The 57671-nt window shown below is 59.5% G+C and carries 58 protein-coding genes and 2 pseudogenes (1 of these 60 only partly in view); 37 read left to right on the top strand and 23 right to left on the bottom strand.

What is annotated here, in order from left to right:
* From H522_RS0105785 to H522_RS0105775, 3 genes are all read left to right on the top strand, one after another.
* Positions 1–631, top strand: the 3' portion of a protein-coding gene (locus tag H522_RS0105785) for a M20 family metallopeptidase (protein ID WP_026961585.1). It extends 569 nt beyond the left edge of the window; the window shows 631 of its 1200 coding nt (coding positions 570–1200); its start codon lies off the left edge, out of view; the stop codon is at positions 629–631.
* Between the two features lie 316 nt (positions 632–947).
* On the top strand, positions 948–1199 hold the full coding sequence (locus tag H522_RS0105780; RefSeq protein ID WP_026961584.1) for a thioredoxin domain-containing protein: 252 nt from the start codon (positions 948–950) through the stop codon (positions 1197–1199).
* 31 nt (positions 1200–1230) lie between these two features.
* Complete coding sequence (locus H522_RS0105775; RefSeq protein ID WP_051343950.1) at positions 1231–2175, top strand: D-2-hydroxyacid dehydrogenase; 945 nt, start codon at positions 1231–1233, stop codon at positions 2173–2175.
* Positions 2176–2225: 50 nt separating this feature from the next.
* Here the strand turns inward: H522_RS0105775 and panC are convergent, their stop codons facing one another.
* From panC to H522_RS17870, 3 genes are read right to left on the bottom strand one after another with little or no spacing between them, the layout of a single operon-like run.
* A complete protein-coding gene (gene panC, locus H522_RS0105770) occupies positions 2226–3095 on the bottom strand; it encodes a pantoate--beta-alanine ligase (protein WP_026961582.1) in 870 nt (289 codons plus the stop codon).
* A gap of 16 nt (positions 3096–3111) precedes the next feature.
* A complete protein-coding gene (gene panB / locus H522_RS0105765; RefSeq protein ID WP_026961581.1) occupies positions 3112–3963 on the bottom strand; it encodes a 3-methyl-2-oxobutanoate hydroxymethyltransferase in 852 nt (283 codons plus the stop codon).
* Complete coding sequence (locus H522_RS17870) at positions 3960–4841, bottom strand: DUF2520 domain-containing protein (RefSeq protein ID WP_051343949.1); 882 nt, start codon at positions 4839–4841, stop codon at positions 3960–3962. Before H522_RS17870 ends, panB begins: the two co-directional genes overlap by 4 nt.
* A gap of 159 nt (positions 4842–5000) precedes the next feature.
* On the opposite strand from H522_RS17870, the gene H522_RS22300 reads away from it, so the two are divergent.
* Positions 5001–5123, top strand: coding sequence for a hypothetical protein (locus H522_RS22300; protein WP_281173076.1), 123 nt, complete (start codon positions 5001–5003; stop codon positions 5121–5123).
* Positions 5124–5214: 91 nt separating this feature from the next.
* Here the strand turns inward: H522_RS22300 and H522_RS22295 are convergent, their stop codons facing one another.
* Complete coding sequence (locus tag H522_RS22295) at positions 5215–5682, bottom strand: hypothetical protein (protein WP_081411913.1); 468 nt, start codon at positions 5680–5682, stop codon at positions 5215–5217.
* A gap of 238 nt (positions 5683–5920) precedes the next feature.
* Between H522_RS22295 and H522_RS0105745 the strand changes: the two genes are divergently transcribed.
* The gene (locus H522_RS0105745) at positions 5921–6292 is read left to right on the top strand and encodes a toprim domain-containing protein (protein ID WP_245578028.1); all 372 of its coding nucleotides are present in this window, start codon (positions 5921–5923) and stop codon (positions 6290–6292) included.
* A gap of 220 nt (positions 6293–6512) precedes the next feature.
* On the opposite strand, the gene H522_RS0105740 is transcribed toward H522_RS0105745, so the two are convergent.
* Positions 6513–6896, bottom strand: coding sequence for a DUF488 domain-containing protein (locus H522_RS0105740; RefSeq protein ID WP_035452848.1), 384 nt, complete (start codon positions 6894–6896; stop codon positions 6513–6515).
* Positions 6897–7081: 185 nt separating this feature from the next.
* Between H522_RS0105740 and H522_RS0105735 the strand changes: the two genes are divergently transcribed.
* Complete coding sequence (locus H522_RS0105735; RefSeq protein ID WP_155836215.1) at positions 7082–8239, top strand: VIT1/CCC1 transporter family protein; 1158 nt, start codon at positions 7082–7084, stop codon at positions 8237–8239.
* Between the two features lie 80 nt (positions 8240–8319).
* On the opposite strand, the gene map is transcribed toward H522_RS0105735, so the two are convergent.
* The 3 genes from map to H522_RS0105720 all read right to left on the bottom strand — a co-directional run bounded on the left by map (position 8320) and on the right by H522_RS0105720 (position 10803).
* Entirely contained in the window at positions 8320–9066 is a 747-nt protein-coding gene (gene map, locus H522_RS0105730) for a type I methionyl aminopeptidase (RefSeq protein ID WP_026961577.1), read from the bottom strand.
* A 79-nt stretch (positions 9067–9145) separates the two neighbouring features.
* The gene (locus H522_RS0105725; protein ID WP_026961576.1) at positions 9146–10312 is read right to left on the bottom strand and encodes an aminotransferase class I/II-fold pyridoxal phosphate-dependent enzyme; all 1167 of its coding nucleotides are present in this window, start codon (positions 10310–10312) and stop codon (positions 9146–9148) included.
* Positions 10309–10803 carry an Lrp/AsnC family transcriptional regulator gene (locus H522_RS0105720; RefSeq protein ID WP_026961575.1) on the bottom strand — a complete coding sequence of 165 codons (495 nt, stop codon included), beginning with the start codon at positions 10801–10803 and terminating at the stop codon, positions 10309–10311. Before H522_RS0105720 ends, H522_RS0105725 begins: the two co-directional genes overlap by 4 nt.
* Positions 10804–11119: 316 nt before the next feature.
* Between H522_RS0105720 and H522_RS0105715 the strand changes: the two genes are divergently transcribed.
* The 5 genes from H522_RS0105715 (at position 11120) to H522_RS0105695 (ending at position 17110) form a co-directional block, all read left to right on the top strand.
* On the top strand, positions 11120–11830 hold the full coding sequence (locus H522_RS0105715; RefSeq protein WP_026961574.1) for a GntR family transcriptional regulator: 711 nt from the start codon (positions 11120–11122) through the stop codon (positions 11828–11830).
* A 64-nt stretch (positions 11831–11894) separates the two neighbouring features.
* Entirely contained in the window at positions 11895–13481 is a 1587-nt protein-coding gene (locus H522_RS17860) for an ABC transporter substrate-binding protein (protein WP_081411911.1), read from the top strand.
* 118 nt (positions 13482–13599) lie between these two features.
* Positions 13600–14553 (top strand): ABC transporter permease, encoded by a 954-nt coding sequence (locus tag H522_RS0105705; RefSeq protein ID WP_026961573.1) that lies wholly within the window; start codon positions 13600–13602, stop codon positions 14551–14553.
* Entirely contained in the window at positions 14553–15440 is an 888-nt protein-coding gene (locus H522_RS0105700; RefSeq protein ID WP_245578027.1) for an ABC transporter permease, read from the top strand. The genes H522_RS0105705 and H522_RS0105700 overlap by 1 nt, the downstream gene beginning before the upstream one ends.
* A gap of 116 nt (positions 15441–15556) precedes the next feature.
* Positions 15557–17110, top strand: coding sequence for a gamma-glutamyltransferase family protein (locus tag H522_RS0105695; protein ID WP_051343957.1), 1554 nt, complete (start codon positions 15557–15559; stop codon positions 17108–17110).
* A 61-nt stretch (positions 17111–17171) separates the two neighbouring features.
* Here H522_RS0105695 and H522_RS0105690 read toward each other — a convergent pair whose 3' ends face one another.
* Positions 17172–17390 (bottom strand): hypothetical protein, encoded by a 219-nt coding sequence (locus H522_RS0105690; RefSeq protein ID WP_026961570.1) that lies wholly within the window; start codon positions 17388–17390, stop codon positions 17172–17174.
* Between the two features lie 97 nt (positions 17391–17487).
* On the opposite strand from H522_RS0105690, the gene H522_RS20395 reads away from it, so the two are divergent.
* A complete protein-coding gene (locus H522_RS20395; RefSeq protein WP_051343946.1) occupies positions 17488–18183 on the top strand; it encodes a DUF190 domain-containing protein in 696 nt (231 codons plus the stop codon).
* On the opposite strand, the gene H522_RS0105680 is transcribed toward H522_RS20395, so the two are convergent.
* Positions 18180–18962 (bottom strand): hypothetical protein, encoded by a 783-nt coding sequence (locus H522_RS0105680; RefSeq protein ID WP_026961569.1) that lies wholly within the window; start codon positions 18960–18962, stop codon positions 18180–18182. The two genes, H522_RS20395 and H522_RS0105680, sit on opposite strands and share 4 nt — an antisense overlap.
* Positions 18963–19106: 144 nt before the next feature.
* On the opposite strand from H522_RS0105680, the gene acpS reads away from it, so the two are divergent.
* The 6 genes from acpS (at position 19107) to H522_RS0105650 (ending at position 24640) form a co-directional block, all read left to right on the top strand.
* A complete protein-coding gene (gene acpS, locus H522_RS0105675) occupies positions 19107–19487 on the top strand; it encodes a holo-ACP synthase (RefSeq protein WP_026961568.1) in 381 nt (126 codons plus the stop codon).
* Positions 19488–19616: 129 nt separating this feature from the next.
* Entirely contained in the window at positions 19617–21218 is a 1602-nt protein-coding gene (locus H522_RS0105670) for a bifunctional ADP-dependent NAD(P)H-hydrate dehydratase/NAD(P)H-hydrate epimerase (RefSeq protein ID WP_035452797.1), read from the top strand.
* 52 nt (positions 21219–21270) lie between these two features.
* Positions 21271–22275, top strand: a complete 1005-nt coding sequence (locus H522_RS0105665) for a LolA family protein (RefSeq protein WP_026961566.1) — start codon at positions 21271–21273, stop codon at positions 22273–22275.
* A 448-nt stretch (positions 22276–22723) separates the two neighbouring features.
* Positions 22724–23938, top strand: coding sequence for an alanine racemase (alr, locus tag H522_RS0105660; RefSeq protein WP_026961565.1), 1215 nt, complete (start codon positions 22724–22726; stop codon positions 23936–23938).
* Positions 23939–23994: 56 nt separating this feature from the next.
* Positions 23995–24267, top strand: a complete 273-nt coding sequence (locus tag H522_RS0105655; protein ID WP_026961564.1) for a CopG family ribbon-helix-helix protein — start codon at positions 23995–23997, stop codon at positions 24265–24267.
* A 4-nt stretch (positions 24268–24271) separates the two neighbouring features.
* Entirely contained in the window at positions 24272–24640 is a 369-nt protein-coding gene (locus H522_RS0105650) for a type II toxin-antitoxin system PemK/MazF family toxin (protein WP_026961563.1), read from the top strand.
* A 114-nt stretch (positions 24641–24754) separates the two neighbouring features.
* Here H522_RS0105650 and H522_RS0105645 read toward each other — a convergent pair whose 3' ends face one another.
* Positions 24755–25249: a nitroreductase family protein gene (locus H522_RS0105645; RefSeq protein ID WP_026961562.1), complete on the bottom strand. Its 495-nt coding sequence runs from the start codon at positions 25247–25249 to the stop codon at positions 24755–24757.
* 253 nt (positions 25250–25502) lie between these two features.
* The gene (locus H522_RS0105640) at positions 25503–26915 is read right to left on the bottom strand and encodes an FMN-binding glutamate synthase family protein (protein WP_026961561.1); all 1413 of its coding nucleotides are present in this window, start codon (positions 26913–26915) and stop codon (positions 25503–25505) included.
* Positions 26916–27414: 499 nt separating this feature from the next.
* Between H522_RS0105640 and H522_RS0105630 the strand changes: the two genes are divergently transcribed.
* Positions 27415–28671: an adenosylhomocysteinase gene (locus tag H522_RS0105630; protein WP_026961559.1), complete on the top strand. Its 1257-nt coding sequence runs from the start codon at positions 27415–27417 to the stop codon at positions 28669–28671.
* A 44-nt stretch (positions 28672–28715) separates the two neighbouring features.
* Positions 28716–29528 carry a gamma-glutamyl-gamma-aminobutyrate hydrolase family protein gene (locus tag H522_RS0105625; protein WP_245578026.1) on the top strand — a complete coding sequence of 271 codons (813 nt, stop codon included), beginning with the start codon at positions 28716–28718 and terminating at the stop codon, positions 29526–29528.
* A 26-nt stretch (positions 29529–29554) separates the two neighbouring features.
* On the opposite strand, the gene H522_RS22290 is transcribed toward H522_RS0105625, so the two are convergent.
* A complete protein-coding gene (locus H522_RS22290) occupies positions 29555–29689 on the bottom strand; it encodes a hypothetical protein (RefSeq protein ID WP_273368942.1) in 135 nt (44 codons plus the stop codon).
* 194 nt (positions 29690–29883) lie between these two features.
* On the opposite strand from H522_RS22290, the gene H522_RS0105615 reads away from it, so the two are divergent.
* Entirely contained in the window at positions 29884–31338 is a 1455-nt protein-coding gene (locus H522_RS0105615; RefSeq protein WP_245578025.1) for an amino acid permease, read from the top strand.
* Positions 31339–31605: 267 nt separating this feature from the next.
* On the opposite strand, the gene rocF is transcribed toward H522_RS0105615, so the two are convergent.
* From rocF to pruA, 4 genes are all read right to left on the bottom strand, one after another.
* Positions 31606–32502, bottom strand: coding sequence for an arginase (rocF, locus tag H522_RS0105610; protein ID WP_026961556.1), 897 nt, complete (start codon positions 32500–32502; stop codon positions 31606–31608).
* 162 nt (positions 32503–32664) lie between these two features.
* A complete protein-coding gene (locus H522_RS0105605; RefSeq protein WP_026961555.1) occupies positions 32665–33936 on the bottom strand; it encodes a Glu/Leu/Phe/Val family dehydrogenase in 1272 nt (423 codons plus the stop codon).
* The gene (locus tag H522_RS0105600; protein WP_035452794.1) at positions 33933–35144 is read right to left on the bottom strand and encodes an ornithine--oxo-acid transaminase; all 1212 of its coding nucleotides are present in this window, start codon (positions 35142–35144) and stop codon (positions 33933–33935) included. The genes H522_RS0105605 and H522_RS0105600 overlap by 4 nt, the downstream gene beginning before the upstream one ends.
* A gap of 103 nt (positions 35145–35247) precedes the next feature.
* The gene (gene pruA, locus H522_RS0105595) at positions 35248–36798 is read right to left on the bottom strand and encodes an L-glutamate gamma-semialdehyde dehydrogenase (protein ID WP_026961553.1); all 1551 of its coding nucleotides are present in this window, start codon (positions 36796–36798) and stop codon (positions 35248–35250) included.
* Positions 36799–37134: 336 nt separating this feature from the next.
* On the opposite strand from pruA, the gene H522_RS17850 reads away from it, so the two are divergent.
* Together H522_RS17850 and H522_RS0105585 are read left to right on the top strand one after the other, a co-directional pair.
* Positions 37135–38757 (top strand): sigma-54 interaction domain-containing protein, encoded by a 1623-nt coding sequence (locus tag H522_RS17850; RefSeq protein WP_245578024.1) that lies wholly within the window; start codon positions 37135–37137, stop codon positions 38755–38757.
* Positions 38758–39041: 284 nt separating this feature from the next.
* Positions 39042–40460 carry an amino acid permease gene (locus H522_RS0105585; RefSeq protein ID WP_026961552.1) on the top strand — a complete coding sequence of 473 codons (1419 nt, stop codon included), beginning with the start codon at positions 39042–39044 and terminating at the stop codon, positions 40458–40460.
* A 192-nt stretch (positions 40461–40652) separates the two neighbouring features.
* Here H522_RS0105585 and H522_RS0105580 read toward each other — a convergent pair whose 3' ends face one another.
* From H522_RS0105580 to H522_RS0105565, 4 genes are all read right to left on the bottom strand, one after another.
* Complete coding sequence (locus H522_RS0105580) at positions 40653–40874, bottom strand: DUF2922 domain-containing protein (protein ID WP_026961551.1); 222 nt, start codon at positions 40872–40874, stop codon at positions 40653–40655.
* Between the two features lie 37 nt (positions 40875–40911).
* Positions 40912–41136 carry a DUF1659 domain-containing protein gene (locus H522_RS17845; protein WP_026961550.1) on the bottom strand — a complete coding sequence of 75 codons (225 nt, stop codon included), beginning with the start codon at positions 41134–41136 and terminating at the stop codon, positions 40912–40914.
* Between the two features lie 83 nt (positions 41137–41219).
* A complete protein-coding gene (locus tag H522_RS17840; protein ID WP_051343945.1) occupies positions 41220–41471 on the bottom strand; it encodes a DUF1450 domain-containing protein in 252 nt (83 codons plus the stop codon).
* Between the two features lie 92 nt (positions 41472–41563).
* Positions 41564–42253: a DedA family protein gene (locus H522_RS0105565; protein WP_081411909.1), complete on the bottom strand. Its 690-nt coding sequence runs from the start codon at positions 42251–42253 to the stop codon at positions 41564–41566.
* A 130-nt stretch (positions 42254–42383) separates the two neighbouring features.
* Here H522_RS0105565 and thiL point away from each other — a divergent pair, with 130 nt between their 5' ends.
* The 8 genes from thiL (at position 42384) to H522_RS0105525 (ending at position 49850) form a co-directional block, all read left to right on the top strand.
* Positions 42384–43388, top strand: coding sequence for a thiamine-phosphate kinase (gene thiL, locus H522_RS0105560; protein ID WP_051343944.1), 1005 nt, complete (start codon positions 42384–42386; stop codon positions 43386–43388).
* A 35-nt stretch (positions 43389–43423) separates the two neighbouring features.
* Positions 43424–43924 (top strand): tRNA (adenosine(37)-N6)-threonylcarbamoyltransferase complex ATPase subunit type 1 TsaE, encoded by a 501-nt coding sequence (gene tsaE, locus H522_RS0105555; RefSeq protein ID WP_051343943.1) that lies wholly within the window; start codon positions 43424–43426, stop codon positions 43922–43924.
* Positions 43912–44694 carry a tRNA (adenosine(37)-N6)-threonylcarbamoyltransferase complex dimerization subunit type 1 TsaB gene (tsaB, locus tag H522_RS20390; RefSeq protein ID WP_081411908.1) on the top strand — a complete coding sequence of 261 codons (783 nt, stop codon included), beginning with the start codon at positions 43912–43914 and terminating at the stop codon, positions 44692–44694. The genes tsaE and tsaB overlap by 13 nt, the downstream gene beginning before the upstream one ends.
* Positions 44681–45187, top strand: a complete 507-nt coding sequence (gene rimI, locus H522_RS0105545; RefSeq protein ID WP_051343956.1) for a ribosomal protein S18-alanine N-acetyltransferase — start codon at positions 44681–44683, stop codon at positions 45185–45187. Before tsaB ends, rimI begins: the two co-directional genes overlap by 14 nt.
* 5 nt (positions 45188–45192) lie before the next feature.
* Positions 45193–46407 (top strand): tRNA (adenosine(37)-N6)-threonylcarbamoyltransferase complex transferase subunit TsaD, encoded by a 1215-nt coding sequence (locus tag H522_RS0105540; protein ID WP_026961545.1) that lies wholly within the window; start codon positions 45193–45195, stop codon positions 46405–46407.
* A gap of 378 nt (positions 46408–46785) precedes the next feature.
* Entirely contained in the window at positions 46786–48018 is a 1233-nt protein-coding gene (locus H522_RS0105535) for a quaternary amine ABC transporter ATP-binding protein (protein WP_026961544.1), read from the top strand.
* Positions 47984–48823: an ABC transporter permease gene (locus tag H522_RS0105530; RefSeq protein WP_035452791.1), complete on the top strand. Its 840-nt coding sequence runs from the start codon at positions 47984–47986 to the stop codon at positions 48821–48823. Before H522_RS0105535 ends, H522_RS0105530 begins: the two co-directional genes overlap by 35 nt.
* Before the next feature lie 115 nt (positions 48824–48938).
* Complete coding sequence (locus H522_RS0105525) at positions 48939–49850, top strand: glycine betaine ABC transporter substrate-binding protein (protein ID WP_051343941.1); 912 nt, start codon at positions 48939–48941, stop codon at positions 49848–49850.
* 221 nt (positions 49851–50071) lie between these two features.
* On the opposite strand, the gene H522_RS0105520 is transcribed toward H522_RS0105525, so the two are convergent.
* Complete coding sequence (locus tag H522_RS0105520) at positions 50072–51025, bottom strand: DMT family transporter (RefSeq protein WP_245578023.1); 954 nt, start codon at positions 51023–51025, stop codon at positions 50072–50074.
* A gap of 853 nt (positions 51026–51878) precedes the next feature.
* Here H522_RS0105520 and H522_RS22065 point away from each other — a divergent pair.
* Positions 51879–52166, top strand: a pseudogene (locus H522_RS22065) (class I SAM-dependent methyltransferase); the annotation flags it as partial.
* A gap of 68 nt (positions 52167–52234) precedes the next feature.
* Here H522_RS22065 and abc-f read toward each other — a convergent pair.
* Positions 52235–54226, bottom strand: coding sequence for a ribosomal protection-like ABC-F family protein (abc-f, locus tag H522_RS0105515; protein ID WP_026961540.1), 1992 nt, complete (start codon positions 54224–54226; stop codon positions 52235–52237).
* 154 nt (positions 54227–54380) lie between these two features.
* Here abc-f and H522_RS17830 point away from each other — a divergent pair, with 154 nt between their 5' ends.
* The 5 genes and pseudogenes from H522_RS17830 to H522_RS22485 form a co-directional block, all read left to right on the top strand.
* A complete protein-coding gene (locus H522_RS17830) occupies positions 54381–54998 on the top strand; it encodes a 5-formyltetrahydrofolate cyclo-ligase (protein ID WP_051343940.1) in 618 nt (205 codons plus the stop codon).
* The gene (gene mobA / locus H522_RS20385) at positions 54980–55777 is read left to right on the top strand and encodes a molybdenum cofactor guanylyltransferase (RefSeq protein WP_051343939.1); all 798 of its coding nucleotides are present in this window, start codon (positions 54980–54982) and stop codon (positions 55775–55777) included. The genes H522_RS17830 and mobA overlap by 19 nt, the downstream gene beginning before the upstream one ends.
* A complete protein-coding gene (locus H522_RS0105500) occupies positions 55774–56760 on the top strand; it encodes a molybdopterin-binding protein (protein WP_026961539.1) in 987 nt (328 codons plus the stop codon). The genes mobA and H522_RS0105500 overlap by 4 nt, the downstream gene beginning before the upstream one ends.
* Before the next feature lie 58 nt (positions 56761–56818).
* Complete coding sequence (locus H522_RS22490) at positions 56819–57010, top strand: transposase (protein ID WP_425387002.1); 192 nt, start codon at positions 56819–56821, stop codon at positions 57008–57010.
* Positions 57011–57130: 120 nt separating this feature from the next.
* Positions 57131–57493 (top strand): annotated as a pseudogene (locus H522_RS22485) (transposase); the annotation flags it as partial.
* Between the last annotated feature and the right edge of the window lie 178 nt (positions 57494–57671).

Below are 57671 nucleotides of genomic sequence, written 5' to 3'. Positions count from 1 at the left end.
GTTCTACCTCACCATCCGCGGCCAGGGCGGGCACGCCGCACAGCCGCACCTGACGGTGGATCCGATTACGATTGCCGCTCAGGTCATCACCAACCTGCAGCACGTGGCCTCCCGCTATAACGATCCGCTCGAACCCCTGGTTCTCTCGGTCACACAGATTTCGGGTGGCACGGCGACGAACGTGATTCCGAATCAGGTCGAGATGAGTGGAACCGTGCGCAGTTTCAAACAGGACCTGCGAGAGACCGTGCCGGTCTGGATGGAGCGGATTGTCCGCGGGGTCACGGAGGCGCACGGAGCGGCCTACGAGTTTCGCTACGAATACGGGTATCGGCCGGTGGTCAACGATGAACGGCTCACCCAGACGCTCCGTCAGACCCTGTTGCGCGTGTTCGGGCCGAGCGTAGTGGTGGAAGCGATTCCGACCATGGGCGGCGAGGACTTTTCAGCTTATCAGCAAGCCGCGCCGGGCACGTTCTTCTTTGTTGGCGCGGGCAATCCCGACAAAGGGATTACGTATCCGCACCACCACGCCCGTTTCACCGTCGATGAGGCGGCGCTTCCCATCGCGGTCAAGGCGATGCTGGCCGGCGCGCTGCGAGCCGCCGGGGCGTTTGCGGCGGATCGTTAAGGGCTTTGCTAGAGAACGGATCAATATACGGGATCTGACATCATTCGCCAAAATTAAATTACAAGATTCTACAAACTTCCCTATGGCATAGAGAGGCATCCCACTGGTAAAATGATCGCGATTCGCGCTTGCGTACGAAAACGGGGTAAGGGACAGTCTGGGCGCTGTCCGTCATAAACGGGGGCCTGGTCGCCAAAGGCGACCGTATAGGCGGGCGATAGCCTGGCAACCGCCTAGGTCTTAGGCCGGCGACAGCCCGTAACCCGAATCGAGAGAAGACGAGCACGTCCTAGGGGATCGAGGGGAAACGGCCACCATGACAGAAAAGGCGTATTACTACTTTTGCAAGTCCTGCGGTGCGGACACGGCGTCTTATGAAATGTACGCGGCTTGTCCGTATTGCCACGCCACCCGGCGCGAACTGCAGCTGGTCGGGGAGTGTACGAGCGACGAGGAACGGGAGGAGATGATCCGCCGTATCCAGTCGCTGCGGATGAACTGGTTGGAAGAGCACGGTGGCGCGCAGCCTGGGGAAAGGCGCCGGCGCGGCTGGTTTTTCCGCAAGTGAGGCCGCAGGGTAAACCGAGGAGGGCGCGCTGTTGATCTTGTTGATGCATAAAACAGGCATTGAGGATACCCAGGTGCTCCGCCTGCGCCAGCAGACGGGGCAAGAGGTGGTTGTCTGCCACCGAAAGGACGTGACACCGGAGGACCTGGAGCGGGCGGACGTCATCATCACCCACCAGTTGACCGTGGAACACCTGGCCCAGGCAGCGCGTTTGAGCTGGGTGCACGTGCTCAGCGCGGGGATTGATCACCTACCCCTTTCGGCGCTGGCGGAACGAGGGCTGGTCCTGACCAACTCCAGCGGCATACACGCCATTCCGATGGCCGAGCAGATTCTCGGCATGATGCTGATGTTTACCCGCCGTCTGCACACCGACCTGCGGAGCCAGTTGCGGCACGAATGGCTGCGCGGCCGGGAAGGGCTGGGCGAATTATACGGCCAGACCCTGACCATCGTCGGCGCCGGCCGCATCGGTCAAGAGGTAGCGCGCAAGGCCAAGGCTTTTGATATGCGCGTCATTGGCGTTAAGCGGCGGGTCGAACCGCTGTCCTGGTTTGATGAGGTGGTGGCATCGGCCAGGCTGGATGACGTCCTTCCGGAAAGTGATTTCGTGTTGTTACTCTTGCCTCTCACAGAAGACACCCATCACCTTATCGGCGCCAGGCAGCTGGAAAAGATGAAGTCTTCGGCCATCTTGCTCAACTTTGGGCGCGGGGACGTCGTGGATGAGTCGGCATTGATTCGGGCCTTGGCAAAGGGGCACATCGCCGGGGCAGCACTCGATGTGTTTCACACCGAGCCTTTGCCGCCTGACAGCCCACTGTGGGACTTGGACAACGTGCTCATCTCTCCGCACAAGTCTGGCATTTCCAATCGGTATTACCAGCGCGCGCTCGACTGTTTCCTCCGTAACTTTCGCGCCCGACAGGCCGGACGGCCGATGCCCAACCGGGTGGATATCGCCCGCGGGTATTAGGGTGCCTGGATAACCTGAATCCGTCGCCGGGCGCAAAGCCGGCGAGGCGGTCAGTCGAACGTCACACCGTCTTCCGTCACATCCATCTGCAGATTGTCAATCAAGCGCGTCTTGCCCACATACGCGGCCACAGCCAACAGAACCCGGCCTGACAAGCGTTCAATCGGCTTTAGGTCGGTTAGGGAGACAATCTCCGCGTAGTCGAGGGTCACCCCCGGCTCGGCGCTGATGCGCGCTTGCACCATCTGGCGGATCTTGTCGGCGCATCGTTCGCCCGCTTCAATCTTGGCTTTTGCCTCCATCAGGGCACGGTACAGCACGGTCGCGTGCGGCCGCTCCTCGGCCGTCAGATACACGTTGCGCGAACTCTTGGCCAAGCCGTCCGCCTCACGGACGATGGGGACCGTGACAATTTCGACGGGTATATTCAGGTCGTCGACCATGCGGGCGATGATGGCCGCCTGCTGCGCGTCCTTCTTGCCAAAGTACGCTTTGTCCGGCTGCACGATGTGAAACAGCTTCGAGACGACGGTGGCCACGCCGCGAAAGTGGCCTGGCCGCGAGCGGCCGCATAAGGTTTCGCTCATCCCCGGCAGTTCAATCACGGTCTTAAGCGGCCGCGGGTACATCTCCTCGACGCTGGGGAGAAACACAACGTCGCACTGGTGTTCCGCCAGCAGGGTCTTGTCCCGCTCTGTATCGCGCGGGTAGCGGGCGAAATCTTCGTTGGGCCCGAACTGCAGCGGGTTGACAAAGATGCTGACGACCACGAGGTCGTTTTCACGCCGCGCTGTGTCGACGAGGCGCAGGTGTCCTTCGTGTAAGTACCCCATCGTCGGGACAAGCCCCACGCTTTTGCCTTGCCGCTTGGCGTTCGCCACAATCGTTCGCATGTCTGCAATGGTTTCAATCGTCTGCATGGTATGTAGGCACCTCTTATTTGTTCTGCCACTTGTCCGCCCACTCGGCGCGTTCTTCTGGCTTTAGGTGTATCGTTTGTTCTGGACCGGGGAACTGTCCGTTGGCCACCTCTCGCACGTACGCCGCGGCGGCGTTTTTGATGGTGCTGGCCAAGTCGGCAAACCGCTTGTTGTGTTTGGGAATGTACCCGGTCGTGTAGCCCATCATGTCGTGGAAGACCAACACCTGGCCGTCACAGTGTGGACCCGCCCCGATGCCGATGGTAGGAATGGTCAAGCGCGCTGACACCACCTCGGCCACCTCGTCCGGGACCATCTCGAGCACGACAGCAAACGCCCCGGCCTCCTCAAGCGCGATGGCGTCGTCCACGAGTCGCTTGGCGGCAGCGGCTGTCCGCCCCTGCACCGCAAACCCACCCAATGCGTGCACCGACTGCGGGGTAAGTCCAATGTGCCCCATGACGGGTACACCGGCGTTGACCAGCCGCTCAACCGTCTCGGCTAAGAACGCGCCGCCTTCCAGTTTGACCGCCTGCGCGCCGCCTTCGCGCATCAGACGGCCGGCGCTCATCAAGGCCTGCTCCGTCGACGCCTGGTAGGTCATGAAGGGCAGGTCAGCGATAATCAGCGGCCGCGTGACCCCGCGCGCCACCAGTTTCGTGTGATAGATAATGTCGTCCAGGGTGACGGGCAGGGTGGTCGTGTTTCCCTGCACGACCATCCCCAGCGAGTCCCCAACCAACAGCGCGTGCACGCCCGCCTCTTCCAAAAGCCGCGCGGATGGGTAGTCATACGCCGTGACGACGGCAATCTTTTCCCCATTTTGTTTCATCTTCAGGAACGTACGAATGGTGACCGGCTTCGTCATTCCAGCTTCCCCCCAAACAGATTCCAAAGCTCCACCGACACATCCGGCGAAAACGAATGTTTCTCTTCGGCCAGGCGAATTGTGGCTCGCCCCAGGGCCGTATAGGCAGCCAGGGCATCCGGCAGATCCGCGAGCGCCTTAAGGTGTCTCTTTATGGTCTCGACATCCCCGCGTTCCACGGGCCCGGTTAGGGCCCCCGGGAGTCCTTGTCGCCGGAGGTTTTGCAGCGTCCCCTGCATCAGCGGCAGGAATGGCAGCAGACCTTCCGGCAGCGGGGAGACCTCGGTGGTCAGCGCCGCCAGGGCGACCAGCGCGTTCGACGCCAGGGCGGCTGCGGCGTGATAGCGTGCCCTATCCATGCCTCTGGCCAGGATAGGCTGTCCGCCGAGGTGCTGCACCCACCCGGCCACCTCCGCCAAGGCACTCTCCTCGCCATCCAGGGTAAACCACACACCGTGAAACAGGTTCCCTTCCGCCGCATCCGCCACGGTCTGCAGCGGGTGCACGGCGACGGTGCGCACGCCGGTCTCAGCCAACGGCTGGAGAATGCTTGCATCGAGCGATCCGGCCGTGTGCGCGACAATTGTCTGTTTCCCGAAGTCGGCGCAGGCGGCCAGCTGTCTGGCTGCCGCGGCCAACAGTCCATCCGGCAGGGTTAACAGCACCAGGTCCGCCTGGGTCAGGTCCATCCGGGTGTCCGGTCGCTCATCCCCGATAGGCGACGGCGCGACCGTCACACCCGTCCATTCTTCAAACCGCCTGGCGCTTTCGCTGTCGGTGTGGCCGAACGCAGCCAGCACCTGATGGCCCACCGCCTGCATGCTCCGCGTCAGCGCGGCGCCCATCTTGCCGGGACCGAAAATGACCAGATTCGACACGTCACAGGCCTCCGCTTTGCAGTTTTCCTACGCATGTCCATTGTATCAAAGAACGCCCAATTCCCACTGCCCGGGTCGAATGTCCTTATCGGCCGAATGGTGAGTCGCATTGGATGGAAGTGCGTCGGGCAACAAAAGCCGAGAGAGGAGGAATGGTCGATGTACGGTGTATTTGGTGGTTACACGCGTTGGGCAGTGGTGTTCCTGATTATCTTCGTCCTGTTCTTCCTGCTTGTGCCGGTGTACACAACGACCACTTGCACAACGACGCCAGTGGCTTGATGAACGTGCGAGATTGGATACTTTCCAGAAATGTAGATGCAAAGAGCGGGGTGGGACCCATCGCCCCGCCCTTTGTCTGTCTGTAGCGGGTCTAAAAGAAAAACGGCCAGCCGCCGATACCCCCCAAACCCGCGCGTTGTCCGAACATGCCTGAACCGCCGAACCCGGGTCCGGCAAAACCGCCCCAGCCTGGACCGTCCCCAATGCCCGGGCTTTGCCCATAGCCTGTACCGCCTCCGAAACCGGGACCACCGACGCCCGCACCCGGGCCACCCCATCCAGGCCCTGCACGAAAGCCGCCAAATCCGCCAGGCACCCCCGTGCTACCGTCCGAATCAGCCATGCCCGGTCCGGCAAAGCCGCCGGTCTTGCCTCGGCTCGCCCGACTGGCTCCCCAGAGGCCGCCGAGCATCAGCAAGAGGGGCAGGAAGGTCGGTTCTACACCTATGTCTTCGCCCTTCATGTATCGAATCGGTGTGCTGACTGCGCCCTTCTGCGTCCGCCGTGATGGCTTGGTCGGGCGCAGGGGCTTCGTCCGTTTCCGTGTCTTCGCAGCCATGCTCATCTCTCCTTGTCAGGTGTTTCCTCCAGGGTATGCACGTTCGGGACAGCTTGGCTAGACCGCTGTTCCCCCTCTGTCGCCTGTTCGTTGGCCAGGGTGAAAATCTCGGTGCACTCGTCGTTCAGCGGGGCACGAAGACCTATCGGCGCCCGTCCGTAAAGATGGTCGTCGGTTGCTCGCAGGTCGAGCCTCGCGTACAGTGAAAGCAAACTGTCACAGCAAGGGGATGGGGCTGTTGGGAGCACCGGCCACACCACGTAAGGTCATCATTGTCGAGGGGCAGAGCGACAAGCGGAGACTGGAACAGGTTTTGGACGAGCCGGTCCGCATAGTCTGCACGAACGGGACCTTGGGGTATGAGAAAATGGAAGCGCTGCTGCAGAGCATCGCGGAAGATGAGGTTTACGTGCTGGTGGATGCTGACGAGTCTGGGAACCGCCTGCGCAGCCAGTTGCGCCAGGAGTTTCCCAATGCCCGACATCTCTACACGCGCAAGGTGTACCGCGAAGTGGCGGCGACACCGTTGGAGCATTTGGCCGAGGTACTGGCCCGCGCGCACTTTGAGGTGGATGAACGCTGGCTGACCCCGGATGGGGGAGCTTTTTGACCCAGCGGTTGAACGATAACTTAGGAGGACAAGTTTATAAATTGTCGGCGATAAGCCAGTAAACGGGCGACAACAATTCAGTGACACTCGTCTACGTGTCACCCCACCTATTTGAGACAACCAAACCGGAACCTGCGCGAATCGAGGCAGGCTCCGGTTTTTGCGACCGGACCGGTCAGTCGTCACGGTATCGATTCGCCTTCACAATATCGGTCAGCTTTTATGATTCGCTTGTTTCTCCTCCCCAGCGCATCAACACGTCCTGCAACACGACCACGTGGTTGTGCACCGGGTCCTTGGCCGCGTAGACCAAGGTCACACGCCCCGTTTGGGCCCACGCGCAAAGCTGGTCCAACTGCTCACGGTGGAGCGGATCGTGCACAAGTTCGGCCTCATACCGCGCTCGAAATTCCGGAAACAACTCCGGCTTATGACAAAACCATTTGCGCAGGGCAGGGCTTGGCGCCACGTCCCGCAGCCAGGCGTCAATGGCGGCCGCCTCCTTTTTGATGCCCCGCGGCCACAGTCGATCCACCAGAACCCGTTTACCATCGTCGGCGGTGGGTGGGTCATACACCCGTTTCCGTTGCACGTCTAGTCCCATGACGACGCCTCCAAACTTGTCCATTCGCTTTCCGTTTGCCTCCATTGTAGCCCTTGCAACCACTTCCAACCAGGGTAGAACGGAGTGCAAAGTTAGCCCATACTCATTCGTTTCCAGTGAGGCTTCAGTGTGTATAATCAGGGGCGTAGGCGGGGCATGGGGTCCCGAAGACAGGAGGTGGCGCTTTGTCTCGCGACAAGGAGACACGGCTGTTGGAACGTACGATTCAGGAAAGTTGGCGCCGCGAGACGGAAGCGGCGAAGTTATACCGGTTGTGCGCCAGCCGCGAATCGGACGAGCATCGGCGCAGTGTGTTTCTGCGGCTGGCTGAGCTCGAGTCCACACACGCCAAGTGGTGGCAGGAGAAACTGCGGGAGTTGGGGATGGCGGTAGAGGCACCCACGGTGGACGAGACAAGCCTGAACCAGCTGAGCCAGAAGGAGGCGCTCGACCGGATTGAGGCGGTGGAACGGAGTAATGCGGATTGGTATCGGTCACTGCGGCAGGTCCTTGAGGATGAGTCCTTGACTTCCATCATCGACCGCATTGACGCGGACGAAGCGACGCATGCGGATTTCGACTTTTCTGCGGAAGTTCGTCCGGAACCCGTGCCGAAAGGACGCAAGCACCGCCTGCAGTCGCTGTGGGGCGAGGAGCGTTGGCATCGTCAGCACACAGGCGGCTGGGTCGGCGACGCCATCTACGGGGTCAACGACGGTCTGGGTGCCATCTTCGGCATCATCGCGGGCGTGGCCGGGTACACGGACAGCAGTCAGACTGTGTTGGTCTCCGGGTTTTTCGGCGCGCTGGCCAGTACCTTGTCGATGGCGGCCGGCGCTTGGCTAGCGACCAAGTCGGAAAACGAGCTGATGGAAACGGAGATTGCGCACGAACGACAGGAAATTGAGGCGGATAAGGAGCACGAGCTGGAAGAGTTGGCCCTGTTGTACGAACTGAAGGGTTTTTCCGGCCAGGAAGCGAAGGCGGTGGCGAGGCGCATCGCGTCCAATCCGGATCAATTCCTGCAGACGATGGCGCAGGAGGAGTTGGGCATTCACGAGACGAGCACCGGGGACCCGTGGAAGTCCGCGGTGTTTGGCGGCATCTCCACGTTTGTCGGCGCCATCATCCCGCTCATCCCGTTCTTCTTCCTCACGGGATTCGTGGCGATGGTGGTGGCGGCCATCGTCAGTCTGGCGGCCCATTTCGCCGTCGGCGCGGCCAAGAGTTTGATTACGGTGCGGTCGTGGTGGGCGAGTGGCCTGGAGATGACGGTGGTTGGTCTTTTGGTCGGCATCGTTTCGTATGGACTGGGCATGCTCGGGTCGTTGGTGCTCGGGTGAGTTGTACCGAGGTTGTTCGGAAAGAGATGCCCCCCTGCCCAGCTGTTGAGGCAGGGGGGCTTTTGTTTCCGGACACGCACTTATAGTTTCGTCAGGATGTCTGGGCCGTTCTCCGTGATCGCGATGGTGTGTTCATACTGGATGCTCAGACTCCCGTCGGCGGTGCGTGCGGTCCAGCCGTCGTCATCCACGGTCACCTCGTAGCCACCTACATTGACCATCGGCTCGATGGTGAACGTCATGCCCTTTTTCAACTTCGGCCCTCGGCCGGGCGGGCCAAAGTGGGGCACCTCCGGACTCTCGTGCATCTCGCGGCCGATGCCGTGGCCGATAAAGTCGCGGACGACTGAGAAGCCTTGTCCCTCGACATAGGTCTGAATCGTATGCGAGATGTCGCTCAGGCGATTGCCAATGACCGCTTGCTCAATCCCCTTGTACAACGCCGTCTCGGTGACTTCCATCAATCGGCGCGCCTCGTCGCTGATGTCGCCGACCGCGTAGCTCCAGGCTGAATCGGCGTGCAGCCCCTTGTGCAGGGTCACCATGTCGACCGTGATGATATCGCCCGATTTCAATCGGTACGATCCGGGGAACCCATGGCAGACCACATCGTTGACCGAGGTACAGGCGGCAAACGGGTAGCCTTTGTATCCCTTTTGGGCCGGAATCATGTTGTGTTTGCGGATGAACTTCTCCACAAACTCGTCAATCTGCTTCGTCGTGATGCCGGGCCGGATAAAGTCCTTCAGTGCGGCGTGACACTCGGCAATCACCTTGCCGGCTTCCCGCATAATTTCAATTTCGTACTGGCTCTTGGTGATAATCACATCCCATCCCCCAATTCGAGAGGCGGCGCCATGGGCGCACATTCACGCCTTTCACTGTATCACAGCCGGCGCGAATCGCCTAACCGAGCGTACGAACAAAGCGCCCGATGCGCTCCAGGGCTCGTTCGATTTGGGTGACGGACGTAGCGTAGGAGCAGCGGACAAACCCTTCCCCGGCTGCGCCGAATACACTCCCCGGCACCACGGCCACCTTTTCCGCCGTCAACAGCTGTTCCGCAAACGCCTCAGAACTCAGCCCGGTTGGGCGGATGTCCGGGAAGGCATAGAAGGCGCCCTTCGGTTCATGGCAGGGCAATCCGATGTCGCGCAGTCCTTGCACGATGAGCCGGCGGCGCTGGTCGTAGCTGGCGACCATCCGGTCTTTCTCCGCTTCTCCGTTGCGCAGGGCTTCCAAGGCGGCCAGCTGCGCCGTCACCGGCGCGCAGAGGATGGTGTATTGGTGGATCTTCAACATAGCGCCGAGGATGTCCGCCGGCCCGGCCGCGTAACCGATGCGCCAGCCGGTCATGGCGTACGCCTTCGACATGCCCCCGATGACAATCGTCCGTTCCTTCATCCCAGGCAGCGAGGCGATGCTGACGTGCCGGTGGCCGTACGTCAGTTCGGCATAGATCTCATCCGAGATGACCATCAGGTCGTGTCTCATCGCAACCTCGGCAATCGCCCGCAGGTCCGCATCGGTCATGACCGATCCGGTCGGGTTATTGGGAAAACACAAGACCAACACCTTGGCCCGCGGCGTGATGTGCGCCTCCAGGAGTTCCGGGGTTAGCCGGAACTCGTCCTCTGCCCGCGTCGGTACCCCAACCACCTGCGCCCCGGCCAGCAGGGCACACGGCCGGTAGGCCACGTAGGTGGGCTCGGGGATGAGCACCTCGTCTCCCGGGCAGATGAGCGCCCGCAGCGCCAAGTCGATGGCCTCGCTGCCGCCGATGGTGACGAACACTTCGCGCGCGGGGTCGTACTCCAAACCATAGCGAGTCAGGTAGGCACAAATCTCGGCACACAATTCGGGCAACCCCCGGTTAGAGGTGTACGAGGTGTAGCCCTGTTCGAGGGAGTAGATCCCAGCCTCACGGATGTGCCACGGGGTGACAAAATCGGGCTCGCCGACACCCAGGGAGATGACCCCTTCCATCTGGTTGGCCAGGTCGAAGAAGCGGCGGATGCCAGACGGGGGCAGGTTTTGGACAATCGGGGACAGGCGGCTGGTGAGCGTCTTCACGGGCTGACCACCAGCCGCTTGTCGCCGTCCGGATCGTCAAAAATGACGCCGTCCGTCTTATAGGTCTTGAGCAAAAAGTGGGTGGTCGTCGAGTTGACGTTCTCAATCGTCGACAGCTTTTCCGAGACAAAGCGGGCCGCTTCCTTGATGTCGTGGCCCTCGACGATGACCTGCAGGTCAAAGGTGCCGGACATCAAGTGGACCGATTTGACTTCCGGAAAGCGGTAGATGCGCTCCGCGATGGCGTCAAACCCGACTTCGCGCTGGGGCGTCACCTTGACGTCGATGACCGCCGTGACCCGGCGTGATTCGACCTTGTCCCAGTTGATGACGGCCGAGTAGCGGAGGATAATGTTATCCCGCTCCATCTCCGCAATCGCTTCAGCGACATCGTCTGGCGATTCACCGAGCATGCGGGCGATGGTTTCGATGGACAGACGCGAATTTTCATGTAGGATATGCAAGATTTCCGGTTTGCGGTGCTCTAGCATGGGTCCACCTCGTTTTTCTTGTTCTTAGCGCCCGAATGCGGACGCTTTTGCGCATCCCCTCGTGAAGGCTGAGATGGTTTGCGGGGGATGGGGCAGCGGTCTCTACGACACGTTTTGATAATACCATTGATTAAAACTTGTACAGTACAATAGAACAAGCAGTTTCGACGTAAAGTTGTGGAAACGCCCACGTGAGGATGGAATAGGTCATACATAACAAATGATCGCGGAGTATTGACGCGTCAGAAAAATAGATTTACACTGGGTCATCATTGGATTCCGTCGACGGTCGACGGAAGTCAGCGGAGGAGATGCAGTGGGACCCATCCAGCGCGGTGAACCATTGGTAAATCAAGTGTACCGATATCTGCGTGACGGGATTCTGACCGGAGAATTCCCAGCCGGTGAGAAAATCGTCGAGACGCGGTTAGCCATGAATTTGAAGGTGAGCCGCAGTCCGGTGCGTGAGGCCATCCGTCTTTTGATCATGGAGCAGCTGCTCGTTGAAAAGGACGGAGACATCCGAGTCTTTGAGCCAACGTTAAAAGACTACTTCGAACTGTATGATCTCCGTTTGGCGCTGGAGCCAGTCGTGGCTCGTCAGGCCGCAGAACGGCGAATGGTCGAACACCTAGCGCCGCTCTTACGGAATCTTGCGGAGACGGAGTCCTGCCTGAAGGAGATGAATGTAAAGCGGCTCATATTTCTCAATTCAGAGTTCCATCAACTGGTTCGAGGTCTGTCAGGAAATGCGAGACTTACGCGAATTCTTGACAGTGTGAGTCCGGTCATTGAGTATTACGGCCGATTGGTCCTGAACATTAATAACAATAAAACCAATATTTTGGAAGAACATACGGCCATCTATCTTGCCGTAGAACGGGGAGATGGCAATACCGCGGAACGAGTCATGTATGACCATATCATCAAAGATTTGGAAGTCGTACAGTTGAGAACAAAGGATACTCAACGTATGGACACTTGTTTCGAGGTGGAGTCAGTCGCCTCCGAAACTCAAGATAGCTAGTTGCTCAATCAGGTCGCTCATCCAAAAGCCCTACTCACACGGAAAACGGAAGGGGAGGTTGACAGTGAGGAAAGTAAAGGCGGTTTTCATGGCGACGACGGTCTTCATGGCGATGGGCACTCTTACAGCTTGCGGGAACAATTCGGCCAGTTCAAATAGTAGTGGCTCTACTCCAAACAATGCTACCTCTGGCTCAAACTCAGCCCAAACTTCGTCGTCCACGTCTGGAAATACTTTAAGCATCGGGTTGCAGGCAGACCCGGCGACTTTAGATCCGGCTTTATCAAGTGCTTTGGTTGACCGGCAGATCATGTTCAATATTTATGATACGTTGTTTGCTCTTACGCCGAGCGGGAAAATTGTTGGCGACCTAGTGACCAAATGGAACGTGAGTTCTGACGGCCTGACATACACATTTCACCTACGGCACGGTGTGAAATTCCAGGATGGGACGCCGTTTAATTCGCAGGCGGTTAAATTCAATCTGAACCGAGACATGAAACCCACATCTGCCAGAAAGTCCTCGTTGAATGCCATCAAGTCCATCGACACGCCCGATGATTACACGGTTGTGCTCCATCTCTCAAAACCTTACAGCCCGCTGATCAATGTTTTGGCGGGCAGAGCCGGAATGATGGTTTCCCCAACAGCCGTGAAGAACGAAGGGGCCAACTTTGCCAATCACCCTGTGGGGACCGGACCGTATCAGTTGGTCAACCGTGTAAAGGGATCTACGCTGACTTTGGAGGCGAATGAACATTACTGGAAGGGTGCACCCAAGATTCAAAGGGTCGTATGGCATGTATTCAACGATCCGAATGTTGAACTGAGTAACCTACAAAGCGGCGCTGTCCAGCTGATTGACCAGGTTCCTGCCTCACAGCTCTCATCGATAAAATCGAATCCGAATTACATTGTCTCAAACACGCCAGGCTTCGGTTATCAAGGTTTCTACCTCAATACGTCAGAGCCGCCTTTCAACAATCGATACCTGCGCGAAGCGGTTGACGACGCAATTGATCGAAAGGCAATTGCCGACGTAGTGTTTAAAGGCGAAGCATCGCCAGCCTGGAGCCCATTTAGCCCCGTATCTCCCGTGTATGACCGAGCCGTATCCACACCGCCAGCGCCCAATGGTGCGAAGGTGAAGAAGCTGCTCAAAGAGAGCGGACACAGCAGTGGGTTTAGTTTTACGCTTCAAACTGCGAATAGTCCTATTTCCGTGCAAACAGCTCAGATGGTTCAAAGCATGCTGAGTCAATATGGAATCCAGATGAAGATTCAGCAACTCGACTTCGATACGCTTCTGTCCAATAACATTAATCACTCCTTCCAGGCGTCTGCACTCGGCTGGTCAGGACGACTTGATCCGGATCAGGACACCTACTCTTTTTGGCATACAGGTGGCGCGAATAATGGCTCAAAGTTCAGCGATTCTACCGTCGACCAATTACTGGACAAGGCGCGTAAGCTATCGAGCATGAACCAGCGGAAGCAGGTATACGACCAGTTTATGAAGGTCATGCACCAGCAGGATCCTTATATCTTCTTGTACTATCCGAACAACGTTTATGCCTATTCGACAAGCCTTCACGGATTCAAAGCGTATCCGGATGGAGCGTTTCGCTTGGACCAGCTGTCCATGTCTTGAAACTGAGTAATGTCACGAGACGAACGGGCTTTCGGCTTGATGGGTACTTGACGTTCAGCCAGCCCGTTCGACACTAAGCTCGCGGTAGACTAGGCGCAGGCGATGCGGAGGGTGAGATATGGCATACGTGGCAAAGCGGCTGTTGACAATGATACCCGTCCTGATCTTCCTCAGCATTATGGTCTTCAGCCTGATTCATTTGATACCCGGTGATCCCGCAGAGATGGTTTTAGGTCAGGACGCTACGCCACAGGCATTGGCCGCCCTTAGAGCCCAAATGGGGCTCAACCACTCAGTCCCGGTGCAGTACCTTGACTGGATGGCGCGCTTATTTCATGGGAACCTTGGGACCTCGCTGCTCGACCATGAACCCGTGTCTCACCTTATAGGCCAAAGACTACCGGTCACGATTGAACTCGCTGTAGGCACCGTGATTGTTGCCGTGCTGATTGCGTTTCCTCTTGGCATCCTAGCGGCGGTCAAGCGAGGTCGTTGGGCTGACGCTGTCTCGGTATTTGTGTCGACCTTCGGGCTGGCAGTCCCGCCGTTTTGGATTGGATTACTGTTTCTGATCTTTTTCACGGTAAAGATGCACCTTTTCCCGTCATCCGGCTATGCACCAATGTTTCAGGACTTTCGGCAGAACATATCGGTCATGGTGCTTCCCATGGTGGCGACGGGGATCAGGGAGGCAGCGGTTCTGTTACGAATGCTACGCCCAAGTCTGAATGATGTGCTCAATGAGGATTATGTTCGTACAGCGCGGGCGAAAGGACTACCCTCGTGGAGGGTCGTTTTAAAACACGCGCTTCGCAACGCGCTCGTTCCTGTGATTACGACTGGAGGACTGCAGATCGCTGGTCTACTTGGGGGCTTAGTCATCACCGAGGAGATTTTCAGCCTTCCGGGGTTTGGTTCCTTGTTGGTACAGTCCGTCTTTAACAGAGATTATCCGACGGTGCAGGCGTGCGCGCTGATTGCAGCCCTATTGGTGATTGCCGTGAATTTGGCCGTCGATATTGTTTACGGGATCGTCGATCCTCGGATCCGGTTAGAGAGGAGGGGGACCTGATGGCACTCGTACAGACTGAATTCTCCTCAGAACCATCTCAGACTGCAGAGCGGAGTGTGCGGAGAGCCCAAAGGTTCTGGCGCAACCGGTCGTTTCTCATTGGGGGTGCAATTGCTTGCCTGGTTATCATCGTGGCTGTGTTTGCGCCTTGGCTGACACCATATCCCCCCAATGTGCAATCCTACTCCACAGTTCTCCAGGGCCCCTCTTCACAACACTGGCTGGGAACCGATCAATTGGGCCGGGACGAGTTATCGAGATTATTCGTCGGAGCGAGAACCTCCATGACCGTTTCAGGTGGTTCCCTGATAATCGGCCTGGTAGTAGGCGTTCCTATCGGGCTGATATCCGGGTTCTATCGGGGGTTCTGGGACGATTGGATCATCATGCGCATGGTTGACGCGATGCAGGCGTTTCCCTTTCTGATCTTGGCGCTTGTCCTCGCGGCAATGTTGGGACCAGGGGAATGGAACGCGACAATGGCGATTGGAGTCGGTTATATACCCATCTTTGTTCGCATCGTACGGGGACAGGTGATGGCCGAGTTAGAAAAGGAATTCGTCCTTGCAGCCCGTATGATGGGTGCAAGTGACCGCAGAATTATGTGGCGACACATCTTTCCCAACATCACAACTCCCCTGATTGTGCAAATGACTCTCGCAATGGCGAACGGCATCATTGCGGAAGCGAGCTTGAGTTATCTCGGGCTGGGCGTGTCGCCACCTACTGCGAGTTGGGGGACAATGTTGCACGATGCACAGGGGTACCTGGGTCAGGCCAGCTACCTAGCCATCGTACCCGGTATTGCCATTGGAATTGCGGTTCTTGGATTCAACCTGTTGGGTGATGGGTTACAGCAGTGGCTGAATCCACGACAACGTGCGTGAGCGCGGCACCGCATGATTACGGCACTTGATTGGCTAGCAAACCAGTTCTGGGAGGGTGTGCAGTGTTCGATTTTGACTATTTATATCACCCCTATCCGTCGCGGCGCACGTGCGTCATGGCCACTCACGGCATGGTCGCGACCTCGCAGCCGTTGGCCGCCCAGGCCGGCCTGTCTGTCCTGCAGCAGGGCGGCAACGCCATCGACGCGGCCATTGCGACGGCGGCTGCCCTCACGGTGGTTGAGCCGACGTCAAACGGGATTGGCAGCGACGCGTTTGCCCTCGTCTGGACCGGGGGACGGCTGTACGGCTTGAATGCCAGTGGCTGGTCCCCGGCCGGGTTGAACCTGGAGACTGTCCACCGGGCTGGTCTGAATGAGATGCCTCGATGGGGCTGGTTTCCGGTCACCGTGCCGGGCGCGCCGGCCGCGTGGGCCGAGCTGTCGGGGCGGTTTGGCCGCCTGCCGCTGACCAAGACGCTGGCCCCGGCCATCGAGTACGCAGAAGCCGGATACCCGGTATCTCCCGTCCTGGGGCACTTCTGGCAACGGGCCTATGCAACCTACCAGAAAAATTTCCAGGGAGAGGCGTTCGCGGAGTGGTTTCGCGTCTTTGCCCCAGAAGGGCGAGCGCCGGCTATTGGTGAAGTGTGGCGATCGGCCGATCACGCCCGGACTCTGCGCCAGATTGCGGAGTCGGGGGCGCGTGCGTTTTACGAGGGGGAGTTGGCGGAGCGCATCGTACACTTTGCCCAGCAAACGGATGGGTTTTTCACGCTCGACGACTTTGCGGAGTATCGTCCCGAGTGGGTCGATCCGATTCACGTCAGCTACCGCGGTTACGACGTGTGGGAGCTGCCGCCCAACGGCCAGGGGCTGGTCGCCCTTATGGCTTTGAATATCCTCTCTGGGTTTGAGTTGTCGATCCGGGAATCGGTTGAGGCGCAACACCTGGCGATGGAGGCGGTGAAACTGGCGTTCGCAGACGGCCGCAAGTTCATCACCGATGCCCGGGAACTCCCGGTGCGTGTGGAAGACTTGCTGTCGCCGGCTTATGCGGCGCAGCGGCGGGCACAAATCGGCCACACGGCGCTGGAGCCTTCGCCCGGGCGGCCGCTCGCAGGTGGCACGGTGTATCTCGCGACGGCGGACGGAGAGGGCAACATGGTCTCGTTTATCCAGAGCAACTACATGGGCTTTGGCTCTGGGCTGGTGGTGCCAGAGACCGGCATTGCCCTGCAGAATCGGGGGCACAGCTTTTCCTTAAAGACTGAGGACGCCAACTGCCTGCGGCCGCGCAAACGGCCTTATCACACCATCATACCCGGGTTCCTGACGAAAAACGGCCAGCCGCTTGGCCCATTTGGTGTGATGGGTGGGTTTATGCAACCGCAGGGGCACGTACAGGTGCTCATGAATCTGCTTGACTTTCACCTGAATCCACAGGCGGCGCTGGACGCGCCTCGCTGGCAATGGGTGGAGGGGCGCCGCATCGACGTGGAGCCCACCTGGCCGATGCACCTGGTGCAGGCGCTGGCCCGGCGCGGACATGACCTACGTGTTGCCCGGGATGGCGGGGCATTTGGCCGCGGTCAAATCATCCTCCGCCAAGGCAATGTGTTGATTGGCGCGACGGAACCGAGGACCGACGGCAGTATCGCCGCATTTTAACCGTTGTTTCGGGCCGGTCCTCTCGGAAGCATCTGCACAGCCCTATCTGCCCGTAGGCGGTTTAGGAAGTTGTGGTTTGGGTATACAGGGAATATGTGGATAAAAACAACAGACCGATTGCGATTCCGACGACCGCACAAGCCAAGACGGTCGTCTTTTTGATAGGGCCGCGGGCGTCCGGGCGAATTGCCATGATGAAGCAGAAGGTGGCGGCAATCACGAGGACAAAGCCTACCATGCCGGCGTGGCTGAGGAGGTTCGGGAGTGTGGTCTGCAGCAATGGGTCATCCGTCCTTTGACACACGCTTTAATCAAGGGTATCTGCGCACTATTGTGCCACAAACGGGCATAGGTTGAAATCAAAGCGGGGTGACAATATGGCCCAAGTTGTAGAGACGGCCACCCAGTCCGGGGGAGACGACAGCGTCTGCAACCTGATTATTGGGCTTTGGAACGGCGCGACAATGGCTGGGGGTGTCCCGCTATACCGGCGTCTGCTGCTCGACGCGCGCGAGCACGGATTGGCGGGAGCCACGGTCTGGCGCGGGTTGGAGGGCGGTCACGCGCGGGGGGCGTTCCGTACCGTCGAGAATGAGGTCGCCTCCAACGAATTGCCGATCTTGCTCGACTTTGTGGCCCCGTCCGCGCGCCTCACGGGCTGGCTGCCGCGGGCGGGGAAACTGATTGGCGAGCATGGGGTGATGGTGATGGAACCAAGTCGCAGGACCCAGCCGAACAGCAATCTGGAACACGGCGAGCGACTGGGGCGGCGTGTCGACATCTACACGCTGGAGCGGCACAAGCAGGGCGGCCGACCGCTGTACCAGGCGGTTGCGGAGTTCGCCCGGAGGCGCGGTCTGCTTTGGCTGTCCACTACCCGCGGCATGTGTGGCATCGGCGACGGCGGCCGTTGGCATGAGCCCGGCTGGTGGCTGCGCAAGGACGATGTGCCCATCATCATCACCATCCTCGACGCGGCGGATCGTGTGGATGCACACCTTCCGGAACTGATAGAATTGGTGGCGAGGCAAGGAGTGGTGGTCTCGACCGTGGTCGATTGGCACCACCCTTAGGTTACGGAGGATGGTTGGCCATCGCCGCAGTCGCGGGGAACGGCCGGATCGAATCTCCAGAGGGAAAAGTGAAGATACCGGGCTGTGACCATGTGCAGCAACCATGTGACCGCCAGGCTGTATACCAGCCCGGCCGCCAACAGGCCGGTGCGGGACAAGCTTGGGGCGACGGCAGTGCCCACGTCGGCCAATAGGGTCAGGCTGACGGCATACGGGAGCATCGGTACAAACCCAGCAAGCAGCGCACGGGCGGCCTGATTCAATGCGGCAAAGGCGCCAAGCTGCCGCTCGGCCACCAAAGCCACATCCCCGAACAAAAACAAAAACCGCAGGATAAGCAGCGGGATGCCAAAGATAAGGTCCGCCCTCGGGAGGCCGCGCCCGAGGCTGCTCAGCGTGCCGAGCACCAGGTAGAGAGCCGCCCACAACAGGTTCCACCAGAGCAGCCGCCAGAAGGATCGCAGGGCGTCGCTGAGGAAACTGGCGGGACGGACAGGAGTGGCGAGATTGGCGCGCACGAGCGATCCGTATAACCCTCCGCTAAGCAGCACCTGGGCCAACAGCACAGCGGCGGGGCCCATCCACCCCTTCACATCGGGGGAGGGGCTGATGAGGTCCCAGATGGACGGGAAACCGGTCGGCAGGTGGGCAATCGCCATGGCGGAGTTGGGCGGCCTCAGCGGCACGTGGAGCAGAAACAGCGCGAGTCCGGAGAGAAGGGTGAACAGGGCGACAGTCAGGAACAGTCCGGTCATGGTGCGCCAAAAGGATTGGAGCACGGGCGGCGCCTCCTTCGTCCAGGCTCTTGTTAAGGTTCATTGTACGCGGTTGAAATTCGATTTTTCAATGGATTTCCGGATTATCGGTGAATGGGCGACTGGGCTAGCTTGTAGGGAGAACTGGTGTACCGGGAGGTTCGGTTCTTGATTCTCGGCATCGGCGTGGACGCGGTGGAATTAGAGCGGATGGATGCGGCCTTGCGGCGGCATGGTCAGAGGTTGATACAGCGCGTTCTGCACCCGCTGGAGCGGGACCTGATTGGCGGGATGTCTGACGGCCGCCTGGTCGAGTTTGTCGCCGGCCGATTTGCGGCCAAAGAAGCCATCGCCAAGGCGACCGGGGCAGGGTTGGGCCGGCTGGGCATCAACCGGGTGGCCGTACTGCCCGGAGACGCCGGTCTCACGGTGGAATGGGCGGCGGAGTTGGTGGGAAATCCGTTTGTCGCAGGGCGCTGGTGGGTCACCCTTTCGCACACGCGGACACTGGCCTTGGCGATGGCCGTACGCGAGGCGGAGCACGGATAAGGTAGACCGGAAAGAGTACCCTGGCAGACAATCTTTCAGCAGACACCCTTCATATGTATGTCCGGACAACCTTTCATAAACGTCGGACAGGCGGAATATCCATATATCAATCCTCGGGGAGGGTACTTTGTGTATCTGGTAACGAGCGAGCAAATGCAGTTGTTCGACCGACGAACCATTTCAACCTTGTGTGTACCCGGGATTGTCTTAATGGAGCATGCGGGAAAGGCGGTGGCCGAGCACGCCGCGTCCCGCGGGCCACAGCACGTCGTGGTCGTCTGCGGCAAGGGCAACAATGGCGGCGACGGCTGGGTGGCTGCGCGTTGGCTTCGCCACGTCGGCGTATCCGTGGAGGTGGTCTCCCTGGTCCCCGTCTCGGAGCTCACCGGCGACGCTCGCTTGGCCGCAAAGATGGCGGAACGGGCTGGCGTGCCGTGGCGCCTCCTAGGGGAGGAGTCGAATCTGGCGGTGGATGAGCGCCCTTTGACGAAGCTGGGGACGGATACTCAACCTGGGACGAACTCGGGCGAGGAGTGGCTGCCGCGCGCGGACGTCTACATCGATGCGTTGCTTGGTACGGGCAGCAACCGACCTGTGGCCCCGGATTCCCGCTATGGCCGCGTCATCCAGACGCTCAACCAGAGCGGCGCCTGGGTGATTGCCGTCGATGTCCCGAGCGGGATCGACGCCTCGACCGGCTGCGTCGGCGGTGTGGCCGTGACCGCCCATGAGACCGTCAGCTTTGCCGCCGAGAAGCTGGGCACCGCGATTAGTCCGGGCTGTCAGTACGCGGGTCGCGTGCACGTCGTGGACATTGGCATCCGCCTTGATGCGGACGCGGAGGCGGGCCCGCTGGCAGAGTGGGTGACCGAGCAGAACGTGGCAAGGTGGCTGCCGGATCGGCCGCCGAGCTCCCATAAGGGCACCTACGGCCGGGTGGCTATAGCGCTCGGGGCGATGCAGGGGGCGGCGGTGCTGGCTGGACTCGGCGCTGCCCGCGGGGGCTGCGGTTTGGTCGCGCTGGTTGGGCCACACCCGCCAACCCTGTCAGTGCCGCCGGAGTTTGTGGTCCGGTCAGGGGTTGGCGACCTGTTGGCCGCAGTGTCCGACTGCAAGGCGCTGGTCCTCGGACCTGGACTTGGGCAGGCCGTCGACGTGTGGCGGCCCCTGCTCTCCGAATTTCCGGGGCCGGTGGTCTTGGACGCGGACGGACTGCGGCTCATCCAGCAGGCGCAGGCGGGATTGCCATCGCGGACCGAACGCTCGGCCGAGGAAGAGATAGCGGAAATCGCGCTGGCGAATGACGCTGGCCCCGCGCCGCGGGCGGTGTTGACCCCGCACCCGAAAGAGTGCGCGCGTCTGCTCGGTTGGAGTACCGCTGATGTCCAGGCCCGCCGTTTGGAGGCCGCTACGACCCTGGCCCGGCGAACCGGAGCGGTGGTGGTGTTGAAGGGGTATCACTCCCTGATTGCCGATCCGTCCGGCCGTCTGGCGGTCAATCCGACCGGCGATGCCTCCCTGGCCACGGCTGGAACGGGGGACGTGCTGGCCGGTCTTATCGGGGGCCTGCTGGCTCAGGGATTGGCGCCGTTTGCAGCCGCCGCAGCGGGCACATGGATTCACGGGCGCGCCGGGGAAATGGCGGGAGAGGCCATGGGCAGGGCCAGCGTCATGGCGTCGGACGTGATCGACAACATTTCCCGCGCAATACACCTCCATTTCGACAAATAACCGAGGGTGGGCACTGGGTTGTACAGTTTGTCGAAGAGAGGCGAGGTGGAGTATGGGCAAAGCCATGGGCTGGGCAGTCGCCACGGGCCTGGTGTTGGCGCTCGCGACAGGCTGCGGATCGCCCACTCAAAAGAGTGTGAACGCGAAGCTGCAGTCACAGATTCAGACACTGAGCGAGAAGAACTACAAGAGCACCGCCACCATGACGGTGCAGATGGATAATGGGGTTCAGACGTATTACATCGAGACCTGGTATGACGGACCGGATGTGTACCTGATTAAGTTGGGGGACGACGAGAAGAACATCAACCAGGTGATTGTCAAAAACAAGACCGGGATGTTCATTGTCAGTCCGTCGCTGCAAAAGGTGTTCCGGTTCAACGGCAACTGGGCGCAGAATCAGGGACATATCTATCTTTACGACCAAATCTTGCAGCAGATTGTATCGGGCGGCAAGGTCAGCATGAAACACACAGGCGACGCTTGGACGTTTGACATGCCTGTGACACCGAAAAACGACGTCGTCAGCAGGGAACGGGTGACCATTGACCCGAAGACGCTGAATCCGCGCCAGGTTATCCTGTATGACGAAGAGAATAAGGCGATGGTCACCATCAAATTCACTGAATTTAAGACGGGTGTGCGCTTCAACGAGTCGGACTTCAACCCGCAAAAAATTGCGGCGAGCGGGACGAAGCAGGCGATGGCCGAGATTTCCGACTCCGATTTTGGCTACGTGCGGCCGGACATCACCGGCCTGGGCGACCGGTTGGATGGGCTCATCGACACGAAAAACCAGGACACCGTCATCCTCCGCTACGGCGGCCCGCACGCGTTCACGCTCACGGAGCAGCGGCCGACCACCGGCGATTCTGGGCTTGCCGATGCGCAGCTGGTCGACCTGTTTGGCGTCCCCGCGTTGTATGACGGGTCCGGGGCTAGCAAGCGCCTCATCTGGCTGCACGATGGCGTGCAGTTTGGCCTCGCCAGCCAGGACCTGTCGTTGGCGCAGATGGAGCAGTTGGCCATCTCCACGTTCGACCAGGTGGGCAAGTGACGGAGCAGCACCCCGCATCCTGTGGACGGCCGGTCGATGATAATGCCGGTCGTCCCGTGTTTTGAACGCCTTCAATCCAACCCCAACCTTCGCCTGTATACCAAGTTCTGACGATCCCGTTCAGCCATTCACCCCCAGGTGGCTGTTTCGCGCCTTTTTTTGCGTCCGGTGATATGCAACGGGCGAAAACGACTTAAAAATATGTGTATTTCTTCTAAACGTAATTATAGACGCAGGCGTTGACGTTGGTGTGATTGTGAAGGCGACCGGCTTGAATCGGGAAAAGCTTGAGAAACTGCGGGAACAGCGGAATTAGGCACGCAAAGGCGGCGTAGGCTTCACTGGCCGTAGCCGCCAAAGGAGAGTGTGTTCCGCCGAGATGTGCCCGGGCGCCCGTGCCTCAGGTAAGACAAGCTGTTAGAATAGGGGACATGAGGAGGGGCGTAACGTGTACCGAGGCACTTTTGCAATTGTGGATGCAGCTGCCATTCGCGACAATGTCGCACGTCTGAAGACGTGTCTTGGGTCGCAGACGCGCCTGTTGGTGGCCGTGAAGGCGAACGGATACGGCCATGGAGCGGCTGTGGCGGCGCGAGCGGCAGTCGCGGGCGGCGCGACCGACCTGGGTGTCGCGTCGCTGGAGGAAGCCATAGAGCTGCGTGAGGCCGGAATTACGACACCAATTCTCATTCTCGGGCCGATTCCAACCACTGCGTTTCCTGTGGCAGCCGAGCAGCGGGTGGCAGTAACCATCACCGATTTTCCATCTCTCGATAAAATCCCACTCTATAGTCCAGTTCTTCAACTTCATATCAAGGTGGATACCGGCATGACGCGCCTGGGTCTGCGTCGCCCTGAGGATGTGGTGCAGCTAGCGCGCTGGATTGAGCAGCAGCCGGGGCTGACTTGGGCCGGCGTGTTCACCCACTTGGCCTGCGCGGACGAGGCATCGCTCGCGCACAGCGAGGCACAGATTCAGCGTTTTCAAGCAGTCCTGGATGCGCTCCGTGAGGCTGGCCTCCATCCACCGGTCGTACACGCCGCCAACAGCGCAGCCGCCGTGCGGCGACCGGATTGGCATTTTGACATGGTGCGGGTCGGTATCAGCGCCTATGGCTATCCGGCCAGCGATGAATACATCCTGCCCTTTGCGCTCGATCCCGCAATGCACGTATACAGCTTTATCACCCGTGTGGCGGAGATTGGGCCTGGGGAGACGGTCGGCTACGGCGCTACCTTCACGGCTCAACGCCCGACTCGTGTCGCCACCGTGCCTATCGGCTACGCGGACGGGTATCACCGGGTGTTGTCGAACCGCGGGTATGCCTTGGTGCACGGGCAAAAGGCGCCGGTAATCGGCAACGTTTGTATGGATCAGTTGATGCTCGACGTGACGGATGTGCCCGGTGTATCGGTTGGGGATTGTGTGACATTGTTCGGCCGCTCGGCGCCGCCGTCATGGAGTGCCGATTTGTTGAATGCCTCGCCAAAGGAGTGCGAAGCCCGGATTCAGCAAGGGTTTGCCGAGGCGAAAGAGGCTCGGCTGCCGGTGTTGTCTGCCGCCGACTTGGCCCGCTATGCAGGGACGATTTCGTATGAATTGCTGTGTGCTGTTTCCCCGCGGGTGCCCCGTTTGCACATTGGACTCGACGAAATCGAATAGCGTATAATAGCGGTTGGATATGGTAGTTGCAACGCAGTGTAGTGGAGGTGCCGTGCGTGTCGGAAACCAAGCGCATCGTAGTCTATGTTCCACAGAACTTGCTTGAGCAAGTGGATGGCATCGCGGAGCGGGAGCGTACGAATCGGAGCGAGGTCATCCGCGAGGCGATGCAGATGTACCTGACGGAACAGTACAAGCGCGATATCCGGACGCTCATGCAGCAAGGGTACATGGAGATGGCGCATCTCAATCTGCGCCTGGCGTCGGAGGCGTTTCCACTCGAACAGGAAGCGGGAGGTACCGTCGAGCGACTCGTGAGCGGGGTGTAACTGGTTGAACGTCAAACGCGCGGAGAGCGTAAAGCGGGGGGATATTTTCTTTGCGGATCTTTCGCCAGTCGTAGGGTCGGAACAAGGCGGATTCCGGCCGGTTTTGGTGATTCAAAACGACATTGGCAATCGCTTCAGCCCCACCGTGATCGTCGCAGCCATCACAGCCCAGATTCAAAAAGCAAAGTTACCGACTCATGTCGAGATTTCGGCGGAGCGGTATGGGCTGGACAGAGACTCAGTGGTTTTGCTGGAGCAGCTGCGGACGATTGACAAGCAGCGTTTGACGGACAAAATCACACACCTCGACGAAGCCATGATGAAGCGAGTGAACGAAGCCCTGCAAATTAGTCTCGGACTTGTCGATTTTTAATGGCCGCAGGTGCGTTCGCGAACCGTGGCAAACGTCATCGGCGTGTGGTCGGTTGGATTGCCCAGCCGGCCACACGCTTTTCATGCTCTCCAGACACCGGTTCTCTGTTTGAGGTTATGGCAGACGGCGCACCTTGTCCGCAATCGGGGTGCGCTCTTTGGCATGCGGCACTTCGGCCGGATAACCAATCCCAAGGATACCAAGGACATCGTAGCCCTCCGGCACCTCGAGCAGGGCACGGTTTTCCGGTATGGCACCAATGGAGCTCCAGCGGGCGCCGATGCCGACGGTATGGGCCAGCAGTAAGAAGTTCTGTATGAAACACGAGGTGGCGACGATTTGTTCCACCCGGTCCTCATCCTTCGCTGCGCCCTCGGACAGGATGGCCACCACCATTGGGGCACCGCCGAAATCGGCCTTGTGATTTAGTTTGCGCCGAGTTTCCGGGCCGATGAAGACAATTCGCCAAGGCTGGGTCATCCGGTGGTTCGGCGCGAACTTCGCAATTTCCAGCAGCGACAGAATGAGCGATTCGTCCACCGGATCCGGCTTGAAGTTTTTGATGTTGCGGCGTGTCAGGACCACCTCGCGCAGGTCATCTAGGTTCATGTCGAACATCCTCCTTTGCCTGCCTTATTTTCCCCAAAACAGTACCCGCGCGTCAACGCGCGGGGAATCACCATCCGTAATGTGTTCAGTCACAAGTTTCCGAAGGCTATGATAGTAGATTCCATATTACATAAATAACCGATCTGTTCTTCACACTCCGAACACAAACGGTGAATTTACACCACCTGTTGACGGCTGATTCATACAAACTAAACCGTTCTCATAACACGACGTACACGAAGCAATCTGGTGATTAGACTAGAGGTAATCCGGTAATCCGCGCCACGTCAGGGTCCCACGCCACCAGGTCCGTTTCATCCACGTCATGCACGGACGTTTTACCGAGGGCGCGAATGCCCATGCGCATCTCCTCCGCGCAGCTGTCCAGAAAATTGGCGAGGCTGCGAGCTCCATCCTGCTCTTGAAAGTGGGCAGGGATTTCCGCGTTTGCCCAAGCAATCTGAGTCGGCGGTTCAAACGGAACCGCTTGGGTAATTTGGGTATGGGCCGTGGCAAACAAAGCGGCCGTCCCGATGTATACAGCGTTCGCTCCCAGCGCCAAGGCTTTGAGCATGTCGCCAGGTGTGCGGATGCCACCGGACACTACCAGGTCGACCCGGTTCCAATAACCGTGTTCGCGAAGAAACCGCACGGCACGACAGAGTGCTGCCAACGTAGGAAGACCAAAGTCGTCGACGAGAATCGCTGAGGAAGAGTGAGTACCTCCTTGTGCACCGTCCAGGACAATTACATCGACGCCGGCCTGAACGGCTAAGTATAAGTCTTGTTCCAAGAAATGGCCGGCAGCCAATTTCACCGCAATGGGAACGCCATTGGCGATGCGCCGCAGCTTGTGTACCAGACGGCGCAAATCACGGGAGACGCGAATCACCTCCGGATGGCCAGCCGGAATGTAACCCGTTTGGCCCGGTTTGAGTCCTAAATCGTGTTGCACCTCTGCAGGTAGTCCAGACGCTGGAACCAGCGTTCCACAACCCGCGTTAGCTCCCTGGCCAAAACGAATTTCTATCATATCCGCTTGCCGCAAAATGTCTAAAGAAGGCCGCCACGAAGCACCGTGATACTGAACAACAAGGTGGCGTGCGAGCTTCCGAAATTCCCCTAATGCCGGACCTTCACCCGCGTTGCAGGCGGTTCCTGCCATCGCGGTGCCGCGGGCAATCGCACGCACGAACGGCTTGCTAAGGGCAACCCCGTACCCCATGGCGGAGACCATTACCGGCATGGAAAGCATCATCGGTCGCTGAGCTTTATGACCAATTACCGTCTTGAGGTTGACGGGTACACCATGGTCCAATGGGCGCCGCGTCAGCTGCACGGGTGTAAACAGCAATCCATCAAAGTGCGGAAAGGGCCTTGCGGTACCAATCGGTTTTTCTAGGGGCTGCGCTGTATGGGCCCGCAATTCGTTTTCAAATGTCCATTGGACGCCAAATTTCCGCAATGCCGTGAGGCCTTCGAGCAAGTTCTTCGTATATTCCTCGGTAAATAAGCGTTTCGTCACGTATTCCGTGATTTTTTTCAGCACGAACCGCGACCAAAACGGTGCCGTCACGAATACCACAACGGCCAACAGCAACTCTGCACTGAGCAAGATCGACAGCATGGTCAGCCAATCCTGAAACGACCACCTTATGCTACTCATTTCCCCCGTCGTCAACCCCAGCATGCTCTTTTCAGCTCCCACGGTAGATGAGTTCAGATTGATGAAACGTATTCATATAATCAATTCCAGTATTTACTTGAACTCGCGCACCGAGCCGTGGGAAAATCGTCCACCACCAACTATCCCCACGCCGGTACTGTGGATCGGGGTGGTAGACCTCCCGTTCAACCCCAAACACGTCGGAACGAAGGTCCGCCTGCGCCCAGTGAATGGCATTCCGTAACGGCCTCCAATCGCATTGCGATCTCATCGTTGAGAGAATCGAGCTGTTCCTCGGTAAATCGAAAACCACTATCATGGTCAGTAGTGGTGCCCATCCTTGCAATGGTCTTGTGCGGCTCCGTTGCCTGCAGGAGACGCCAATCCAAGTAAGGCCAGCCGAATCCCGAAATCCGACGGCGGCTTGTTCGACCATGCACGGATGCGAAGACTACGAACTACCGGAAACCATCTCGACGACTGGGAAAGGAAGAATGGAATGAACCCGATAGAAGCCTCTGCGATTCGCGATATTTCCCTGGCCCCCGAAGGAGCGCTCAAGATTGACTGGGTGGCTGCCCACATGCCTGTGCTCAACCGGCTGCGGGAGCAGTTTCAAAAGGAACGGCCGTTTGCCGGCAAGCGCATCGCCATCTGCCTGCACCTAGAGGCGAAGACTGCCTACTTAGCGCTGACCATCCAGGCGGGGGGAGCGGAAGTGGCGGTGGCGGCCAGCAACCCCCTATCCACGCAGGATGACGTGGTGGCGGCTCTGGTCGACCGTGGGGTCACCGCGTTCGCCTGGCACGGCGCGACACCCGAAGAGTACCACCGTCACCTGCAGCAGCTGCTCGACTTTCACCCGCATGCGTTGATTGACGATGGCGGCGATTTGGTGGCGACGTTGCACAGGGAGCGGCCTGACCAGGTGCAAGAGATTATCGGCGGCTGCGAGGAGACGACGACGGGCGTCATCCGCCTGCGCGCCATGGAGCGAGATGGGGCCTTGCGGTTTCCCATGATGGCGGTCAACGACGCGTACTGCAAGTACCTGTTTGACAACCGCTACGGTACAGGGCAGTCCGTTTGGGACGGCATTATGCGTACCACCAACCTGGTCGTGGCCGGCAAAACGGTGGTCGTCATCGGTTATGGCTGGTGCGGCAAGGGCGTGGCGATGCGTGCCAAGGGTCTGGGCGCGCGGGTGATTGTCTGCGAGGTCGATCCGATAAAAGCTTTGGAGGCGGTGATGGACGGGTTCTCGGTCATGCCTGTGGTCGAGGCGGCCAAACACGGCGACTTCTTCGTCACCGTCACGGGAGACAAGGATTGCCTCACACGACCGGCCTTCGAGGTCATGAAGGACGGGGCGGTGCTCGCCAACGCGGGCCACTTCGACGTGGAGATCTCGAAACCCGATTTGGTCCGTTTGGCCACGCAGGTACGCACCGTCCGCCGCAACGTGGAGGAGTATCAGCTCGCGGACGGCCGACGCCTGTACTTACTGGCGGAGGGCCGTCTCGTGAACCTTGCGTCCGGAGACGGCCATCCCGCCGAGGTGATGGATTTGACCTTTGCCCTGCAGGCGCTGGCGCTGCGTGATGTGGTGCAGGGGCAATACGCCCCGGGTGTGCATAACCTGCCTAGGGAGACGGATGAGCAGGTCGCCCGACTGCGGCTGGAGGCGTGGGGGATTCAGATTGACGACCTCACACCGGCGCAGCGCAATTACCTAGGCAGCTGGCAGGTGGACTGACCGCCCATTCGTTCTCCAATCCGATGGGAACGGTGGGAAAGGTTGTGAATCCATCCTTTGCCTTTGCGAACACAGCGGGCGAACGCGGATCTGTAGGCGTACGGCAGACCGATGTCCCGTTGATTGGCATCACGGGGACGCGGCACCAGATTGCCACTCGGGTCGGCCCCGGTTTGCCGGCCTTGGTGTCGGCGGACGACTATGCCTTGGCCGTGGAGGCCGCGGGGGGAGCACCGATGCTCATCCCCTACATCCAGGGGGCCGACACCGTGGCCGCGTTGGCCGAACACATTGACGGCTTACTGCTGGCCGGGGGCGAAGACCCGGACCCGGCGCTGTACGGAGAGGCGCCCGAGATGGGCTTGGGCAGTGTCATCCCGGAGCGCGACACGCTGGAAATGCGGCTCGTCGCCGCGATGGTGGCGCAGGGGAAGCCGATTCTCGGCATCTGCCGCGGGGTTCAGGTCTTGAACGTCGCGTTTGGCGGATCGCTCTATCAGGACCTGGGGCGTGCGTGGAAAGGGAAGATCCAACACATGCAGCACGCCCCGCGCACCCACCGTAGTCACAAGCTGGTGATCGATCCGGACAGTCGCCTATCCCATCTGCTGGATCGGCGCACAAGCATCTGGACCAACTCGTTTCACCACCAAGCGGTCAAAGACGTGGGCCTGGGCCTGCGTGCCGTCGCCTGGGATGAGGAGGGGCTCATCGAGGCAGTCGAGCACGACGAACTCCCGTTTTGCCTGGGCGTGCAATGGCACCCGGAGAACCTGTGGCGTGAAGACGACGCGGCCCTGGCGTTATTTCGGGGCTTGGTGGAGGCTGCGAAGATCAGAATTGACACACTTGATTGACGAGTCGGGGTCGACCTCGTCCTTCCTCATTCGGCACTGGGCCGGAATGCCGCGCACATCAGCCCGAAGTACGTCGGGACTTCATAGGAGAGAAACTCCACCTTGCGATCCGGCCGCTCCATCGTCACCTTGCCACCGTTGTCTTCCACCTCGCCGTACATGTGTTCGCAATTCCCGTTCCACTTCCGTCTTTCCGCTATTGTATAACGTTGGCATGCCACTCTAGAAAGTGGTTGCGTATCATGGTGCCAATTTCCCCGCGCCAATGGTACCATGGACTATAACGAGAAATCAGTGTCCGGGCCCCATCCGGACTCTCTAGAAGCTGAGACGAGTAGAGCAGGAGGCTTACAGCATGGCAACAGAAGTGCAGCGGGCAGCCCTCCCTGGGATGGGAGATGCGCTTGAAGCCCGCGAGCAGGGGTTGCTACGCGGCCTGGGCACACGCCAGTTGTCGATGATTGCGCTGGGGAGCGCCATCGGCACCGGGTTGTTCCTTGGCAGCGGATCGGCCATTGGGCTTGCGGGTCCGAGCATCATCGTCAGCTACCTGATTGGCGCGTTTGTCGTCTTCATCCTCATGGGGTGCCTTGCGGAGATGAGCGTGGCGCATCCGACGGTCGGATCGTTTGGGGTGTTCGCGGAAAAGTACGTCCACCCGTGGGCAGGCTTCATCATTCGATACTCCTATTGGGCCGCCAACGCGGTCGCGGTGGGTGGCGAAGTGACCGCCATCTCCATCTACATGAAGTACTGGTTTCCCCATTCACCGGGGCTTCTGTGGATTTGTCTGTTTGGCGCGCTGCTGCTCGGCGTAAACGCCTACAGCACGCGCGTGTTTGGTATGTTCGAATTCTGGTTTTCGATGATTAAAGTGGCTGCCATCATCTTGTTTATTTTGGTTGGGGCTTACGTCGTCTTCGGCATCGGCGAACCGGGCATCGGACCGCAGAACTATGTCAACCACGGTGGCTTCTTCCCGCATGGCGCGTGGGGCACATGGGTAGGCGGTTTTGTAGCTTTATTCAGTTTTATCGGCTTTGAGTTAGTCGCCATCACCGCGGGCGAGGCGAAAGAACCGGAGCGGGCGGTGCCCAAGGCGTTTCGCTGGACAGTGGTGCGGCTGCTGCTGTTTTACGTGCTGGCCATCGCCATCATGCTCATGGTGGTGCCGTGGCAGCAGGCGGGCACCGACGAGAGCCCGTTTGTCAAGGTGATGCAGATTCTGCACATTCCAGGAGCGGCTGGCGTGATGAACTTTATCGTCCTGACGGCCGCGCTTTCGGCCATGAACGCGCAATTGTACGCCACTACGCGGATGATGTTTTCGCTTGCGCGTGGCGGGTACGCGCCCAAGGTGTTTGGCCGCTTGACACGGCGCGGGGTGCCGGCAAACGCTTTGGCGGTTTCTGCGTTCGGCGTCGTGTTGGCTGCGCTCCTGACGCTCAACACGGCCAGCGTCGCCTATATGGCGCTGATGGGACTGGCATTGTTTGGGGCGCTGATTACCTGGTTCATCATCCTGTTGAGCCATCTGTGTTTCCGCCGGGCCTGGACGAGGAGCGGAGGGAAGAGGCTGCCGGTGCGAATGGTCGGTTATCCGTACCTGCCCTCCTTCGGGCTGCTGATGCTCCTGGCTGTCTTTGTCAGTATGTGGTTTACAGGGCCGTTTCACGGGGCGATTGTGTTCGGCCTCATGTGGATCGTGCTCCTGAGCCTCATTTACGGCCTGTGGCACCTCCTGCATCGTGGCAGACGGCGCCCGAAAACCGGGGCGTTGCCGACCGATTCCACGTCCGCGGATATATAGTACAGACGAAGGCGCATTTGAGGTGGAGGCATGCCCATAGGGCAATACTATGACGACATCGGTTTTGTGAGCGCACGGGGAGAAATCCGCCGTGCGCTTATTTTAGATTCGCGTTGGCACGGTTGTTTTTGTCCCTGCGGGATCGAAAAAGGGGCCGCGTTAGCGCCCCCTACAACTTGTCTCGCGTATCACCCCACAACTCGGCTCGCGCCGCTCCTCAAAAGAGGCCGCGTTGAGCGGCCCCCCTAATTTATATCGCGCCGTCGCTCATAACACCCGTTTGCCAAACAGCGACTCTACCAGCTCGACCGCCATGCGCCCGGTCTGGTTGCGGTGGTCGAGAATCGGGTTGACTTCGACCACGTCGACTGACAGGAGTTTGCCAGACGCGGCTAGTAGTTCCATGGCCAGGTGGCCTTCGCGGTACGTCACGCCGCCGTTGACCGGCGTACCCACTCCCGGAGCGAACATCGGATCGAGCCCATCCAGGTCGAGGCTCAGGTGAATGCCGTCTGTTCCCGAGCCGGCAATCTCAATCGCCTTTTGCATCACCGCGTCCATGCCCATGCGGTCAATCTCCGCCATGGTGAAGACATGGATGCCGGACTGGCGAATCAGGTCGGCTTCGTCCGCGTCGATGGAGCGCGCTCCCACCAACACGACCTTATCCGCCTTTACTTTCGGGCTGATGCCGCCGATCCCGGTGAGGGACTCGTGGCCGATGCCGAGGCTCGCGGCCAGCGGCATGCCGTGGATGTTGCCCGACGGCGTGGTCTCGTGGGTGTTCATATCGCCGTGCGCGTCAAACCAAATCAGGCCAAAATCTTTTTTCGCCGCTGCGAGTCCGGCCAAGCTGCCGATGGCGATGCTGTGGTCCCCACCTAATACCACCGGCGTGTGCCCGGCCGCGACCACCTCGCGGACTTCGTCGGCCAGCGCTTCACAGACCGAGATGACTTCCGTCAGGTACTTCAGCTTCTCGTGCTCGATGTGCCGCGTCTCCGGCGTCGGGACCGGCACGTCGCCTAGATCCTGGACTGCATACCCGAGCCGCTCGAGTTTCTCCTTGAGTCCGGCGTAGCGGATGGCGCTGGGGCCCATGTCGACCCCGCGTCGCCCTTGCCCGTAGTCGGAGGGCACGCCAATGATGTGAATCTCCTTCATGTCTTGAACCTCCGTTTTCTCCCGTGAAACCGTGCCATAGCCGGCCGGAACTCACATTGCGTGCCCAGAAAGGGGGCCTCGCCAGGACAACAGTCCAGTGGACTGTTGTCCCGTCTAGGCCGGGCGATAACCCGGAGTTCTACCCCTTTTCCGGACTACCTCTCACAACCAGCCGCGCAGGCGCAGGGCGTGGGCCGTCCGTTCAATGCCAGTCATATAGGCGGCCAGACGCATGTTCACCTCATGCCGCTCGGCCGTGGTGTAGACCTTGTCGAACGACTTCCGCATCGCCTGTACGAGCCGCTGCTCTACTTCGTCTTTCGTCCAGTAGTATCCCTGGTTATTCTGCACCCATTCGAAATATGAGACCGTCACCCCGCCCGAGTTGGCCAGGACGTCAGGGACCAACAGAACCTCGCGCTCACTCAGGATACGCGTCGCTTCCAGGGTGGTCGGTCCGTTGGCCGCCTCGACGATGATGGAGGCCTGAATGTTCGGCGCGTTTTCGGCTGTAATTTGGTTCTCAATCGCCGCCGGGACCAGGATGTCGCACGGCTTCTCCAGCAGCTCCTTGTTCGTAATCGTATCCTTATATCGCGTCGTGACCGTCCCGAACGAATCGCGTTGGTCCAATAAATCGGGAATGGGCAGTCCCTTTTCGTCGTACAGTGCGCCGTAGGCGTCGGAAATCCCGACTACCCGGGCCCCCAGGTCGTACAGGAACTTGGCCAAGTAGCTGCCGGCGTTCCCGAAGCCCTGAATGATGATGCGCGCGTCCGTCAGGCTGATCCCGCGTCGCTTGGCCGCTTCCTCGATGCAGATGACCACGCCACGGGCGGTCGCCGTCTCTCTTCCTTCCGATCCGCCCAACACCCGCGGCTTACCGGTGATAAACCCGGGCGAGTCGAACTCGCGCAGGCGGCTGTACTCGTCCATCATCCAGGCCATAATCTGCGAGTTGGTGAACACGTCTGGAGCCGGGATGTCTTTCGTCGGTCCGACAATCTGACTGATGGCCCGCACATAGGCGCGGCTTAAGCGCTCCAGCTCCGGGAACGACATTTCGCGCGGATCGCACACCACGCCGCCCTTACCGCCCCCGTACGGCAACCCGTTGATGCCGCACTTAATCGTCATCCAAAGGGAGAGGGCCTTAATTTCCGCTTCCGTCACATTCGGGTGGAAGCGGACGCCGCCTTTCGTGGGGCCGACCGCGTCGTTGTGCTGAGCGCGGTAACCGGTGAAGATGCGCACACTGCCGTCGTCCATATGGACTGGAAAGCGCACGGTCAACATCCGCATCGGTTCTTTCAGCAGTTCATAGTACTCTGGCCCATAGCCCAGTTCCTGCAAGGCCTCGCGAATCACCTGCTGGGCGGAGCGGAGCACGTCCATCTCGCGATTGGCGTCCTGAACGAGGGTCTGTCCGTTCATTTTTTCACCTCACCGAGCACGCGCGCGATGCGTTCAAACGCCCAATCCAAGTCGCTTTCCTCGATGATGAGAGGCGGCGCAAAGCGAATCGTGTTTTCGTGCGTCTCTTTACAAAGCAGTCCTTCCTCTTTTAGCCGTTCGCAGTACGGCCGCGCCTTGGTGTACAGCTCTACGCCGATGAACAGCCCGCGTCCGCGAATCTCCTTGATGTTCGGGTTGTGGATGGTCTTCAGCCGCTTTAAGAACGCCTCGCCCAACGTCCGCGAACGCTCTGCCAGGCCTTCTTCCTCAATCACGTCCAGCGCCGCCAGGGCGACCGCCGCGCCGAGCGGGTTACCGCCAAAGGTCGATCCGTGCGATCCCGGTTCAAAAACGCCGAGGATGTCTTTGTCCGCGGCCACCGCGGAGACGGGGAAGACCCCACCGCCGAGCGCCTTGCCGATGATGTACACATCGGGGATGATATCCTCCCAGTCGCAGGCGAAAAGCTTTCCGGTGCGGCCGAGGCCGGTCTGGATTTCATCGGCGACGAACAACACGTTTTCCTTCTTGCAGAGTTCATACGCCTGGCGCAGGTAGCCTTCCGGCGGGATGATGATGCCTGCTTCGCCCTGAATCGGTTCCACCAAAAACGCCGCTGTGTTCGGCGTGATGGCTGCCTTGAGCGCATCGGCGTCCCCGTACGGGATGATGCGAAAGCCGGGGGTCAAGGGGCCAAACCCGCGCTGGTATTCCTTATCCGAAGAGAACGAGATGATGGTGGTCGTGCGGCCGTGGAAGTTGCCGCTGCAGACGATGATTTCAGCCTGGTCTTCCGGGACACCCTTGACGTCATACGCCCAGCGGCGCACCGCCTTAATCGCCGTCTCCACCGCTTCGGCGCCCGTGTTCATCGGCAGGACCATGTGTTTGTGCGTCAGCTTCGCTAACCGCTCGTAGAACAGCCCGAGTTTATCGTTGCAAAAGGCGCGCGAGGTCAACGTGATTCTATCCGCCTGGGCTTTGAGCGCCTCGATGATCTTCGGGTGCCGGTGCCCCTGGTTGAGGGCCGAGTAGGCGCTGAGCATGTCGAGATAGCGATTGCCTTCTTCGTCCCAGACCCAGACCCCTTCGCCTTTGACCAAGACGACAGGCAGCGGGTGGTAGTTTTTCGCGCCGTACTCTTCCTCCAGGCGCAAGGCTTTCGATGTATGCAACTGTTCCGTCATATCCGTTCATCCTCCTTCTTGGGAGGATTCCAACGCCCACCCGTTGACGGGCGCTGGAACCCTCCGTTGTCTGTGCAGCTTGAAATGTGTCGCCCGGATAACCTTACAGGAGCTCTGAACTCGCCTTCGGCTGCGTAAACAAGAGCAGATAGTCCGGTCCGCCCGCCTTTGAATCGGTGCCAGACATGTTGAACCCGCCGAACGGGTGCGCCCCGACGATAGCGCCCGTGCACTTGCGGTTGAAGTACAGGTTGCCCACGTGGAATTTCCGTCGCGCCAGGGCGATGTGCTCCCGGCTCTTCGTAAAGACCGAGCCGGTCAGGCCAAATTCGGTCTGGTTGGCGACCTTAATGGCTTCCTCAAAGCTGTCCACCTTGGTAAAGGCCACCACCGGGCCGAAAATCTCCTCCTGCATCAACCGCGCCTTTGGCGCCACGTCGGCAAACACCGTCGGCTGGATGAAGTACCCGTGGTCTGCCGAGGCCTCGCCGCCGACAACGAGACGGCCTTCCTGCTTTCCAATTTCGATGTAGCCAGTCACTTTGTCAAACGCTTTTTGGTCAATCACCGGGCCGGTGAAATGACCTGCGTCGCGCACGTCGCCCACCGACAGTTCACGGGTCAGCGCGCTGACGCGTTCCAACAGCGCATCGTAAATCGCAGCATGCGCGATGACGCGCGAACAGGCGGAGCACTTCTGGCCGGAGAAGCCGAAGGCCGAATTGACAATGGTTTGCGCTGCGTTTTCCAGGTCCGCATCCGCATCCACGACAATCGCGTCCTTGCCGCCCATTTCGGCGACAAACCGTTTCAACCAGCGCTGACCTGGGATTCGCTTGGCCGCCAGTTCGTTCATGCGCAGGCCCACATTCTTGGATCCTGTGAACGAAATGAAGCGGATATCCCGGTGTTCCACCAAAAAGTCGCCAATCTCTTCCGGATCGCCCGGGACAAAGTTGACCACGCCCTTGGGCAGCCCGGCTTCGGTCAGCGCCTCCACCAGCTTATAGGCGATGACCGGCGTCTGGCTGGCCGGCTTGAGCAGGACCGTGTTTCCAGCGACCACGGCCGAGGTGGTCATGCCCGTCACAATCGCCAGCGGAAAGTTCCACGGCGGGATGATGGCGCCGACGCCGAGCGGGATGTACTCCATATGGTTATCCTCGCCCGCTAGCGGGGTTAGGACGGCGTCTCCGCGCTGGGACAGTTCAATCATCTGTCGCCCGTAGTATTCCAGAAAATCGATGGCTTCTGCTGTATCCGCATCCGCTTCGGCACGGCTCTTGCCGGCCTCCAGCAGCATCCAAGCGGAAAACTCGTGCTTTCTCCGGCGGAGGATGGCTGCAGTTTTGAACAGGACGCCGGCGCGCTCAAAAGCCGGCATCTCCGACCAGGTCTCATACGCTGCCCAAGCTGCCTGGATGGCCTTGTCAATTTCCGCTTTGCCGGCTTTCGCCACGCGCCCCACCAATTCGTTCTTGGCGGACGGGTTGTAGGATTCCAGGTAGCGGCCGGTGTCTATCGCCTCGCCCGCGATAACGAGGGGATAGGTGCGCCCGAGTTCTTGGCTCACGCACGCCAGGGCGGCATCGAACGCCTCGCGGTTTGCGGGCAAGGAAAAATCGGTGAGTGGTTCGGGACGATATGGAATCATGAAAAAGTCCTCCTTCCTCGAGACAGGGCACAGGCGGGGAACGCTGCCCCTTCGGAATTACAAAGCAAAAACCGTGCCAACTTGGAATTCGGGATTTGGCGAGGAATTCCTGCCTTCGACTACGGCGAGCGAACCTGGTATGCAAAATCTATTTGCACGATCCGCCCGTTCCCCGTACGCTAGAAGTGCGTCAGGGCCACCTCTGCACGATTCCTGTGCACGATTCCTGTCAAGACGCGGCAAGTCGTCTGACGAGGGGATTTGTGGCAATCGGAATCGATTTCAGGCACGTGGTCAGATCCGCCCTGACGAACGGGATCGACGGGAGGGAGAAACGTGTCGGAACGTCGGGTGTCGAATCGCGCGGGGAATTTACTCGGCGGGCGGCCAAGCCACTCAGACCATCCAGGCAAGTCGTCCGAGGACCTGGAAAACCGTCTGCGGTTGCTTGAGGCGGTTTTCGATGGGCTGGAGGAAGGCGTGCACGTGGTCGACGCGACGGGTGTCACCATCTATTACAACAAGAAGATGGCCGACATCGAAGCTATGCGACCGGAAGACGTACTCGGGCGCAGTATCGAAGACGTGTTCACGTTTCCGGATGCGGCGGGCAGCACCCTGTTACAGGCCATTCGTCTACGCCGTGCCCATGAAAACGTCAAGCAGACCTATTTCAACAGTCGCGGGATGGCCATTACGACCGTCAACCGGACCTATCCGATTCTTGTGGATAACCATGTGCTCGGCGCGGTCGAGATTGCTCGCGACGTGACGCGTGTCGAGCACCTGCAGAAAAACCTCCTGACCCAATCCGGAGTCCGTTATACGTTCGACAAGATTGTCGCATCCAGTCCATCCATGCAAGAGGTGCTGGATCAGGCGCGGCGGGCGGCACGGACAGACTCCTCCGTGTTGATTGTCGGTGAAACCGGTACGGGCAAGGAACTGTTTGCCCAGAGCCTGCATGCCGCGAGTCAACGCGCCTCGGGCCCGTTCGTCTCGCAAAACTGTGCCGCTCTGCCCGAGGCGTTGATGGAGGGGCTTTTGTTTGGCACGGCGCGCGGCGCGTTTACGGGAGCGATTAACCGCCCGGGCCTGCTTGAACAGGCCGACGGGGGCACCTTGCTGCTCGACGAACTAAACTCCTTGAGCCCCCAGCTGCAGGCGAAGCTCCTCCGCGCGCTGCAGGAACGAACCATCCGCCGCGTGGGGGAGTTGAAAGACCGCCCCATCGATGTGCGCATCCTCGCTACGATTAATGAGGATCCGCTGGAAGCCATCCGCGCCGGACGCCTGCGCAAGGACCTTTATTACCGGTTGAGTGTCGTGACCTTGTTTTTACCGCCGCTGCGCGAGCGCCACGGGGACATTTCACAGTTGGTGGAGACGTTTATCGCAAAGTACAATAGGCGCTTCGGCCTTCACGTCGAACACGTGGAACCACGTCTGTTGCAGGCGTTTCGAACGTACAGTTGGCCAGGCAACGTGCGAGAGCTGGAACACACGATAGAAGGCGCGATGAATCTGGTCCAGGAAGAACGGGAGATTGGGTTTCAGCACTTGCCCCTGCATATGCGTCGGAGGCTGGAGCAGGCCTTGTACGATGGGGAGGATATGGTGGAACCAACGCGTGGGTCTGAGCGGACCGAATTGGAGAATTCGCCGGAAACACCCGAATCGCCGGAGGCGCGCGCGAATGCCGACCCAATGACCCCCTATGCCCAGACTGCCGGGGCGGGGTGGGGAACCACGCGAGGTGCGGATCAAACTGTAAATCACGTGACGGCGCAAACTTGGCAAGCGCAAGTCCAGACGATGCAGCGGCAGGTGGTGACCGAGGCCCTGCTGCGCAATCGGGGGAACGTATCCGCCACGGCGCGGGAGTTAGGGTTAAGCCGCCAGAACCTGCAATACTGGCTGCGGAAGCTGCAAATCGACCCCGCACAATACCGGGCATGAACGACGGGATGCAAACAGTGTTTGCGGATGCAACGGGGTTTTGCGCTCTGCAACCTATGACCTTACGATCAACAAAGGCCGTGAAAGTTTCTAAGACGCCCGGATACGTTGCGATCCGGAGGTCACATGAAATCTCCCGAGTTTACCCAGGAGGATTGGAACAAAATTTGCTATTAAGTAGTATTTGCTATTGCAAGTTTTGTCGAATTCGTGGTATCAAATTCAACAGAGAACGACGGGGCATGTAAGCGCTGTCCCAAATCCCAGGGAGGAAAAGTGTCTGTATGCAGCAGCTGGAACGCATTGTGGAGAAGGAATCCCAATTGAAGCGAGGGATGCACAGTCGTCATATGTTTATGATTTCGATTGGCGGTGTCATTGGGACGGGGCTGTTTTTAAGCTCCGGGTATACCGTCAATCAGGCTGGCCCGGGTGGTGCTGTGCTCGCCTACGTTATCGGTGGAATCATTGTATCCATTGTGATGATGTGCCTCGGCGAGCTCGCGACCGCCATGCCGGTGGCCGGATCGTTCAAGACGTATGCGCAGGAATTTATCAGTCCGTCGATTGGCTATCTCAGCGCCTGGCTCTATTGGCTCAACGGTGCGTTTACGATTGGCGGCGAGTGGATTGCCGCGACCATTATCATTCACCAGTACCTCCCGGGGGTTCCGCTGTGGGCGTGGTACGCGCTTTTTGCAGCCATCTATCTGGCCCTTAATGTGACCCGTGTCGGGGTGTATGGCGAATCCGAGTTTTGGTTTGCTAGCATCAAGGTGATTGGTATCGTGGCGGCGTGTATCGTCGGCATCGGGGCCATTTTCGGCTTGACTGGTCACGCGCCGATTGGAGCACGGAACTATTTGGGGGAAGGTGGCTTGTTCCCACACGGCCTGGGCGCGGTTGCCATGGCGCTGGTGCCGGTTTGCTTTGCCTACAGCGGCACGGAACTTATCGGTATTGCAGCGGGTGAAAGTAAAGACCCGGCCCGTTCTGTGCCAAGGGCCATCCGGAGCACGAGCGTGCGCACCCTTCTTTTCTATGTGCTGTCGATGATTGTGTTGGTAGGCATCATTCCTTGGCAGAAGGCGGGCGTGGACGACAGCCCGTTCGCGACCATCTTTCAGGTGGCCGGGATTCCCTATGCGCGCATGATTATGGATATCATCGTCATCACGTCCGCGTTGTCGGCCGGATCGTCTTGGACGTATGCGTCCTCGCGCCTGTTGTGGTCGATGGCCCTCGATGGCATGGCGCCCCGTTTCTTGACCCGCCTGAGCCGGGTGCAGGTGCCGGTCTGGTCGGTGCTGGCCACCCTGATTATCGGCACGCTGTCCCTCTGGCTGTATCAGGTGTCGCCGAACACGCTGTACCTGTGGATTGTATCTGGTATTGGATTGGTCGCCGTGGTGGACTGGGCGATTATCTGTATGGCGCAGATTGGCTTTCGCAGGAAGTATGTGCGTGAAGGCGGAGACGTGCGGGACTTGGCGTATCGGACTCCGTTTTATCCGGTTTTGCCGATTGCCGGTGTGGTGCTCAACCTGGCTATCGCGGTGAGCCTGATTTTCATTCCCGACCAACGCATCGCGATTTACGCCGGCGTGCCGATTATGGCCCTCATCATGATCTGCTACTACTTGTTTTACCGGCCGCGTATGGGCTCTACGGTGCAGAACGGTTGTGACACCCATCCCTGGTAACACTCAGCGTCTCTTCGGTACAGGAATGGCTCCTTAGATATTGTGGGACACGCCTAGATTTCAAATCGTATGGTCGAAAAAGGCGTTGAAGAACCAACAAGGGCTGCCCCTTTCGCGCAATCGCGCGTTTGGGGCAGCCCCTGCTTACTCCCGCGGCATCCGCGGGCGAATTCTTACCGCCATCTGTCCGTCTTAGACAACCGCCGTGGTGTCCGTCTCAATCAGGTTGGCGCCGGCTTTGGCGACAATCTTGCCTTGGCTGAAGGCGAAGACCCCGCTGTGCTGCACCACCTGGTCTAAGGCGTTGTTCACGGCCGTGGCATCCACCGGCTGCTTCGGGTTGCGGATGGTAATCCGCACCGTCTTATCCGTGTCGGTTCGAAACAACAGCTGCAAGACTACCTTCTTGTCCATCTCCCATCACCCCTGATTCAGATTGACCTCAAGACGGTTAGGCGCTGGCCGACAACGCGTCCTGCTCGACCCGCACGACTTGCACGAGCGGATCGGCAAACAGTGCGCCCAGCGCCTGTCCGACCGCCAGGACATCGTCCTCGGATGCCTGGGGCGAGACGTTCGCGAAGCTGTAGGTGCCGAGCTTGGGCGATCCGTCCGCCATCGTGCCGGTCTGCACCTGAATCTGCAACCGGCAGGAAAGTGGGTTTACGTTGGCCATTTTGGCTCCTCCCTTCTGCGCGTTCCGTCGCGCAATCAGGGAGATGCAACGTGGGGGTTTATCGAGGGGACAAGCGGGCAGGGTCAGTTGGGGGGTGATTCCGTTGCCGCTGCCCTGAGTCGGTGGAGCAGCGCCTGCCACACATCGTCGGCACTCTGCGCAGACACCAGCTCGTCGTCCAGCCAGATGAACGGTTGCCGGGCGCAGAGTTCACATTGTTCGGTACAAGAGAGGTGATCGACGACAACGTCCGGGTGGGTGGCACGGATGCGTTCTATTATCCCATCCGACCCCAATTCCAGGTTTTCGATGCAGACTTCGATTCGATGCGGCATATCGAGTCACCATTTCTCTCTCGAGTTTCACTGAGTTCGTGGTGCGCCCAACACGTCTGCGGCTCTACGATGGTGCGGCTCCAGTGGCGCGGTTATGTCGTCGTACGGCGACGCCACAGCCAGTACGCGATGCCGATGACGAGTACTGCCCCCGTCAGATAGGCGAGCGACGACTGGGCGACGTGCAAAATCCAGTCCAGGTGTTCGCCAAACCAGAAACCGACGCAGACCCAAGCCGAGCACCACAGGGCGGCGCCAATGCCAGTGTAAATCAGAAACGGCTCCAGTTCCATGCCCGCAATCCCAGCCACATAGGGACTGACGGACCGGACACCCGGAAGGAAACGGCCCGGAATTAAGAGTAGCGGACCGTATCTGTCAATCAGCCGCGACGTGCGCAGGAGGCTGCGCGAGTTGAACCAGCGTAGGTTCGCCAGTCGGTCAATCGCGTCCCGGCCAATGCGCCGGCTGACCAAGTAGGCGATGGTGCACCCGAAGAGATAACCAATCAGACTGCAGACAATGACCCCGTCGAGACGGAAGTTGCCTTTGGCGGCCGCAAAGCCGTAAAACGCCATCACGGCGTCGCCCGGAAAGGGCAGGCCGAGGCCTTCGATGATAAGCGCAATCACGATGCCTGGGTAACCAATGCGAAAGATTCCCTCCACCAGCTGGCTAAGCGAAGCGAGCAAAGCGGTCACTCCCCGCGGGTTGACGTGGTCAAGCCAATCGGCGTAAAGGCCAAATCGGCGTGTTGGTTTGTCTTGGTTGTCCCTTGCCATACATACGCACGTTGTCCAGTAAACATGCGTACACCAAGCGCGGCTCTAGACCTGCTATGATACAGAGTGAAGACAACGGAGCGTATATTGAAAAATCGCCTGTGCGGCGAACAGATAGGTGAGTGGTAATTTGATTCTGGACGAATTCCGGTTGATCCGCACCCTGGCCGAGCGCTTGCGGCCGGTGAACCAGGGCGTTGTGGCGGGGATTGGCGATGACGCTGCGGTGCTCGCCGGCGAGGGGGGAGAGGAGTGGCTGGTCAGCACGGATACGCTGGTGGAGGGGGTGCACTTTCGCGACGAGACGATGACGCCGGCGGATGTGGGATGGAAGGCCTTGGCGGTGTCCATCAGCGATATCGCGGCCATGGGCGGTACGCCGCGGGGGGCTGTGCTAGCCCTGGCCATCCCGAAACAAGGGACGTGGGATGTGGAAAAGCTGACGGCCTTGTATGACGGCGTGGCCGAGGTTTGCCAAGCTTTCGCCTGTCCGCTCGTGGGCGGGGATACGGTAGGAACGAGTGGTCCGTTGGTCTTGACGAGCACGGTCATGGGGACCGTGCCCAGCGGGGGCGCGCGACTGCGCAGCTTGGCACAGCCCGGGGACGTGGTGTTTGTCACCGGCTGGGTGGGCAGCTCCGCAGCGGGATTGGCGGTGCTGCAGCGCCAGAGCGACCTCTCTGGCTTGGCCCCGGATGAGGCGCAGTTCCTCATTCAGGCACACCGGCGACCGCAGCCGCAGGTAATGGCCGGGCAGGTACTGCGGCTCTGCGGCGTGCATGCCCTCAATGACATCAGCGACGGACTGGCAAGTGAATTAAACGAGATTGCCGATGCGAGTCAGGTCCGTTTGCGCGTGCGGGCCGACAAGGTTCCGCTTCACCCCAGTCTGGTCAATGCCGCGCGTCGGTTGGGCGTGCCGGCGCTGGATTGGGCGTGGTATGGCGGCGAGGACTTCCAACTGGTGGGCACGGCCCCGCCCTTGGCGTTCGCCCGTGCCCTCGCTGAGCTGGAAGGACGTGGGGTGAAGTTAAGCCAAATCGGCCGCGTGGAAGCGGGCGACGGCGTGGTGGTGGAGTTGGCAGATGGGCGTTTGGACATATTGGAGCCGCGGGGCTACAATCATTTTAGATAAGATTCCATCGGGCAATCTGGCGGAAGGAGCCGGTCATGGTCGACGCGATGTCCTTCACCACGCGGTCTGCTGAAGAGACGAAAAAGTTAGGCGGTATTTTAGGGCGCTTGCTCAAACCGGGCGACGTGGTCCTGTTGTCCGGGGACCTCGGCGCGGGAAAGACGACGTTTGCTAAAGGGGTGGCTGAAGGGCTGGGCATTGGCAGTGAGGTGGCAAGCCCCACCTTTACCCTGATTGCCGAATATGAGGATGGCCGGATTCCGTTTGTGCATATGGATTTATATCGCCTCTACGAGGAGGGCGCGCCGGTCGATGAGGAACTGGCGGCCATCGGATTTGACGATTACCTGGAGGGCCGCGCGGCCGTCTTGATTGAGTGGCCGCAGGCGGTGATGGATGAACTGGATGACGCGTTGGCGGTGCACATTTCGCCGCAACCGCTGCCGCGCATTGATGAGCGAACGTTTCGCTGTCACGCGTTGGGGCCAAAGAGCTGGCAGAGATTGGACGAGTGGGTGAAGCGATGGTTGTTTTGACGATGGACAGCGCGACCGATGCGCTGTCTGTGGCGCTTGGCTGCATTGATGACGGTAAGGCGGAGGTCTGGACCACCGCCACCTCCTTGGTGCCGCGGGGGCATTCCCGGCTGCTCCAGCCCTTGGTCATGGACGTGTGCACGCACGCGGGAGTCAAGCCGTGCGCCATCGAGGCCATCGCGGTTGGCGTGGGGCCCGGCTCTTATACCGGGGTTCGACTGGCTGTCAGCACCGCGAAGGCCATGGCGCTGGCGCTCAACATCCCGGTGCGGACGATTTCAACTCTGGCGGCGCTGGCCGAGGCCGCTTGTCCGGACGTGGGGGCGTCCTGCTGGTTGGCGATGCCGCTCTTGTATGCCCGGCGCAAGCGGGCGTTTGGGGCTGTGTACGCCAAGCAGGCCGGGAAGTGGACCGCTTTGTATGCAGAACAGGTGCAGCCGGTCGTCGAGTGGGCGGATCGCTTGAAAACGGCAGTCGCCGATGCGGAGGCCGGTGCCAGCGGTTCAAAGCCCGAGTGTCTGGTCGTCGACGATTTTCGCGAATCGCACCACGTGTTGCCCGACCTGATGCAGGCCCCGGCGTACGTCCGCGTTCCGCTCAGAGACGCGGCGGGTGGGCTGGGGACCGCGCTCTTGCGCCTGGCGGCCGCAGGGTATGGGCAGTGGCGAAGCGGGGATGAGGTGCACGAGATTGAGCCGATGTATGGTTTGGCTGTCGAAGCTGAGGTCAAACTGGAGGAGGCGAAAGCGCGTGGCCATGGCCAGCTATGAGTGGGATGCGGGCGAGTTTCACCTGAGATCAATGACGGTGCGCGACCTGAATCAGGTGATGCGGGTGGAGCAGCGCTCGTTTACCAGCCCTTGGTCACGCCAAGCTTTCCTGGCCGAACTGTTGGATAACCAGTTTGCCCGCTACATCGTGGCCGAGCGGGACGGCATCGTCGTCGGTTATGCCGGTGTCTGGCTCGTGGTCGACGAAGGACACGTCACCAATATTGCGGTCGATCCGGACTACCGTGGCCGCCATTTGGGCGAAGCGCTGCTCCGGGCACTGATGACCATCTGTGCCGCCAATGGGATCTTGCGCATGACCCTGGAGGTCCGGGTATCGAACGAGATCGCGCAAAACCTGTACAAGAAGTTTGGCTTTCATGGGGTGGGCGTGCGCAAAGGGTATTACACCGACAACCACGAGGACGCCCTCATCATGTGGGCCAATTTACCGCCGCTCGGGAATTTCGATGCGGCCATACAGAAAGGATGAAACGGTTGCTCGTACTTGGAATCGAGACCAGTTGTGATGAGACCGCCGCGGCCATCGTCCGCGACGGTCGTCTCATTTTGGCGCAAACGATTGCTTCGCAAATGCAGGTGCATGCGCAGTTCGGCGGGGTGGTCCCGGAGGTGGCCTCACGTCGGCACGTGACCGCCGTCACGCGGGTGATTGCGGAGACCCTGGCCGAGGCCGGGCTGCGATTTGCCGATCTCGACGCGATTGCGGTTACCTATGGCCCGGGGTTGTTGGGGGCGCTGCTGGTGGGGGTCTCGGCGGCCAAAGGGTTGGCGCTCGCCACCGGACTGCCCATCATCGGGGTCCACCATATCGCCGGCCATGTGGCGGCAGCGCTCTTAGCCCAGCCGACCTCTGCGTCCCAGGGAGGTTTGGCGCCTGCTTCTGCGGTCACCGCGCCTACCTCCCCGGCAGGCGTGGTGTCCGCCTCTTCGGGAAGTGCGCCTGCCCCGTTAGAGAGGCCGGCGCGTGTTCCCGCCGAGACGCCAACGCCCGCCGCCACGGACAACCCGACGCCCGGCGAGACTGGCGAGACCGGCATCCGGTTGCCGGTCTTGGCGCTCGTGGTCTCTGGCGGTCATACGGAGATTCTCCAGGTGGACGAGCAGTTTGGTTTCACGCGCCTGGGCGGAACCATCGACGACGCCGCCGGAGAGGCATATGACAAGGTGGCCCGTCTACTGGGGCTGGCGTACCCCGGCGGCCCTAAGCTGGACCAGTTGGCGCAAGGGGGAGATCCGCATGCCTTTGCCTTTCCGCGTTCTCTCATCGAAGAGGCGAATTTTGACTTTAGCTTCAGCGGCCTGAAGACCGCGGTGGCCAACGAGTTAAACCGTCGCCGTCAGAAAGGGGAGGCTGTGGATATCGCCGATGTCGCGGCCAGTTTTCAACAAGCGGTATGCGATGTGCTTGTGGAAAAAACCGCTCGGGCAGTGCAGACCACAAACCTGCGCCATGTGGTGGTGGCAGGCGGTGTCGCTGCCAATCAGGGCTTGCGGCAAGCCCTTCGCGCCCGCGCCGAGTCTGACGGGTTCTCGGTTGTCTTTCCGCCGCTGTCGCTTTGTACGGACAACGCCGCGATGATTGCGGCGGCCGGCTATTATGCGCTGCGGCGCGGCCTGCGGCACGACTTAAACCTCAACGCGCACGCGACTGTGTCGTTGTCCGATTGGCAATCCGGGCGGGTTGTCTGAACGGTGCAGACAGCGGATTGGGTTTATCCACAGATTGTGGACAGGCCAGTGGACAACTTGTGCACAATCCACACCCGCCACACTGTGGACAGTGTGAATAAGTCCATGGGGATATACCCAGGGCGGGCGATCCTCTTGTGGATAACTATGTGGATATTGTGGATAAGTCGGTGGATAACCTTATCCACAGGAGAAATACTTGCGCCAGTAAACCTTTCGGCAAAACCGGAGATATTATGGTAAACTAATTTGGGTGGCCTGAAATAGGCCATTTGCTCTATTTCGACAGGTGTTGACACTTGTATGGTCCGTTAAAAAACCATCGCGCGACGGATAGTGGGTCAACATTTGTCACAACGTATTCAAAGGGGGCTGATTATGGAGCAAAGAGCGTGGATTGAGCTCATGGACGTGACCAAGGTTTTTGGTGACCGGCCTGAAGCGGCCTTGCGGATGCTCCGCGAGGGCGCAGACAAGGAGCAGGTGCGCGAGAAAACGGGGCAGAACGTCGGCGTCAATCACGTCTCTCTGAAGATCAACAAGGGAGAATTGTTTGTCATCATGGGACTCTCCGGCAGTGGCAAGTCGACACTGCTTCGGTGCTTGAACCGGTTGATTGAGCCGACGACGGGGACCATTGTCGTTGACGGCACGGACATTACGCGCTTGAACAAAGCGGAGTTACTCCGGTTCCGTCAGAAGAAGATGGCGATGGTATTTCAGCAGTTCGCGTTGTTTCCGCACCGCACGGTGCTGGAGAACGTCGCGTTCGGCCTGGAAGTGCAAAACGTCGCAAGGGAACGCCGACTCGCCATTGCCGAGGAGAAGCTCGAATTGGTTGGGCTGAAAGGATGGGGGCACCAGTTTCCGCAAAACTTAAGCGGCGGCATGCAGCAGCGTGTCGGTCTCGCCCGAGCGCTGGCAAACGACCCTGACATCCTGTTGATGGACGAAGCGTTCAGCGCACTCGATCCGCTGATTCGCGACGACATGCAAAATGAGCTGCTCAACCTACAGCAACAACTGCATAAGACGATTGTCTTTATTACCCATGATTTGAACGAGGCATTGAAGATTGGGGACCGGATTGCCCTCATGAAGGACGGCGAGGTCGTCCAGGTCGGAACCCCGGAGGACATCGTCAGTCACCCTGCCAACGAATACGTTGCGCGCTTCGTCAAAGGGGTGGACGTGACGAAAGTGCTGACCGCGGAAGATGTCATGAAGCGGCCGACACCGCTTGTGCGCCTGAAAGATGGTCCGCGTGTCGCCTTGCATACGCTCCGGGACGCGGGCTTGTCTAGTGGCTTCGTGGTCGACGAAGGCCGGCGGCTGCGCGGCCTGGTGACCGCGGATGAACTGGCAGCTGCCGTAAAGGCCAAACGGACCTCAGTGGCAGACTGTACGCTGGAGTCCACTGTCACGGTCAGCCCGCAAGCGAACCTGGAGGAACTGGTCAGTCGTATCGTGGAGTCGCGCTATCCACTCGCTGTTGTCGATGAGGATGGAGTACTGCGCGGGCTTGTGCTGAAGAGTTCCATCCTGGAAGCGATGGCCGGACAAGGGGGTGAAGCCGATGTTGCCGAAACTCCCGCTGGCGTCGTGGATTAACCAGTTTGTCAACTGGCTGTCTGACGTTCTTGGCCCCGTGCTCGGCGCCGTCTCCCAGGTGGTGCAGACGGTAGTCAGCGGTATCACGGTCGGGCTAGAGCACGTACCCTGGTGGCTGCTTACCCTCGTTATCGCCGCCCTTGGATATCTGGCTGGGCGCTGGAAGCTGGCAATCGGCACCCTCATCGGCTTGCTCCTGATTGAAGATTTGCGTTTGTGGAACCATATGATTGAAACCCTCGTGTTGGTTATCGTTTCGTCGTTTGTGGCTGTGGTTATCGGCATCCCGTTGGGGATTTGGGCGGCCAGACGCAAAAGCGTCTACCAAGTGATGTCACCCTTGCTCGACTTGATGCAGACCATGCCGCCGTTTGTCTACTTGGTGCCGGTTCTGCTCTTGTTCAGCATCGGTGTCGTACCGGCCATCTTGGCCACGGTGGTGTTTTCGATGCCGCCTGCCATTCGCCTGACACGGCTGGGTATCCTGCAAGTCCCGGACGACTTGGTCGAGGCCGCGCGGGCATTTGGCACCAGTGACCGACAGCTGCTCTGGAAGGTGCAGCTGCCCCTGGCGATGGCAAGTATCAAGGCGGGCATTAACCAAACCTTGATGCTCGCGTTGTCCATGGTCGTGATTGCCGCCATGATTGGTGCCAGCGGCCTGGGTGCTGATGTCATGTCTGCACTTGAAACGGTGGATGTTGGCAAGGGCGTTGAAGCAGGGTTGAGCATCGTCATCATCGCCATCATCTTAGATCGGATTTCGCAAAATCTCGGCAAGCGCCGTTCGAAACCGTCCGCCTGAGTCGTCAAGGGCAAGAGGAGGGAAAATATTCATCGGCTTTGGGGGCTGCGGTGGAGAATGCCTCGAAGCATTAAGCGGATCGGAAAACGAAAGCAAACTCACAGGAGGGATCTTCTTGGGACTGGCGAAAAAATTGGGGATGATGGTTTCTATCGTGGCTGTCCTGGGAGCAGCGGCGGCTGGCTGTGGGACGGCCTCCGACAATCAGACGCAAGGAAATACCGCGACAACCGGTGGTACCACAGCGGGTGGCGGAAAGACCATCAAAATCGGGTATGTGACCTGGGCGGAGGACGTCGCCGCCACCATGCTATGGAAGCAGTTGCTTGAGAACAAGGGCTATACGGTACAAACGACGCAACTTGACGCGGGACCCTTGTTTGCCGGACTGGCGCAAGGGGGCGAAGACGTGTTCTTCGATGCCTGGCTGCCAAACACCCATAAAAGTTATATGCAACGGTATGGCAGCAGTCTGACCAATCTCGGCCAGTGGTACCAGGGACCGGTCAAAATTGGCCTTGTGGTGCCGTCTTATGTCAAGGACGTCAACTCCATTGCCGACTTGAACACCCATGCCAGTGAGTTTAACAACCAGATTGTTGGTATCGATGCCGGGGCTGGCGAAATGCAGACGGTGCAAAATAAGGTTATTCCGGATTACCATTTGAAACTGCACTTGACCTCAGGCAGCGAGGCATCGATGCTGACCGCACTGCAACGGGCCATTTCCCAAAAGCAGCCGATTGTAGTGACCCTGTGGAGCCCCCACTGGGCGTTCAGTAAGTGGCACCTGAAGTACCTTCAAGATCCGAAGACTGCGATGGGTAAATCGGAGCACATCCAGACCGAGGCCAACAAGCAGTGGGCTGCGAGTAATCCAAAAGTGGCCGGATGGCTGAAAAACTTTAAACTGACGCCCAACCAGCTCGGTGAACTTGAGCAGGACATCAACAAGGACGGCAATACCAAGGGCGTACAGGAATGGATTTCGGCCAACCAAAGCCTGGTCAACAGTTGGTTTAAATAAAGGGCAGGTCTAAAGGAAAGGCCAGGTTCAGGTCATCATCGGAATCGCACACCGACGGACGGTGCCTGTCTCGGGGGAGTGAATAAAATTCCCGCAGACAGGCACTGTCTTTTTCTGCGTATAAATTTCGGGGTGAATGTCTTGATTTGAGTTCACCTCTGGTGTACGTGATGCATCTCTGCCGCGTTTCCGCCGCCCGCCCGAGCGCGTGGCGAGGCGATTCACACAGCCCGCCCAATAGCTCCACGAACCGATTCCGCTTGTTCTCCCGGCATGCGCGATAGTTGCAGAACCGCCAGCCAGATGACAGCGAAGCCAATCCATTGGCCAACCGTGATCGTCTGATGCAATACAATCCAATTGAGCAACAAGCCCGTGGCCGGGAAGGCCAATTCCGCGACGGTCGCATAGGATGCGCTCACGCCGTTTAGTCCGCGGTAATAGAGCAACAGGCTGATGAGGCTCGGCACCAGCGTCTGGAACAGGAGATTCGCCCAGACCGGCAGCAGGGTGAGCGACACCGTCATCTTGTGCCAGTTGGGGTGTTGACCGAGCACGATAAGAAACAGCAACGGCAGTGCCACGGCAAAACGAAGCGCCGTCATCGTCGTAAACGAGACTTTCTCCACAATTCGCTTTTCCATCACGGTCGATCCGCCCCACAACACGGCGGCCCCGAGAGCACAGAGGCCACCAATCAGGGCGCCGTGCGTTCCACCATCTGGCATGTGAAAGCCAAACGTCAACAGGTATGCCCCGATAAGTGCCGCGATGAGTAGCGGCCAATAGCCCTTGCGCACCCGCTCCTGAAGAATCCATGCAGCCATCAACACGGCAAACACGGGCTGCAGTTTTTGCATGATGAGCACCACGTTCGCGTTTCCATAATGAAAGCCTAACGTAAACAAGATGGACGCCATGGCCGATCCACCCCAGGCTACAAACAATACTGCGAACCAGTCACTAAGGTTCAGCCGCGTAAGCTCCTGGCGTTTCCAAATCAGTATCGGGACTACGAACAACGACAGCAACAAGTGCTCCAGAAAGACAATCTGTGTCGACGAAAAATGGTCCAGCAATGCGACGATGAAGACGGCGTCGAAGCCCCACATGGCCGCGCCGACGGCAATCAGCCATACCGATGCGCGGGCAGATCTACTTTGAACTGATGCCAATTCAAATACCTCCATTCGAAATCTGGGTATTTGAATTGAACCTTCTACGCAGGACCACTCATAGGTGGTTTTCAACTGCGAATACGTCGACGGTTTATGCCCATACCTCTTGTATGCCTTCCCAACTTTCCTTGACCACGAAAATAAGGGCGGTTGGTCTACACTAGATGCCCTTCTTATTGGATAAGCTCCCCAACATAACATGTACAGTGAGAACCAGGACTTGGGGTCCTTTGAGGAAGGGGTGTATCGAATTATGGACGGATGTTTTGGTGGCTACACTCGATGGGCTGTTGTATTCCTTATTATCTTCGTCCTGTTCATCTTGCTTGTTCCTTATTGGGGCGGTGGGGCAGGGTATTAATGTGAGAGCAGTTGAGAGCGACTTCCATCGCCTCAAATCACCGAGTGAAATCAACGATCTGTAACAAAATTAGGTAAGTCCTAATTCAGGACCGGGAGGAGGGCTATTAATTGGACAGGTGTCCGCCGATTGTATGTCCACCGGTATATGAGTATGAAGATTGTTACAGTTATCGCGAAGTCCCAATCGTTCAGCCAGTCGTCAGAGTTAGAAGACACATCATTGTAAACGTACCAAAGTACTATACTCAACCTGAGGCAAGGGACGTAGTTATAGACCCTGGTTGTCCTGGACAATGTAAACCCTACTAATCATTATTAAGAAAAACCGTCTGGGAAAAACCGCCTGGCGGTTTTATATTCCACATTTCGCGCCTGTTCTACGCGTTGGAGCTTGAAACTCGGCGAGGGGCTCCGGGATAACCGAGCCCCTCGATACATCGTAGGAAGTGAGTAAGAATGCGCCATCGCGTAAAAGGGGGGTTCCCCCATGCCGAATCAAGACTTCAAGTCGTTGGTTAAGGAGCAATTCGGCCGAAACGCGGAAAAATACGTGCGCAGTGCGACGCACGCTCAAGGCCGTGATCTCGTTCAATTCATCGAATGGCTCCAGCCGCAAGCCAGCCAGATTGCCCTCGATGTGGCCACAGGCGGCGGGCATACGGCGAAAGCGTTGGCTCCACACGTCAAAAGGGTATTTGCCACCGACTTGACGCCGACCATGTTGGCCACCGCGCGCCAGCCTCTGACGGCCAGCGGCTGTGACAATGTGTACTACGTCGCGGCATCGACACCGCCTTTCACGTATGGCTGGTGCGGTGCCAGTGTATCAACGTCGATCGTCCGTTACTTTGGCCCCGCTGCTTGCCACTCAAGGGCCTCCAGTTCGGCCGCCGCAGCCTCCCACGCGGTCATTCGCTCCGCGTGCTCCGCCTCCAGCCGTGTGTGTTCGGCCTGCAGGCGCTGCCCAGCCTCGTAATCCTGTTCCTGCGCCGCCCTCAGCATCTGTTCGCTGAGCGCCGCCATCTGTTCCTCCAACTCGGCAATCTCCTGTTCCAGCTGTTCCACTCGTGCTCGCAGCTTGCGGAGATCGGCGGATCGGACCGGGGCTGGGCTGCGCCCCGTGGGGGCTGACTTATCGGCGGCAGAACGGTCCCTACCGGGACCGGGGCCCTCTTCCTTCGAGGCCTGCCCGTCCTCCGATTCGGATGCCCAGCGCGCTTCTTCCGCCACCTTCTCCACATAATCGCTGTAGTTACCCAGGTACAACCGTACGCCGCCTTCGTCCACGCGCAGGACATGGGTGGCTAGCCCATCGATAAAATACCGGTCATGCGAGACGAACAAGAGGGTTCCGTCGTACTCGGCCAGCGCCTCCTCTAGGGCCTCGCGGCTGTCCAAATCCAGGTGGTTGGTGGGCTCATCGAAGACCAACACGTTGGCCTGACGCAGCATCAGCCGACATAGGGCCAGGCGGCTGCGCTCCCCGCCGCTTAAGCCTGACACCGGGCGATTGACCTCCTCGCCGCGGAACAAAAAGCGGCCTAAGGCGGTGCGCACCGTTGTCACGTCGAGACTGGGGAATTCATCGTGGATTTGTTCCATGACCGTCTTCGTGTCGTCGAGGCCCTCCTGTTCCTGGTCATAGTAGCCGATTTCCACGTGTTGTCCCCAGACAATCCGCCCGGACAACGGCTTTACCTGTCCGACCAAGGTTTTGAGCAGCGTTGATTTGCCGATCCCGTTTGGGCCAATGATGGCGAGCCGCTGTCCGCGCATCAGGTGCAGGTCGATGGGCCCCGCCAGCACCCGCTCTGGAAACCCCACAACGAGCCTCTCCAATCGCAATACGTCCCGCCCGCTCGGCCGGGTCGGAGAAAAGCGTATCCCCATGCGTCGCTCATCGCCGCGGGGTGGATCGAGGCGTTCCATGCGTTCAAGCAGCTTACGCCGGCTTTGCGCTCGCTTCGTGGTCGAGGCGCGAGCGATGTTCTTCTGGATGAACGTTTCGAGGCGGGCGATTTCTTGCTGTTGCGCTTCGTACCGGCGTTGCGCCCGAGCGAGGGATTCGGCCCGCAGCTCCACGTACTGCGAGTAGTTTCCCTCATAGCGGGTGGTCCGCCCATTCGCCAGCTCGTAGGTTACCGTCGTCACCTTGTCCAGGAAGTACCGGTCGTGGGAGACCACGAGCACGGCGCCGGGATAGCCAGCCAGGTAGGACTCCAGCCAGTCGAGCCGCTCTGTATCCAGGTAGTTGGTCGGCTCGTCGAGAACCAGAATGTCGGGCTCTGTCGCGAGCAACCGTGCTAGGGACAGTCGCGTCTTCTGTCCGCCGCTTAGGTTTTTCACCGGCAGTCCGTGCATCTCCGGCGGGAACGCCAGCCCGTCCAACACCCGCCGTACCCGCGCCTCTACGGCATATCCGCCCTTCTCCTCGAACTGTTGCTGTAGCTGCGCGTAGCGGCGGCTCACCGTCTCCAGACGCAGCGGGTCTTGGTACACGGACGGATCGGCCATATCGGTTTCGGCCTTGCGCATCTCGGCCTCCAGTTCCCGAAGGTCAGCAAAGGCGCCGGCCACAAACGAAAACACAGTCTGCTCGCCATCCGTGTCCACGTACTGCGCCACGTAGCCCAGGGTCACCCCGCGCGCCGTGCTCACGCTGCCCGCATCGTACGGCTCCAGGCCCAACAGGATGCGCAGGAAGGTGGTTTTACCGGCCCCGTTGCGACCCACCAGCGCCACCCTGTCCCGTTCCTGTACGAGTAGGTTGGCTCCTTTTAGCACCGGGTGCCCGTCGTACTGTTTTTCAATCTGGTTTGCTTGTAGGACAATCATCGTCGTCTTCTCATCCTCTTTCTCCGGCCCCGTTGCGTCCGGCGGTCGCCGACGGCGCTTCTCTTCTACTTAATCAGTTTTCGGCCCGCCGGACAACCCGCGTCCGGTTTACGGTACAATGGAAAGGAAGTTTGATGCGTGAAGGAGACGGCCAATGGCGAAAACCGATGGAGTCTGGGCGGATAAGGCAGCGGCCCGTGCCCATTTTCTCCATCTGCGGCAGGGCCTCGCGGACGCGCACCGTGCAGATGCCGAATCTCGCGTGCAGGCGCGGCTCGTGCAGATGATGAAAGACATGTATGGGCCGCACTCCGTTCCTCGTGTCGCCGGTTTTTATGCGGCCGTCCGCGGTGAGCTGGACGTTACGCCGGCGGCGGCCGCGTGGCGGCGGATGGGTGGCATCAGCGCCTACCCGCGCGTGTGCGGCAAACGGCAGATGCAGTTTCTCTCCGTTGCGGGGGAGGATGAGCTGCAGCCCGGCAGGTTTGGCATCCTGGAGCCGCCGCCCACCGCGCCAGAGGTCGCGCCGGCAGATTTGGCCATCATCGTCGTCCCCGCGCTGGCGTACAGCCAAGCCGGCTGGCGGCTCGGGTACGGCGGAGGCTTCTATGATACGTTTTTCGCTCAGCCAGCCGTCCGTGCCGTGCGCATTGGCGTTGCGTTTTCCGAGATGGTCGTGGAGACACCCCAGTGGCTGGTCGATCCGTTTGACGAACCTGTGGATTTCGTTATCACGGAGGAAGAGGTCATCGTATGCAGCCAAAGGCGTTAATCCTGGCCGGTGGGGCGAGTCGGCGCATGGGGACCAACAAACTGTCTTTGCCCTCGCAGCCGGGCCATTCCTTGACCGTGCTGGGCGCGGTGCTGGCGGCGGCGCACTCGGTTACACCGGACGTATCCGTCCTGGTGGCGCCCAGAGCGGACAGGGAGACCGTGTGGCAACAAGCCCAGTTCGCCGGCCTCGCCCAGGTTCGCGTCTACGAGGACCTGTCTCCATACCAGGGGCCTTTGGCCGCGTTGGCCACAGTTTGGCCGCGTCTCTTGGCTGACGATGTCCGGGGCGAAGCCGGTACAGCCGACGAGGACGGTGCTGCAACGGGGCGCGAAGAGGCAGCAGCTGGCGGCGGAGAGGCGGCTGGCGGAAGCGAAGGCGGCACGTCGGCCCTCGCGCCTGCTGGCGAATTGACTTCTGACCGTCCGGTACTGGTGCTGGCGGGCGACCTTCCGGGGATACACCCGCGCGTTCTGCAGGCCCTGGTTCAGCGTTTTCAGGAGGTCTGTCGAGCGGATCGCGACGCGGTACTGGTGGTGCGCGACGGGCGCTGGCAGCCGTTACTTGGGTGTTACAGCTCAGGAGCCGGCGCGGTCTGGCAGGCGGCCACCCGTGCAGGGGAGACGCGACTCATGCGGGCGTTGGCCGGTCTGCGCCTGGTGGCCGTTGATGCCGACCGCGCGCGCTGGCCGGATTGGTGGACGCGGCCCCTGCATACCCCAGAGGATTTGGCGGACTGGCGGCAGTGGATGAGTCAACAGGGAGGTGACCGCAGATGAAGCGGGAGGTACCAGTTGAGAAGGCAGTGGGGATGGTGCTGGCACACGATTTGACGCAGATTATCCCAGGCGAGTTCAAAGGGGTGGCATTCAAGCTCGGCCACATCATCCGCGAGGAGGACATCCCGCGCCTGCTCGACATGGGCAAGCGTCACGTTTACGTGTTGGAACCGGATGAAAATGAGCTACACGAGAACGAGGGCGCCGAGCGGATGGCCAAGGCGGTGGCCGGACCTGGCGTGCAGTTAACCGAGGTGCACGAAGGCAAGGTAAACCTGAAGGCAGCCCGGCGCGGACTGTTGTGGGTGGATGCAGGGACAGTCACGGAGATGAACCGCATCCCCGACATCGCCATCATCACCCGCGCGCCGTTTATCGATGTGGCCCAAGGCGCCTCAATTGGCGCAGTGCGACCGATTCCGCTGCTGGTTGAGCGCGCGAAGATTGAGCGGGTGGAGGCGTTGGCCGCGCGAGCGGATATGCCCGTGATTGACGTTCTCCCCTATCAGCCGCACAAGGCGGCGATTGTCACCACCGGCAGCGAAATTCAGAGCGGCCGCGTGGCAGACAAATCGGGTCCCGTCCTGCGCGAAAAGTTCGCCCACTTTGGCGTCGAGGTGTTGAGCCAGGTGTTCCCCGGCGACGAGGTGGAGGCGATTGTCGCCGCGATTGTGGAGGCGTGCGAACGCGGTGCTACGATTGTCTGTGTGACTGGCGGTATGTCGGTCGATCCGGACGACCGCTCGCCGGGGGCGATTCGCCGCGCGGCGGATACGGTCGTTCGCTACGGCATGCCACTGTTGCCTGGCTCCATGACGATGCTCGCCTACCGTGGCGAGACCGCCATCTTCGGCCTGCCCGGCGCCGTCATCCACGACGCCCGCACCGCCTTTGACGTACTCTTGCCGCGCGTTTTGGCCGGACTTCGTATCACCGAGGACGACATCGCCCAGCTCGGGGTGGGCGGCTGGTTGTACGCGTGAATCGAGTCGAGACGCGGCCCCAGTCCGGCCGCGTCTCAGGAATGAATGCGTGCAGTACATGAACCTTAGACTGTTTCAACGGAGGTTCCAAACAGAAGAGGCGTGCCAACAGCACCTATTTGCTCTGCGCTGGCCGGATGGATTCCGTTGCCCGGCATGTGGGCATGACCGGTATTACAAGATCTCTAATCGACTGCTGTTCCAGTGCACTGCCTGTCGGCACCAGACATCATTCATTGACGGCAGGTAAGATATTTCATAAGACGCGGACACCACTGACGGTCTGGTTTTGGGCATTGTTTCTTGTTGCCCATGACAAGCGAGGCATTTCTGCCCTGGCACTCTCCCGTGAAGTGGTCGACGAACGAACAAAACGCCCGTCCTCGTAGCGATGGCACTCACGCCACAAGGCAATCCCAAATACCTAAAGATGCGGGCTACGGAAAATGTGAAAAGTGAAACGCTCACACAGTTCGTCAAGCAATCCTTCGCTTCGGATGTCACGATTGTGAACGATGGATTCAGCGCGTACAAAAAGTTGGCTGAGACGCGAAGCACGTTGACCATGAAGTTTGATCCCGACAACAACCCGGACCACATGAAATGCATCCACGTATCAATTGCATACGTTTCTAGAATAGAACAGTCTAGTTGTGTCGTGCCTAGTTCTATCCAACGAACTAGAAACGCGGCGATTATGTTGGAGGCGCAGATACAGGTGACGACAGAATGAAAGGAATAGAACAGGCAATAAGATTTGCAATGATTTTATGAACAGGAAGTCATTCGCGATGTTCAACTCTACGTCCATTAAGCGGTTTTTTGATCCTCCACGTAGATGGCAAATCCATGTCGAACAGTCTTAAGATGCGCTCGATCTGTGTGCCGCTCAGGAAATCGGCGGTCTGTGC

The organism is Alicyclobacillus herbarius DSM 13609, assembly GCF_000430585.1.
Classification (GTDB): Bacteria; Bacillota; Bacilli; order Alicyclobacillales; family Alicyclobacillaceae; genus Alicyclobacillus_G; species Alicyclobacillus_G herbarius.
This window is presented reverse-complemented; position numbering and strand designations above follow the sequence as displayed.

Coding starts and splice junctions, on each gene's coding strand:
- H522_RS0105780 (WP_026961584.1), top strand. CDS start 948: ATGACAGAAAAGGCGTATTACTACTTTTGCAAGTCCTGCGGTGCGGAC.
- panC (WP_026961582.1), bottom strand. CDS start 3,095: ATGCAGACGATTGAAACCATTGCAGACATGCGAACGATTGTGGCGAAC.
- panB (WP_026961581.1), bottom strand. CDS start 3,963: ATGACGAAGCCGGTCACCATTCGTACGTTCCTGAAGATGAAACAAAAT.
- H522_RS22300 (WP_281173076.1), top strand. CDS start 5,001: ATGTACGGTGTATTTGGTGGTTACACGCGTTGGGCAGTGGTGTTCCTG.
- H522_RS22295 (WP_081411913.1), bottom strand. CDS start 5,682: ATGGCTGCGAAGACACGGAAACGGACGAAGCCCCTGCGCCCGACCAAG.
- H522_RS0105740 (WP_035452848.1), bottom strand. CDS start 6,896: ATGGGACTAGACGTGCAACGGAAACGGGTGTATGACCCACCCACCGCC.
- H522_RS0105720 (WP_026961575.1), bottom strand. CDS start 10,803: ATGCTAGAGCACCGCAAACCGGAAATCTTGCATATCCTACATGAAAAT.
- H522_RS0105705 (WP_026961573.1), top strand. CDS start 13,600: ATGGCATACGTGGCAAAGCGGCTGTTGACAATGATACCCGTCCTGATC.
- H522_RS0105700 (WP_245578027.1), top strand. CDS start 14,553: ATGGCACTCGTACAGACTGAATTCTCCTCAGAACCATCTCAGACTGCA.
- H522_RS0105695 (WP_051343957.1), top strand. CDS start 15,557: ATGGCCACTCACGGCATGGTCGCGACCTCGCAGCCGTTGGCCGCCCAG.
- H522_RS20395 (WP_051343946.1), top strand. CDS start 17,488: ATGGCCCAAGTTGTAGAGACGGCCACCCAGTCCGGGGGAGACGACAGC.
- H522_RS0105665 (WP_026961566.1), top strand. CDS start 21,271: ATGGGCAAAGCCATGGGCTGGGCAGTCGCCACGGGCCTGGTGTTGGCG.
- H522_RS0105645 (WP_026961562.1), bottom strand. CDS start 25,249: ATGAACCTAGATGACCTGCGCGAGGTGGTCCTGACACGCCGCAACATC.
- H522_RS0105640 (WP_026961561.1), bottom strand. CDS start 26,915: ATGAGTAGCATAAGGTGGTCGTTTCAGGATTGGCTGACCATGCTGTCG.
- H522_RS0105630 (WP_026961559.1), top strand. CDS start 27,415: ATGAACCCGATAGAAGCCTCTGCGATTCGCGATATTTCCCTGGCCCCC.
- H522_RS22290 (WP_273368942.1), bottom strand. CDS start 29,689: ATGTACGGCGAGGTGGAAGACAACGGTGGCAAGGTGACGATGGAGCGG.
- H522_RS0105615 (WP_245578025.1), top strand. CDS start 29,884: ATGGCAACAGAAGTGCAGCGGGCAGCCCTCCCTGGGATGGGAGATGCG.
- rocF (WP_026961556.1), bottom strand. CDS start 32,502: ATGAAGGAGATTCACATCATTGGCGTGCCCTCCGACTACGGGCAAGGG.
- H522_RS0105605 (WP_026961555.1), bottom strand. CDS start 33,936: ATGAACGGACAGACCCTCGTTCAGGACGCCAATCGCGAGATGGACGTG.
- H522_RS0105600 (WP_035452794.1), bottom strand. CDS start 35,144: ATGACGGAACAGTTGCATACATCGAAAGCCTTGCGCCTGGAGGAAGAG.
- pruA (WP_026961553.1), bottom strand. CDS start 36,798: ATGATTCCATATCGTCCCGAACCACTCACCGATTTTTCCTTGCCCGCA.
- H522_RS0105585 (WP_026961552.1), top strand. CDS start 39,042: ATGCAGCAGCTGGAACGCATTGTGGAGAAGGAATCCCAATTGAAGCGA.
- H522_RS0105580 (WP_026961551.1), bottom strand. CDS start 40,874: ATGGACAAGAAGGTAGTCTTGCAGCTGTTGTTTCGAACCGACACGGAT.
- H522_RS17845 (WP_026961550.1), bottom strand. CDS start 41,136: ATGGCCAACGTAAACCCACTTTCCTGCCGGTTGCAGATTCAGGTGCAG.
- H522_RS17840 (WP_051343945.1), bottom strand. CDS start 41,471: ATGCCGCATCGAATCGAAGTCTGCATCGAAAACCTGGAATTGGGGTCG.
- H522_RS0105565 (WP_081411909.1), bottom strand. CDS start 42,253: ATGGCAAGGGACAACCAAGACAAACCAACACGCCGATTTGGCCTTTAC.
- tsaE (WP_051343943.1), top strand. CDS start 43,424: ATGGTCGACGCGATGTCCTTCACCACGCGGTCTGCTGAAGAGACGAAA.
- tsaB (WP_081411908.1), top strand. CDS start 43,912: ATGGTTGTTTTGACGATGGACAGCGCGACCGATGCGCTGTCTGTGGCG.
- rimI (WP_051343956.1), top strand. CDS start 44,681: ATGGCCAGCTATGAGTGGGATGCGGGCGAGTTTCACCTGAGATCAATG.
- H522_RS0105535 (WP_026961544.1), top strand. CDS start 46,786: ATGGAGCAAAGAGCGTGGATTGAGCTCATGGACGTGACCAAGGTTTTT.
- H522_RS0105530 (WP_035452791.1), top strand. CDS start 47,984: ATGTTGCCGAAACTCCCGCTGGCGTCGTGGATTAACCAGTTTGTCAAC.
- abc-f (WP_026961540.1), bottom strand. CDS start 54,226: ATGATTGTCCTACAAGCAAACCAGATTGAAAAACAGTACGACGGGCAC.
- H522_RS17830 (WP_051343940.1), top strand. CDS start 54,381: ATGGCGAAAACCGATGGAGTCTGGGCGGATAAGGCAGCGGCCCGTGCC.
- mobA (WP_051343939.1), top strand. CDS start 54,980: ATGCAGCCAAAGGCGTTAATCCTGGCCGGTGGGGCGAGTCGGCGCATG.
- H522_RS0105500 (WP_026961539.1), top strand. CDS start 55,774: ATGAAGCGGGAGGTACCAGTTGAGAAGGCAGTGGGGATGGTGCTGGCA.
- H522_RS22490 (WP_425387002.1), top strand. CDS start 56,819: ATGAACCTTAGACTGTTTCAACGGAGGTTCCAAACAGAAGAGGCGTGC.